Genomic DNA, 55998 nt, shown 5'->3' on the forward strand with positions numbered 1-55998 from the left:
GGGGTGAACAAAAAACCACGGATGATTTGGATGGTGATATCATTAGAACTAGCACTATAGAACCTCAATATAGTCAAATAAATTGTGCAATTAAAAATTTTATTGGTGAGATCAAGCAGACTCCTCCTCAATTTTCAGCAATAAAAATAAAAGGAGCAAGGGCGTATAAATTGGCAAGAAGTGGGCAAAAGGTGAATATAAAGCCCCGACAAGTCAAAATACATGAACTGAAATTGATATCTGTGGACACCATAAATAATAGTGCAAATTTTTCTATGATGTGCGGTAGTGGTGTATATGTGAGATCAATTGCTCGGGATCTTGGCATTGCATTAAATTGTTTTGGACACATTACGAAATTAAGAAGAACTATGGTAGGTGACTTTAGAGAAAATGAATCAGTGACAATTGAGCAACTTATTGAAAAAACTCGCTTTTTGGTGTCATTCCAGCGCGTGACGCTGGAATCCAGAAAAAAAGAACCAGTGTCAGCTACTCAGATGACAGAAGGTACAGGGAGTAATGCAAAAAGTTTCATCATTCCCATTGAATCGGCTTTAAGATCGATGTTCAAAGTTGAAATTTCCCCAGAAGATGCGGGGAAAATCAGAAAAGGTCAGGAAATTGTATTAAATAACTTGCGTAGTTTAAAGAATTATGATATTTGGTGTACGACAGTGGGTAGTGTACCTATTGCAATCTGCAGTTTTATTTATGGTTGTGTGAAACCTATTCGTGTTTTTAATATTTAAAATGAGGTTTAGATGTCGATAACATCCGAAAAGAAAAAGAGTTTGATAAATATATATGCAATTAAAGAAGATGATACAGGTTCATCTTTTGTACAATGTGCAATTTTGACCGAGAGGATCAGTAACTTAACTGAGCATTTTAAAGTGCACAAGCATGACCATCACTCTAAGCGTGGTTTACTTATATTGATAGGTAGAAGACGCAAGCACTTAAATTATATAAAGCGTAAATTTGGTAATGAAGCCTACCAGGAATTAATAGAGAAGTTAGGCATTAGAAAATAATCGAGGAATTTAGTATGTTTAAAATTATAAAAAAATCTATAGAGTGGGGTGGTCGTGCCTTATCTTTAGAAACAGGAAAAATAGCACGCCAAGCTCATGGTTCAGTAGTTGTAAATTACGGTGATACTTCTGTTTTAGTAACTGTTGTACGTAAAAAGAAGGAAGAAAGCGTTGATTTCCTACCTTTAAATGTGCAGTTTATCGCAAAAAGCTATGCCATGGGTAAGATCCCTGGTGGTTTTTTTAAAAGAGAAGGCAAGCCATCTGATAGAGAAACTTTAATCTCAAGAGTAATAGATAGGAGTGTAAGGCCACTCTTTCCAGAAGGATTTCATGATGAAATTAGTGTGGTGTGTAATCTATTAACTTATGATACAGTCAATCCTCCTGAAGTGCCAGCATTGATTGGTGCTGTTGCAGCTCTTGCGATTTCTGGTGTTCCTTTTCACTTTACTATAGCTGGAGTGATAGTTGGTTGTGATGAAAATAATAACTATATACTCAACCCTTCTGTTCAAGAGATGAAAGCAAGCAGCTTGGATCTGTTTTTGTCTGGTGATGAAAATTCGATTTTAATGGTTGAGTCAGAAGTGAAAGAGCTCTCTGAAGAAAATGTTTTTAATGCAATAAAATTTGGCCATGAACACCTTAAACCTGTCATTAAGCTCATAAAAGGGTTTGCTGATACAGTTGGCAATAAGCCTGAAAGCTTTGCTCCTGTTGATACATCAGATATAACACAAGAGCTCGAAAAATACGGTAAAGATTTTGAAAAAGCATATTCGCAAACAGTAAAACAAGAGCGAGTTCAAGCTCTAGAAGCGGTCAGAGAGAATATATTGAATACTCTTAAAGAGACTGGAAAAGATGAAAAGTTAATTACGTATGCAGTAAAAAACTTTGAAAGATCTTTAGTACGTGAAATAATTAGGAAGAAAGGTGTAAGGATAGACGGTCGTAAGCATGATGAGATACGTCAGATAGAAGTTGAAGTTGATATTCTGTCCAGAACTCACGGTTCTGCACTATTTACAAGAGGCAATACTCAGGCACTGGTTGTTACTGCTCTTGGCACTACTCAAGATGAGCAAATTGTGGATGATATTGAAGGGGATAGACGTGAGCATTTCATGTTGCATTATAACTTTCCCTCATTTGCTGTTGGAGAAACTTCTGCTGCACGTGCACCAGGAAGAAGAGAAATCGGTCATGGCAAACTTGCTTGGAAAGCAATTCATCCTGTTTTACCCGATAAATCTGAATTTCCTTATACAATAAGAGTAGTGTCCGAAATTTTGGAGTCTGATGGTTCTTCTTCTATGGCAACAGTTTGTGGGACTTCTCTTGCTTTAATGGATACGGGTGTACCAATAAAGGCCCCTGTTGCTGGAATTGCTATGGGCCTTATTAAAGATAAAGACGAGTATGTAATACTTTCCGATATATTGGGTGATGAAGATTATCTTGGTGATATGGACTTTAAAGTAGCAGGAACTAGTGAAGGAATTACGGCACTGCAAATGGACATGAAAATTTCTGGTATAAGCTTTGAAATTGTTGAAAAATCTTTAGAACAGGCAAAAGCTGGAAGATTACATATTTTAGAAAAAATGAATGCAGTGATTTCAGAACACAGTGATGACATCAAAGACCATGCACCAAGGATGTTATCATTTTACATAGATAAAGACAAAATTTCTGCAGCTATTGGTGCTAAAGGAAAAAATATACGCAGTGTGTGTGAAAGAAGTAATGCAAAAATTGAAATAGGAGATGATGGTAAAGTTTCTGTTTTTGCCACGAGTGGCACTGAAGCTGAAATTGCAAAGAGTATGATGATTGATTCAATAACAGAACTAGAACAAGGTTCTATAGTTGATGTCAAAGTTGTAAAAATAGAGAAGTCTATTGTAGAGCTTGAATTTCTTAATGGCAGAAAAGGAAAAATGCACATAAGTGAAGTAGCTAATGAACACATAGATTCTATAGAGAGCATACTTAAACAAGATGATACTTTCAAAGCACTAGTAATTGACTTCGAAAAAGGTGGATGTCCAAAGTTGTCAAGACGTCGAGTTGATCAAGAGACGGGAGAGTTTTTTGAAGGTGAGCTTTACAACGAGGAAAGGAAAGATGGTCCAAATGACAGGGATAATTATTACAATAATTCATTTAATAGAAAACCTGGAGGAAGTTACCATAAGAAGCCTTCTCGTCCTCGTTCTGGTTTCAGCAACAGAAATAGGCCGAAATTTGGTAATAATGATTCATCATCAGGCTTTTATTAAGAGTAAACTTCTTGCGTTACCTCTTGTCATCCAAGTAGCTTGACTACTTGGACCAGAGACTTTTTCAAATTGGTAGATAATAGAAATAATTTGTGTTAACTAGCTAAAGATCTTAGGTTTGCCAACATTCCGCTACGTGTTAGCGGCTGAGATACCGCGAATGAATCGCGGTATGACGTAGGGCTGCACTAGCTTATATAGGATTACCACGATGGATTTTTAAGATCATTTACGGCCTTCTTAATATCTTCAGCCTTGAATATCGCCGATCCCGCAACTAAAATATCAGCACCTGCTTTTATTATATAAGCTGCGTTAGAAAAGTTAATTCCACCATCTACTGAAATTTGTGTTTTAAGATTACGCTCCTGTATCATTTTTTTTATAGTAGATATCTTGTTCAACTGTGAATGAATAAATTCCTGCCCTCCAAAGCCAGGGTTGACTGTCATAATCAGCACAATATCTAGCTCATGTATTATGTATTCAAGCACACTTGGAGAAGTTGAAGGAACAATTGAGACTCCAGCTTGAATCGGTTTTTTTGCGTCGTTTACATTTTTGTATGACTTTATCTTTCTTATCAACCTCTCAAGGTGTATCTCTGCTTCTGCATGTACAGTGATAATATCAGCACCAGCATTTATAAAGCTTTCAATGTGGTTAACAGGAGATTTGACCATTAAATGCACATCAAAAGGAAGATTGCTATATTTACGTATTGCAGAGACAACGCTAGGACCAATTGTAATATTTGGAACGAAATTCCCATCCATAACGTCTATGTGTATGTAATCTACACCTAAATCGCTAATTTTTCTTACTTCTTCTCCTAATTTTGCAAAGTCTGCTGAAAGTATAGAAGGTGCAATTTTAATGCTCATAAGCTGTTTTTTACTAAAAAATAACTTATTTTTAAAACTCTGTCACCCTAATACTATTTGCATCACCTGAGTAGCTATAGGAACTGGATACCGATATCGGCGATGGTTTATGCCTATTTAACTAGATCTTAAATTAGATAAAAAAAGGTAGTCTTGATAAAACTTATTTACAACAAGTTTTTTTACATTTGGATTTTCTGTTTGTTCTTTTTTGTACCCTAATTTATAGCTTATTGAATCCTTATATGAACTGATCGTTTTGTATGCTTTGTTCATCTCTCTAGGAAAGATGCCATTAGCAATTACGACGCATAACCCTGTAGCTGTTGCAAAAGCTAGAGTGGTAAATGCTAGATTTTGTAAAAAATTCCTTCCACTAATTTTTTTTTCCTGTATATTAGCAGAGTGCGATTTGTTTGACGCTTCTTCTAGATGTTCATGCCATATATGATTGCAGTTCGTACACTTTACCTTTCTTCCAAATACACCAATTTGCTCAGAAGATACCAAGTAAGTTTTAGTACAACTACTACATTGTATTTTCATAGCACTTACATATAAAGTAGTAACAAGCTCAAATGATACAGAGCTATAAATTTAATATTAATATATATAACAAATGGAAGGTTTGCAACTAAAAAAAACACAAAGTGAGATAGAAAATATCTGGAAAAATAGAGAAAAATTTAATGACTGTAACCTAAAGGAAACAGCAAGAATAGCAATTAAAGAGGTAATTGAGCTCCTTGATAGTGGCAAAATTAGAGTAGCAGAAAAGCTATCAAGTGGAGAATGGGTAGTACATAAGTGGATAAAGCAGGCAATATTATTACATTTTCTCACTGAAAAAAACAAAATAATAGACAATACCAATTGCTGGTTTGACAAGATCGGTAACAAATTTAGTGAATGGAATGAGGAGAAATTTCGCCAGTTAAAAATTAGAGCAGTTCCTGGGTGTTTTGTCCGCCGATCTGCTTATATAGGTACAAATGTTGTTATAATGCCAAGTTTTATCAACGTTGGTGCATATGTTGATTCAGGAACAATGATAGATACCTGGTCAACGATTGGTAGCTGTGCGCAAATAGGAAAAAACTGCCATATTTCCGGTGGAGTGGGAATAGGTGGAGTCCTTGAGCCTATTCAAGCTTCACCTGTCATTATAGAAGATAATTGCTTTATTGGAGCACGTAGCGAGGTAGCCGAGGGTGTGGTAGTGAGAGAAGGATCAGTCCTTGGCATGGGTGTGTTTATTGGAGCATCAACAAAGATTATTGATAGAGAAACTAGCGAGGTATTTTATGGCGAAGTGCCACCTTATTCTGTAGTGGTACCAGGGTCTATTCCATCTAAAAATGACATTTCAACCAATTGTGCAGTCATAGTAAAAAAAGTGGATGAAAAGACGAGATCGAAAGTCTCTATAAATGAAATATTGAGGGATTAAACTATCTCACTGCTTGTCGTCACTTTTTTTATCATTATTACTAACCACAGTAATGGCATACGCGCATAGCTCTGAGAAAGAGACTCCATTTTCTTGAGATAGTTTATATAATTTTTGTAGACTTTCTTTTACTTTATTAGGGATATTCCCTCCACGTTCTTTTACAAGCCAGGAATCTTGATGATGAATTGGATGAGCATCACTTTTTGGATTTCCTATATATATTGCAAAAGGTGAACTTTGCCCTTTGAAGTCACATTGTACAGTAAATTTTTTTATAGATTCAGCCATCTAAAGACCTCTACTTTTCTTTTTGGTCGATTTTATAGCAGGTAGAAGAGGTGGTTTCTTTATAAAATCTTGTCTATTGACAACACTTTCTTTACCTTCTAAAGCTCGGCGAACATCAGCTCTGCTTAATTGCGACTCTTTTGCTACCTTCATTCCATGCTTTGCCATAATATTAGCATATGCTAGTACTTTTTTTACCAATTCTAGATCACCATTTAGCATTTGAACTAGCACTTGAAACACTTCCGCTAAAGTTAGTCCATCAGCATTTATAACCTTGTTTTCTATAAAATTGACAGCTTCTTCAAATTTGTATTCAATACTATCATCTTGAGGTATAAGGGCAACATAATCGGTGTTTTTGTCGTCCATAACTGAAGCACTATTACTCATAAACTTAAGTTTATACTATATATATAAATACTCTACTATTTTATATTATGGTACGCTATAGTTAAACATTCATTAATAACATGCTCACTTATATACACGAATTAATTGACAAAAGTCAAGGATCAATATCCATCAGTGATTTCATGAATGCCGTTTTGTACCATGAAAAATACGGCTATTATACGAGTAGATTACCACTTGGTAAGGATGGTGATTTTACTACTGCACCTGAGATCAGCCAATTATTTGGTGAAGTAATTGCAGTTTGGATAATGCATACATGGGAAAAATTAGGAAAGCCATCAAAATTTTCTCTAGTTGAACTTGGGCCAGGCAAAGGAACACTCATTCACGATATAATAAGAGTCACTAAAAAATACAGCAGCTTTTTTAATTCAATGTTGATCCACTTAGTTGAAATAAGCCCTACTTTACGGAAGATACAAAAGGAAAAATTAAAAGGCTTAGATGTTAATTGGCACAAAGATATTGACAACCTACCAGAACAACCAACCATTTTTTTAGCAAATGAGTTCTTTGACGCTCTTCCGATAGATCAGTTTGTATATCGTGATGAGGGGTGGTATGAAAATATGGTGACAAAACAAGGCGATAACGGTCTCAAAATTGTGCAAACTGCTCAACCAGACTGGACTCCAGCATCAAGCACACAGCTATACGAACGTTGTGATACAAGGGTAATTCCCACCAAGAATGATGTCATCCCAGTGCCCAGACACTGGGATCCAGAAAACTTAATTGTAAATGAGCACACTGAGCAGTTGTATAATAAACACTGGATTCCAGCGTCATTCACTGGAATGACACCACCTGCTACTCAAATTACCTGTAAATTGCAACGTTCGTACAATTATGCATCAAGCGCTGGAACGGCAAATGGAAAACTTTTTAATGGTGCAGTGGTGGAAATATGTTCAACTGGGGTTGAAATATTAAAAAAACTTGAGAAGAAGATACATAATAATAAAGGAGCTGCTTTGATTATAGATTACGGTTATGTATACCCCGCATATAAGAGCACTTTGCAATCGATAAAACAACATAAGTATGCTAATTTTCTTGAGAATGTTGGTAATAGTGATATTACTGCACTTGTGAACTTTCAAGCATTAAAAGATTCATTAAAACACGTAGATTGCGAGATTTTAACTCAAAGAGAATTTTTGTATCTTTTTGGCATAAAAGAAAGAACCCAGGCTTTAATGAAAAGCGCAAGTGATGAACAAAAGAATAGGATCTTTAGTGAATTCTTAAGGTTGACTGAAAATATGGGCACTCTTTTTAAAGCAATGCTATTGATAGCATAGCTAAAGTAATTTATGTTATTGGATAAGTTAAAAATATGATATAAATGAGATAAGAGGGAGTTACTCACTATAGGAATAGAGTTGTGCGCGCGACCGAGGGTTTTATACCATTCTAGAAGTAATATGCGGAAAAGGGGGGATTCGAACCCCCGACATATTTTCATATGTGCACGCTTTCCAAGCGTGTGCTTTAGACCACTCAGCCACCTTTCCATGCTTATTCATAATATTGAAAATTGTACTGCTAAACAATATAAAAACCTGGTATATATAGCTAACCAAAGTAAGATTTCCCCGAGAGCTGAAAGACAAAATCAATAGCCGAATTAATATTGGGCCAAAAGCTTGGCAGCACTTTTCTTATGGCATGCTTAATGGCAAACCAGAACTTCTCAATCGGATTTAAATCCGGTGAGTATGGCGGCAAGAACAAAATTTTACACCCAACATTTTCTATCACATTTTTCGTTCTTGCAGATTTATGAACGTGAATTCTGGATTAAAGGAGAATAGAAGAGGCAAGAAAACAGGGTAAACTCAGCAGTGATAAAAAAATAGATGAGGTTACCCATGGAAGATATAACAAAACTGTTTTGTTTGGTCGATGATTTTTGCAGAGATATAGAGAAAAATTTTGCAGATAAACTACTGCCAAATGGTAAAAACCCCACAAGAACAACGGAAATTGAGCACTCCGAAATCATGACAATAATCCTGCTATATCAACAATCTCCGTGTAAAACTTTCTATCTACATTACCTAACGTTGCTCTACAAATCAGAGTTTCCAAAGTTACCTTCATATACCAGGTTTGTTGCTCTAAAGCCTAGGGTTTTGTGGCATTTAGCAATGTTGTTGCATTGGCTTTGTGGACAGTCAGAAAACACTGGAATTTCATATATAGACACAACTCCCATTGCAGTTTGTCATGCAAAAAGAATATCCAAAAACAAAGTTTTTGCTGGAATTGCAAAATTAAGCAAGAGCACTTACGGCTGGTTTTTTGGTTTCAAATTACATATGGTAATCAATGAAAATGTTGAAATTCATGCACTTACGCTAACAAAAGGCAATGTTGATGATAGGATACCTGTGCCAAATCTGACGGAAAAATTAATCGGTCTTTTGTTTGGTGACAAAGGTTATATTGCAAAAGAGCTTTTTCAGAAGCTGTTTGACCGAGGTTTGAAACTTGTTACCAAGGTGAAAAAAGGTATGAAAAATACATTGATTTCGTTAAATGAGAAGATTTTACTGAGAAAAAGGTCTATCATTGAGACTGTTTTTGGTTACCTAAAAAATAGACTAGAAATTGAACACACTCGCCATAGATCCCCTGTTAATTTTTTGGTTCATATCTTTTCTACTCTCATTTCCTATTCCATCAAATCCACAAAGCCTTCTATTTCCTATACTTTCTTCCTTCCTTAATCCAGAATTCGCGTTATGAAAGCTTGCATTATCGAGAACAATAGTCTGTCCAGGTTTTAATATAGGAACAAGTATATTTTCTACATAAGCATCAAAAATCTCGCTGTTGCAGTAGCCCTCAATTACCCAGGAAGCTTTAACTTTTCCCTCATTTAGTGCTCCTATTATGCTTACCCTCTTTCTTTTAAACCCTGGTTTATCGGCAAATAACCTCTTGCCTTTTTGAGACCACCCATATTCATAAAATCTGTTGTCTTCTACTCCAGAGTCATCTATGAATATCAAGTTTTCTTTTTCTATTCCTTCTATTTTTTTTATGAACTCCTTGCGTTTCTCTTCATTCCTTTCCTGATAAAGAAAAGTTTTTTTTATATGTATAGTTTACTTTTTTAAGATAATTGTAGACTGTGCCTTTGCACATGTTGCCAAATTTTTCAATTATTTTTTCAACCGTAATATCTCGGTTTTCATCCAGAAATTTGACAAAGCCATCTAAGTATTTAATTTTATGACTATGTCCCTTTTGGTAGCCTGAAGACGGTTTTATACTTCCTGTTTCTTCTCTTCTTTTCCTCCACCAGTATATAGTTTTTCTATCAATTTTGAACATCTTGCTTACTTCTTCCATAGTCATTTTTTTCTCGTCAACCACTTTTAAAACTCGTTCCCTCAGAGCCTGTCTTCAAACTAAGTAGAAAGGAGTTAAGAAGTGTGTTATAAGATATATTTTAAATGTACCCAAGCGATATAAGTGACAAAGAATGGAAGATAATAGAGCTATATTTTGAACCTAAAAAGACCGGCAGACCAAGAAAACATAGTATTAGAACAATTATTAACGCAATCCGCTATATGATGAGAACAGGATGTCAATGGAGACAACTGCCTAAAGATTTTCCACCATGGAAAACAGTGTATAGTTGTAATTAGCGATTGAAAAAAAGTGGAATATGGCAAGAGATTCATGATTTTCTAGTTAAAAAAGTAAGAGAGATAATTGGTAAGAATGAAACTCCATCAGTGGGAATAATAGATAGCCAATCAGTAAAAACTACTCAAAAAGGGGATCCAGAGGATATGATGCTGGCAAGAAAGTAAAGGGTAGAAAGCGCCACATCGTTGTAGATACTGTAGGTCTTGTAATTGCTGCTGAAGTACAAAGTGCAAGCATTCAGGATCTTGATGGTGCACTAAATCTTTTTGTTCAAGCCAAATGCAAAGCTCCAACATTACATAAGTTTTTTGCTGATCAAGGATACACAGGTAAATTGCAAAACCTCTGCTTATTGGAAACTGGATGTTTATTGACGATTACCAAGAAAATAGTTGATACAGGATTTCAGGTTATTCCCAAACGTTGGATTGTTGAGAGAACCTTTGCTTGGCTCTCCAATTTTAGACGTATGAGTAAGGATTATGAGCATTCTCCTCTCACTTCAAAAAATAACATCTTCTTTAATATGATCACTATTATGCTTCACAAATTAGCTCATTCTTGAGTTTGAAGACAGGCTCTTATAAAGGAATAGCAAATTTTTTAAGTTTCTCTTTAATTCTTCAACCAACGGGCTCCCATGAGGAGAGGAGAGTAAAGATCTTTTTTCATAGATATCTTAACACTTTTTTCTTCTTTTGTAGTTGGCGGACGAGTAAGAAAGTGAACCTTTGGTGCACCACTAATTATTGCCATTGGTGTTTGCTCTGCCCCTTCTCCCATAACTAAAACAGCAGATGTTGCCAGTGCATCAAGAAGATTGACTTGTGTTACTTGCAGTGATTGATTATAAAGATCTGGCTTGCCTATATAGGAATAAAGTGGTTCAAATCCACACCAACCAAGAGCAACGCCCGTAACCCCACGACGCATAGGTGTTACATTACTATCTGTAATCAAAATACCAAGATGTTTTATGCAGTGTTTTGTCTTGAGATAGTTCCATATTGATAGAGCTGTTTTCTGAACATCTTTTGGATATAGAATATACACCTCATTACCATTTGATTCATCAATACCAGCAGATGGAATTAAGATATTATCTTTAATCGTTAAACAGATACTATGAGGATTGTGGTCCACATCAACAATTGCATCAGCTTCTCTTTTGATTAGCTCTTCTTTAGAACAAGCAGTTTTGCAAACTACTTGTTTTTGACAAACGGAAATGATTTTTGATGTGATAGCAAGAACAACTTCCTCTCTTAGCAACTCTGAAACATAGCAATCAAGAACTTGCTCTAATACTTCTCCACATTCAATGCGGTGGGTATAAATTGCTTCAATATGCATATTAACGTGTTAGCTTGCATATAGTATAGTCTTTTGTTTTGGTAAGAATAGTTTTATTCCATCTATCAAGAAGTGTTAAGTTGAAATATACATCACCTTCATAAGGTCTGTGAATTTCTGTTATGATAAACTCTGAAATTAGATCATACTCCAAAAAAAGGTGCGCTATTTGTGCTCCACCAATCATGAAGATTTGAGGGTAACTCCAATTACCTTGGATTGACAAGAACTCTTGCATAGAAGAAATAATAGTGCATTCTATGCCTTTATTAAAACAAGGACTTAATTTGTTACGAGAAAAAACAATAGGCTTTAATATGTTTTGTGGTATTGTTTCAAATGTTTTTCTTCCCATCACAATAACTTGTTTGTCAGTCACTTGACGAAAATGATCTAACTCACTTGGATAATGCCAGGGCAATCCATTATTTATTCCAATCACCCCCTTGGGATCAACAGCCATAATTCCGATAATCTTCATTCCTGTAAAGCAGCTTGAGCTACAAAAAATCGCATGTGATCACGCACATTATGCACTCGAAGGAAATCAACCTTGTTGTGCAATGCAGATGATAAAGCAATTGTTTCTAAATCTCGGTTAAAGACAGGTTCTGTAGAAAAAGAAGAAATAAATGACTTTCTAGAATGACCAACCAGAACTTTGCAGCCAAAACTTCGCAATGCTTCTATATTGCGTAAAAGCCAGATATTCTGATATAGAGATTTTCCAAAACCAATACCAGGATCAATAATTATCGAGCTTTGATCAAAACCTAGGGTAAGTAACCTGCTAATGCTCTTCTCTGCCCAATTATTTATGATATCAATTGGGTCAGTGTCGTCTGGAATAATGTTGTCTCTATGTGGTGGTATTGAAAGTGAATGCATAATAACGATGCTGCAACCATTACTAGCAATTGCTTTTAAGGTATTATTATCTAGAGCTTCCTTCTGATCGTTTACCCAGGCAATGTTGTAGTGTTCCAAAACATTTAAAATAACGTCTGGCCAGAAGCTATCAATGCTGACTTTAATATCGCCAGCTTTCATATAATTGCTAAGATTATCAAGTACTGGCTTTAGACGTGCATACTCTTCCTCTGGGATCTGCATTAAAGATCCAGGTCTTGTTGATTGAGCACCAAGTTCAACTATGCTTGCACCATCTGATAACAGCCGCAGTGCCTGCTTGGTTGCTTGATCTGAATCATAATAAAGACCACCATCTGAAAATGAATCAGGAGTAATATTGACAATACCTACAAGCTCTGGTGAAAGCGTAAAACTCTTTAAAAAACAATCTTGAATGTTAGGGATATCATAAGCAACAGTACCGAACGTCTTGTTGATTATTGGAGTATTATCCATAGGGTTCAGCATTGCCATCAAGTGAAGCAAAAATGGTCTGTTTATCAATTCTGGGTGAGGAATTCTAAGGTAGGGTGTATCGAGCGTTAGATCATCCCATAACAAAATATCCAAATCAATAACGCGAGGTGCCCACTTTTCATAGACCTGCGGACGGCCAATATCACACTCAATTTGTTTTAGACCTTTTAATAGCTCTTCGGGAGAAGAAGAACAACTTCCATAGACAATCATGTTGAGAAATGGCTTATCCCACTCAGGTGGAGCACCGTTTGGTAAAATGGCCTTAGTTTCTAGAATGATCGAAGACTTTAAATCTTTAAAATAGCGTTCCTTTAGTAACTGAGCAGCCCTTTGTAAATGGGAAAAGCGATTTCCTATATTTGAGCCAATAGAAATATAGATCATTAGTTATCTTCCTGTTCTTGTAATGTATTACAATAAGTAAAGAGAACACCTCCATGCACACCGGGAACGGGTGGTGCAACTTTGTGAGTAGTCACTCTTATGGAAGAAATAATATGTTTTTTTTGCACCAAAAGATTATTAATGGCTCTGTATATATCATGGGTTAAGTGCTCGATTAAATTGAATTGCTTGCTTTGAACGAGAGATTGAATACTCTGAACTACCTCCAAGTAGCATATAGTATCCTCAAGCCGGTCAGTTGTAAGTCCTAAAGGGGGGGATTTAAAGGTAAAATCAATATTAACACTAACTAATTGAGAATGAAACTTCTCTTCTGCACTACATCCTAAATGAACCCAAAGCCGCAGGTCAGATATAAGAAGATTACATTGCATTTTAATATCACTGAGTTTAATCTACTTACAATTAATGACACACACTAGCGTTCATCATCCCGTCAAGAAAACCCCACAAGAGTTTTGCTCCTTTTTTAGCGCCTTGCATGGCTTTCTCTTGCTCTTCTTCGCTTAAGTCTGCAATAAGATTTGCACATTCCTCAGAATGCCATTTATCAGCATGCATATGAACCGTAAAAAATTGAAGAGAACGCTCATCACTTATTGAATAGTGTTTTTTTAAACCTTCAATTTTAGACTTAGAAACCTCTGGAGTTTGACGTTCATAAGCATAAAGTGCACCCAAACCGGAAGCAAAGTCTGATCGTACAATATCAAAGTAACCATCAACTAACTCCTGTGTCTCTTTAATCTGTGCATCCTTATGGAGATCAGACCGTGTTACACCAAGCCCTTCAGCAAAACGTTTCCATAACTCTGGGTGATTTTCATCACCTTGTTCTTCTTCTATCAAATTACCAAGCAAAACCTGTCGCATTTTTAGATCTGGGCACAAAAAATGTATACCACTGATATAACGAGGAAACGCAGCAACGTGGTGATAATACTCTTTAGCATAGGTTTGTAAAGCTTGCAAGCTTAAGCTTCCTGTATTCCATGATTGGTAGAATGGATGATTTAGTAAGTGCAACTCATCTAACTTATTATTCAAAGATTTAGTAAATTCCATTATTTCCTCTATTATATCAACATATAATTCATATACTATAGTTTTCTCATTGTTACGATCATGCTAAGATCAACACAATGGTGGGATTGGTAGGACTCGAACCTACGACCAATTCGTTATGAGCGAACTGCTCTAACCGACTGAGCTACAATCCCTTTTATCAATATTTATAATACACACAAAAGCAAATTTGTCTATTAGCTTATTTCACTATCAACCCAACTTAGCAAATCATTTGTTGCACCAATTTTGCGTGCAATTTCCTTACCATCTTGAAATATGATTAAAGTGGGTATAGATTGCACTCCATACTTACTTGGCACTTCAGTCCCTTCATCTATGTCGAACTTGCAGATCTTAATCTTGCCTTTTCTGTCTTTAGCCAACTGTTCAATACGCGGCATTAGACTTTTACATGGCCCACACCATTCTGCCCAAAAGTCTATCAGAACAAACCCTTTATAGTCAGTTACTTCAGATTTGAAATTTTGATTATTTACTGATATAATGTCATCACTCATAAAATACCTAAACTTAGAACGATTGCTTGTAAAATATAGCGCATCAATCAACAGTTAATCAACTAAATTCTTCTGAAAAATTGCCCTAAAGTGCCTTGCACAAACAAAAAACTTCTCACAAATGGTTATATCTGATGATTAAAGATATCCACGTTTTCCCAACCCATTAAGTCTAACTCAATGCGAGTAGGAAGAAATTCAAAGCACTTTTGGGCCAATTCTTTTCTATTTTCACGTTCCAACATTAAATCTAGCTTTTCCTTTATCTTATGGAGATACAAAACATCAGATGCAGCATAACTTTTTTGTTTATCTGTCAAATTTTCATTTCCCCAATCAGAAGATTGCTGTTGCTTATTTAATTTGGTATCAAGTAGTTCTAAGCACAGTTCTTTTAAGCTATGATTATCTGTGTAAGTGCGAACTAACCGTGAAGCTATTTTTGTGCAATAGCACGGAAGTGCCCAAGTTTTCAAGTAATAATGTATTATGCTCAGATCAAATCGCGCGAAGTGAAATATTTTAGTTATATTTTTATCCTCTAATATTTTTCTCAAATTTGGCGCTGTGTAATCGTTCTTGAGTTGAACTAAGTGAACGTTGCCATCATTAAAAGAGAGCTGCACAAGGCATAATCTATCTCTGCTATGAAGTAGCCCCATTGCCTCGGTATCAACAGCTATAGAACTCATATCATCTGGTATTGAACTAGCTGGCAAGTCGTCTTTATATAAAAATATCCCCATAAAATTAATACATTTTTTGGCACAATTGAAAACCTATGATAATCAAAAATGAGCCTTAAGTATACGAAAAGATCATAGAAGGAACCACGCAAATTTATGGGCTCTCACATTTTTCGTGTACACGGGGTTTACAAATCGCTGTATATGCCTATAATTAAGTAAATTTAGGTTAATTAATTGCGGGAGTAGCTCAGTTGGTAGAGCGCAACCTTGCCAAGGTTGAGGTCGAGGGTTCGAACCCCTTCTCCCGCTCTTTACTTTCAAAATCATTTCGTCAAAAATCCCTTGACACATTTCGCCAGCCCCCTTATTGTAGTACTAAGGGTATTTATGACTCAAAACTTGTTTTTGACCTGCAGGCTCAATGACAAAATTCAGTAAAAAACTTAGGGTATTTATTGGCGGATTACATAAAATTATAGCGGCTGCATGTCTTTTAAATTTTTTCTACATTCAGCCAAACCGCGCTTAAACTAAGCGTCAGCACATTATTACAGCGCCACTTACAGTAATATAGATTCAAAACTCGCTACTCGGGGCTTCTTTTGCCTTTTTTTTCATTTGGTAAGTTTCTTAAATATTTTCTTAAATTTTATAGCTAAACGACAACCGTCATCCCGCTGCTTGTTAGCGCCGCGGCGGTATGACGGTAGGGGTCGCCAGCGTCACACGCTGGAATGACACCCTCCTTGTAGACAATGTTCGTACAGTTATGGAATTGCGCAACAGGCACAGTTTGACATAAAAAGCTTTGCTTTTTGAAATTTTGGGTTATACTTAACTTAAGATATTTCAGTAGGAGATTTATTGTGAATAAAAAGGAAGCTTTAAAAATATTAGGCTTTAGTCCAAGTGATAATCCAAGTGAATACGAAATTAGAAAAGCATATAGAAAATTAGCTCTTGAATATCATCCTGATAAACATTCAAGTGCAAGTGAGGATGTGCAAAAATACAACGAGGAGAAATTTAAAGAATTAGGTGCTGCATATGACCTTCTCACTGGAAAAGATACGGAAGAAGTTACAAAACTGACTGATGAAAATTTAGATGAAATTAATTCTCCTGAAGATCTAAAGTTTTATCTATATGAGGCTATCTCAGAGGGAAATACAGCATTTCTGAAAAAACTTTTTTCCAAGTTCAAGAGCAGTAAAGATGAGAAATTTGGTGACTATATTAATGATAATATATATGCCTGTCCAGCACTGATGCTTTCTGTGCTTAAAGGGGGGAACATTAAAATTATAAAGCTACTCTTGGAAAATGGTGCTAATTGTAACGTACAAGACGAATACGGTTACACTGCGTTACATCAGGCTTGTAGTGGCTGTTATGATGAAGTTGTAGAATTACTCCTGAAACATGGTGTTAACCCTAATATACAAAGCAAAAATGGTGATACTGCATTATTTGCCCATATTATGTTTGGGTTACCCCGTAATGCGGATAGTAAAATTACGGAACTACTTCTGAAACATGGTGCTGATCCGAATATAAAAAACAGTAACAACTATATTGCATTGTACTGGGCATGTGATCGCAAGAATAGCAAGGTTGTAGAGTTGCTATTAAAGTACGGTGCTGACCCTGATGCCAATAGTAATTCTGCGCTGAGCTGGGCATTTTATCGTAAGTACAATAAAATTATAGAGTTATTACTGCAATATCGTGCAGACCCAAATGCTATATTAGTTTGGGCTTGCCAAAGTGGTGATGTTGATGTTGTAGAACTACTTTTAAAATATGGTGCAGATCCTAAAAGAAAGGTTGATGGTAAAAGTCCAGTAGAATCTCTAGGACATAGGAACAGGGTTGAGATTATAAAGCTACTAGCACAATACAGTGGTGTTGAGAAGCACTACCTGCGTAATCGAGCAATAGAAGCTCTGGTCTGTTGCTGTTTTGCAGCAGGTTTTACTGCCTTAGGTGTTATGTATTCCCCTTGGTGCTTTATACCAGCAGTAATTTGTGCCATTTTTACATGTCTTGCTGTAAGAGGTATTGTGAAGGCAGCATTTTTCACAGAAACAAAAGAACCTTCTCCTGAATTTGCTGAAGTTATTACTGAAAAAGTAGTAAATAATGTTGAGCTAAATGCTGAGGACAATCTAAAAGAATTGACAATGCATTAGCTTAATCACAACTGTACGAGCATTGTTATTTAAGAGCAATCTCCACCAAGAAGGATATCATGCCAGTGTCTTGACTACTTGTATCCAGTTCTTATTGTACATTCACCTGGTATGCTCATTTAAAGTTAAGTTTTCTGGATTCCAGTGTCAGCTACTTTCATGACAAGAAGAGGGTGCTGGAATGATACCATTATAGAGTGAACCAGTGTCAGCTACTTGGATGATAGGAGAATGATGTCATCCAAGTAGCTTGACACTGGCATCCAGTTTTCTTTATAATTTCCTTTGTGAAAGAACAAAAGTGCTTATTTGTAACCATAGCTGGCTTACCAAATGCTGGGAAGTCTACATTAATTAACAGCATCATAGGCAAGAAAATTGCAATTGTTACACCCAAAGTGCAAACAACAAGGACGCAAATAAGGGGTATTGCAACATGCAACAACACACAAATTGTCTTTACTGACTCCCCAGGAATTTTCTCAGCAGAAACAAAACTTGAAAAAGCTTTAGTCAAATCTGCATGGTCAGCAATCAAGGGTGATGACATCACTTTGTTACTTGTTGATGTAAGCAATTATTTGAAAAATATAGAAAGAATTAAGACTATATTTACGCGGCTGCAGCGCACAAAAGGCAGATGCATTTTGGTTATCAATAAAACTGATTTGGTAAAAAGGCCAGAACTCAAGATGGCTCATGAGCATCTGAATTTGCTTTATAAATTTGAAAAGGTGTTTACGATATCAGCATTAAAGAATGATGGACTTTCTGATTTGATGAATTACCTGTCTGAAGTTGCACCGGTGAGCCCTTGGTTTTATGAAGAAGATCAAATAACCGATTCCTCGAAAAATTTTTTATCAGCAGAAATTACGAGAGAAAAATTATTCTTGAACTTGCGTGAAGAATTGCCATACTCTACAGCTGTTATAACTGAACAATTTGAGGAAAAAAAAGATAAGAGTTTAGTCATAAAACAGATCATATTCGTGTTGAAAGATAGTCATAAAAAGATAGTGCTAGGGAAAGATGGCAGTAATATTAAAAAAATTAATATCGAAGCACGTGCTGAACTAGAAAAATTATTTGAGTGCAAGGTTCACCTCTTTTTGTTCGTAAAAGTGCGACCTTGGATCGACCGTCCGGAGGAGTATATAGGCAATGCTTAATTCTTTGTTAGTATTTGATATTGAAACTATACCGGATATAAATTCCTGCAAGAATTTGCTGGATATTGATGACAATAGCAGTGTGGAAGAGAAAAGGGATGCATTAACAAAATACCACCTGGAAATAACAAACGGGCAAAACTCTTTTTTGCGTCAGCCCTTCCACCAAATTGTAGTTATCAGTTTTTTACTTTGCAATATAAGCCACCAGAGCGGTTATGAGGTGTTCACACTGCAAGAAATAAGATCTGGAGGCACACTAAATTCCAGTGAAAAGGAGCTAGTGAAAGGATTTTTTAACTACATATCAGAGAAAAAGCCAAGACTAGTTTCGTTCAACGGACGCACTTTTGATATACCAGTGCTAAAGTATCGTGCTATGGTCCATGGCATTCAAGCAGAATATTTTCATAAAGCTGGCGATAAGTGGAATAGCTATAATCAAAGATATAGTAGTGATTGGCATTGTGACTTACTTGAAACCCTCTCTGATTTTGGAGCCTCTGCAAGAGTAAAAATGAACGAAGTTTGTGCAGCATTTAATCTTCCTGGTAAGATTGGAGTTGATGGGTCACAAGTTATGGGCTTATACGATAGTGGCAAAATACAAGAGATTCGAGATTATTGCGAAACGGATGTAATTAATACTTATTTGATTTACTTAAGGTTCATGCATCATCAGGGAAGGATCACTACTGAAAGCTACAACAAAAGCGTGGAAGAGCTGCTTTTAGAGTGCGAAAAAAAAGAATACCTAAAGAAATTTAAAGAAGAATGGCAAATAACTTGTGGTGGAAGTTTTTATATTGAATTTAAATGTTAATGGAGCAATTGTTAGATTGCTCCATAATAATAGCTATTCACCCATTACAATAGATTGTGCTATCTTGCTTTGCTCAACTTCTACTTGCTCAATCTGAGAAGAATTTTTATTTTTTACTTCTTCGAAAAAATTTGACCCACCAAAAATATAATTTACTGCATTGGCAGCGTAATATTGAGCATTACCTAAAACTGCAGAGTTAATTCGACTTAATGCCCTAACGGGATAGTAAAAGAGAGATACGTTATTATTTGACTTGAAATCACTTTCATCCATTACTTTAATAGCTTCATGATAACCATCTATTTTATGAAAAGAATATCCTTCCGGTGCTGATATTCTTAATTGTGCACCTACATGAGCATAACCAAAAAGACCAGGTGATACTGCTGGCACTGGATCTTGTCTATGTTGAGTTACTCTAATGGTTTTTTCTTGAAGAACGTCATTATAAAATTTACTAGCAGTAAGGTCAAAAACTCTTGGATCACCAAAAGTTGCAACATGAATACCTTCAGCTCTTTCTGTTTTATTAAGACATAAAGCAGCTATCTTAGCAATAGCTCCTCCCATACTGTGACCTGTGAGATTGATTTTAAAATCTTTGATTTCTGATCCTTGTTTTTCAGCATGAGATTTCAAAATGCGATAAAGACCAGGCCATGAATCCGTAAACGAATTATAAAAACCACGATGAATTCTTCCACCGTCAGGTAAAAGTTCTGAAGTAGTAAAAGATGCATTTAGATCAGTAATTACATCGTTTAAACCATGGTTCAGACGAGTACCATGGTAAGCTATTGTTATTTCTTTATCTTTTATAAAAACATGACCAGCATCTTCTTCGAAGCTATTACCAAATAGAATGATTTCATAACCTTTGCTAATAAGTTCAGCTCTGGTTTTATACATTTTTTCAGGGGATGGAATAATTTCATAACCTTCCGTAGTAACTTCAAATCCAGTTTTGTATACTTCTTCAGCTAAGGTGTTGCATCTTTTTTCACTTAACTTATTGTCATCATCACCATAGCTTATTCTAGAGAAATTACTCATTTCTAATAATTTCTCTTTATTAGACCCTGCAATTTCTACAATACTTTCATCTATCTGGTGAGAAGAAGGTAAAGAATGTATTTCATTTGGGTCGCGAGGGTTTATAAATTCGTAATCTTCAATAATCTCAAATGCATCGTCTTTTTCTATTTTGTCCCCTATTAAAGAAGAGTTTGATCGTTCAGCATTGTCTAACTTTGAGCTTACATCACCTACACTAGTGTTTGTGGTAAACCAATTGCGTAAAAAACTAAAATCCATAACTACCTCAATCTACTATCAGCTAAACAATTTATTTAACTATAATGTAGATTGATATTATTGTCAATAGTATTTTTCATAATTTATTTTTTTAACATAGCTATAGTTTCTTTTCCTTTCAATTACTATTGTTAGAATAAAAAAATTTTACTTCCATAGAATAAATAGTAGAGTTATAATGCACTAGCAAGCAAACCTCTGTGCTAAATTTTGGTTAATATACACGTTGAGCGTATTAAGAAAGTTGCTTTTAAGGTATTGCATTTTACTTTTATTTTCGTTATAAGGTTGCTTTAAGTTGAATTTTCAACATTTTTATACTATTTGCATTTAAGATATGATTTCGAAATTTTTTTGGGGGCACTTCATGAAAAAATCTATTTATACTAGAACTGCTCTAGCTTCTCTATTAACTTTATATTCTTTCAGCGGCTTTGCAGCTGACTTTCCTGATGAGAGTATGAAGGAAATAAAAAAGCAAGAGAGCACAAAAACTTCTGAAAAAACAGAAGTTATGAAAACATCAAATAAAAAACTGAAAGAAAAGATGGACAGAATATGTAATGCTGATCCAAGAAAAAAAGCTGAAGAGCTTAAGAAAAAAGAGGAGCTAAGATTAGCAGCCGAGCAGAAGAAAAAAGAGGAGATCAGGCTAGCAAATGAGAAAAAAGCAAAGCTTATAGAGGATTCAAAAGCGAAAGCTCTAAATGCTAAGAATTCTAATACAGAAAAAGGTAAAGTTTCAAAAACTAAGGCTTCTAAAACTAAGAATGCTAAAATTAAAGCTAAAGATGTAAAGAAGGATATAAAAGTTGTTAACAAAAATACAGAGGAAAAAGTTAAGGCAAATCCTGTTGTTTCAGTTGGTGGAGTTGATATTATCGACACTAATCAAGGGCAAAGTAATTTAAGAATAACTTTTGGTGGTGTTGTTGATGCTCAAGGTTATGGTAAGCCTGGGATCATTGGTGATGAGCGTTATAACATTATGCCAGGAAAATCTACAGGTTATTTTAACAATGTTCAAGATGAAATAAAGGGAGCAAATCCGGTATTTCCTAAAGGAATAGGAAATATTGGTGATTACAGCGAAAGCATGGGCATGATTTCAGATGCAATATTGCACTTAAGAGCTGAAAACAAAAATGAAGATTTAGGACTTCTTTATGGTGCTGATGTGCAATTTCATGTCCCAGTTACTGAAGGTAAGGGAGCATCACAAAGTGTGAATGCTGCAAGGGGCAGAAGTGCACATGTGTTTTTGAGTTCAAAGTATGGTGACGTGAAGCTTGGTTACCAATTTGGTCCTGAGGCTCTGATGAGACTTGATGCAACAAGAATTGCAACTGTCGATGGGGCTGCAGATAGCGACTGGTTCAGAAAAGTGAATTTAGAAGGAAGTGCTGCAAATTTTCCATTTTACGTAACACCACGTCTTTACACTGAAAGCTTCTCGAGCGAGAGTGAAAAACTCTCCTTCCGTATGGCAGGGAAATACAACAAAGATGTTATGACTACACTGCCGTTTAGAGCTGCTTACTACTCACCAAATCATATGGGTGCAAGATTTGGTATTAGCTACTCACCTCGCTATGATAGTAGTTTATTTATTGTGAAGGAGGGTAATGATATAAAACATATCGGTCCAGGTTATGAGCACATAGTAAGTGCTGGCGTATCATATGAATATGACTTTGATAAACACAAGGTGAAAGTTAAAACTTCTGCAGTTGGTGAATATGGTCAAGCGAAAAAACCAAGTAAAGATAAGCATCTTTATAAGGAATTTGTAGAGTACAATGACCTTATGGGTGTTAATTTGGGTGTAAGCGCTGATTATAAGATTAATGAAGATCAAGGAGTAAAATTTGCTGCCTCTTTTGCATACTTAAGCAAATCTGGTCAACCAAAGAGTATTAAGGAATTCTACTCTCATTCAAAAGAATATAAAGATACTACTGATCTTGTTAGAGAAGATGGCTTAAAGCAATTTAATGAACAGGATACAATGTACTGGACTGTAGGAGCTGGTTATCAACATGAGAATATCTACACAAGTTTAACATACTTTGGTAGCAGAATGAATGATGGAGATATGCTTCACGATGGTGCACTTGGCGTTCAATATGATCTATCTCCTGCATGCAGTAAGAGCAAATTTGTTCCTTATGCAGCCCTTCATTATTTTATGACTGACGAAAAAGGTGCGCTGAAAGATCAAAAGGGTACTGATGTACCTTCTAATCAAGGAATTCTTCTACTCACTGGTGTGAAGTTTTCTTTCTAATCAACCAGTACACACCACAATTTAATGTGGTGTGTATCTTATTTGTTAGTGTTTATTTGTTGATCAAATAAACATATGGTGTCCTCTCTCCTGTCATCCCAGTGCGTGACACTGGGATCTAAGTTATATGCAAAATTATTACGTTTACATACTTGCAAGCAAGAATAATCGAACTTTATATACAGTTATAACATCAAATCTGATTAAACGAATCTGGGAACATAAGAGTAAAGTAATTCCTGGTTTTACATCAAAGTATAAGAGCCTGTCTTCAAACTCAAGAATGAGCTAATTTGTGAAGCATAATAGTGATCATATTAAAGAAGATGTTGTTTTTTGAAGTGAGAGGAGAATGCTCATAATCCTTACTCATACGTCTAAAATTGGAGAGCCAAGCAAAGGTTCTCTCAACAATCCAACGTTTGGGAATAACCTGAAATCCTGTATCAACTATTTTCTTGGTAATCGTCAATAAACATCCAGTTTCCAATAAGCAGAGGTTTTGCAATTTACCTGTGTATCCTTGATCAGCAAAAAACTTATGTAATGTTGGAGCTTTGCATTTGGCTTGAACAAAAAGATTTAGTGCACCATCAAGATCCTGAATGCTTGCACTTTGTACTTCAGCAGCAATTACAAGACCTACAGTATCTACAACCATACGCGTCAAGTTAAGAAAATAAAGGTATGAAGAAGATAGGATAAGAAGATATAAGTTCTCTCGGATATATTTTAGTGAGAGAACTAATGATGAATAAAATAACTTGCTTATCAAATTACCTAAACAAATTTTTCAATGAAAGAGCAAATGAAGTATCAATTGAAACAGGATTTATAAAAAGGAAGAGAAAATTGAGTGGTTCATCATTCATAAAAGCTATAATTTTGGGTAATATAGGAGTTGCAAACTGCAGCATAGATACAATGTGCCAATTATTAAACGAAGCATCTGTAATAATAACAAAACAGAGTCTAGATTTGAGGTTTACTGAAGAGGCAGTGGAATTTATGAAAAGGATGTATAATGAATCTATGGCTTTATTTAAAAATACCCTGCAAATTGATTGTAGAATCTTGCAGCAATTTAAAAGCGTTAAGTTATTGGATAGTAGCTATATTAGCCTGCCTAACAGTATGGAGAATATGTATAAAGGATATGGTACCAGCTACAGCGGCTATGAAAGTAATACCAAGTCCGGGATAAAGTTGCAATTAGTTTTCGACTACTTAAATCAGACATTTGATCAATTAAATATAACGGAGGGAATAAGGTCAGATCAAGGGTATAGGAAACATTTGAGTAATATATCAAGTAACGATTTGCTAATATCTGATCTTGGTTATTTTGTGCCAAGTTCTTTTAAACAGATTAAGGAAATAGGAGCTTATTTTATTAGTCGTTATAAATCTGATACCAATATATATGATATAGAAACAAATCAAAAAATGGAGTTACTGGAATGTTTAGAGGGTAAGCTATTTTTAGAAACTGAGGTATTATTGGGAAAAGAAGCAAAGATTAGAGTAAGAATTATATGTCAAAAGCTAACTGAAGAACAGTCTATAGCCAGGAGAAGGAAGGCTAATAGATTAGCAAAATCACATGGATATACATCTTCCAAAAGGAATCAAAAGTTATTGAATTGGTCAATATTTATAACTAATGTTCCAAAAAGTAAAATTAGTGCTGAACAAGTATTAACAATTTACCGAGTAAGATGGCAAATTGAATTATTATTTAAATTATATAAGAGCCATATAGGACTTGATAAACTAAAAGGAAAACCATATAGGGTATTATGTGAATTATATGCTAAATTGTGTGCAATTCTTATATTTCATGGAATAGTTGGTTGTACAGAACTAAAAAAGGGCACAGAACTTAGTTTAACAAAGGCATTTATTGAGCTTAAAAGGCGAGTTAGAGAGCTATTCTTAACATTAAATTGTGTAGTCAGTAAAGTACAAATTTTCCTCAAAAAACTCATCTCAACCTGGTCAAAATTCTCCTTAAAAGACAAATATAGAAAAACAAGAATATCAACTTTGAGTGCACTAAATTTGCTCATTTTTCCTTAACTTGACGCGTATGGTTGTCTAAGTGAGGAAAGTCACCAGTGGTTATATTATTGCTATATTTCTCACTTACCTAACAAACTTAGATTTTACACTAAACTGTGCTGCCACTAACTTTGCAACCGGTACTCTATAGGGTGAGCATGAAACATAATCCACCCCTGATTCGATGAGAAACTCTATAGATTTTGGATCTGCTCCATGCTCTCCACATATACCTAGTTTTATTTCTTTTCGGGTTTTTTTGCCTCTTTCAATGGCTATCTTGATTAACTCCCCTACCCCTTCGATGTCCAGCACTTCAAATGGATCATTGTCAAATATATTGCTTTCCTTATAAGAATCGAGGAAATTAACTGAATCATCTCTTGAAAGTCCCATGGTTGTTTGCGTTAAATCATTAGTGCCAAAACTAAAAAACTCTGCATGTTTTGCTAACTTATCAGCAATCAGTGCTGCTCTTGGTAGTTCTATCATCGTTCCAATTGAATAAGCCTTGTCTGATGTCATTCCAGCGCGTGACGCTGGAATCTGCGTCTGGATTCCAGCTGAGATGACAGAGGATTCTTTCTTTGCTAGCTCGCATATCAGAATAAATTCTTTCTCATTCATTATAAAAGGGATCATGATCTCAGGCTTGATTTCTACACTTTTTTCCTTTTTTAGCTCATTTGCAGCACTAAGTATTGCCCTAATCTGCATGCTATATATTTCAGGATGAGAAATGGCAAGTCTACAACCTCGATGGCCAAGCATTGGGTTCTTTTCTGACAACTGTGCTATTTTATTTTTTACTGATTCAACTGACTTATTGAGCGATTTAGCAATTTTTTCTATAGTAGACTGATTATCGGGTAAAAATTCATGCAAAGGCGGATCAAGCAACCGTATAGTGACTTCCCTGCCCTCCATAATAGAAAATATTTCTTTGAAATCAGACTTTTGCATTTCTTCCAGTTTAATGAGCGCATTTGCCCTTTCATTTTCATCGTCAGCTATTATCAACTTTTGAATGAATTCGATTCTATCACTAGCGAAAAACATATGTTCTGTGCGACATAAGCCTATACCTTCTGCACCGAATTCTTTTGCAATTTTTGCATCTTTTGGAGTATCAGCGTTCGCTCTCACTTTGACCGTTTTGATTTCATCTATCCAGTTGATTATCGTTTTGAATTCTTGCGATAATTCAGGTGAAATTGTAGGAAGAATGCCAAGCATAACCTCCCCTGTTCCTCCGTTGATGGTAATTGGTTCACCTTTATTTACTTTTGTATCCCCCACAGAAAAGAAAGTTCCATCTTTATCGATATAAAGTCCACTTACACTGCAAATGCATGGCTTACCCATTCCACGGGTTACAACAGCAGCATGCGAGGTCATCCCTCCCCGTGCTGTTACTATGCCACTTGCAGCATTCATTCCATTAATATCTTCAGGACTCGTTTCTGACCTTACTAAAATCACTTTTTTACCCTGCTCTGCAGCTTTTTCAGCATCACTTGCACTAAACACTACATATCCAGAAGCAACCCCTGGAGAAGCCGGCAGTCCCTTCCCTATTACTTTTTGGTCACTCTTAACGTCAAGAACTGGATGCAATAAATTGTCAAAAGTTTTTGGATCAATTCTCAATATTCCTTCTTCTTTTGTAATCGTTCCTTCGTTTACCATATCAACTATTATGCGAATAGCAGCTTCAGCCGTGCGCTTGCCAGACCTAGTCTGCAAAATCCATAACTTACCGTCCTGCACAGTAAATTCGATATCCTGCATGTCTTTATAATGCCTTTCAAGTTTTTCACATACCACACATAATTCTCGGTAGACACTTGGCAGCAACTTCTCCATGGCGTTTTCTTGCTCTCCGTCAATTAGCATAGGAGTATAAACACCAGAAACCACATCCTCACCCTGAGCATTAACCAAAAACTCACCAAAAAGCTTTTTTTCTCCAGTTGAAGGATTTCGTGTAAATATCACACCAGTTGCAGAATTATCATTTAAATTACCAAAAACCATTGCTTGCACGTTGACCGCTGTTCCAAGGTTTTCAGGAATATTATGTATTCTTCTATAGGAAACAGCCCTATCATTTTTCCAAGAGGTAAATACTGCATTAACTGAGTTTAACAATTGCTCTTCAACGTTCTGCGAAAAATGTTTCTCAGTTTTTTCATATACTATCCTTTTGAAATTGTTAACAATTCTCTTTAAAACATCAACATCAAGATCAGCTAAGCTTTTTGCTCCACTCTTTTGCTGCTTATTATCAACAACATCTTGAAATAGGTGATGGTCAAGCTGTAGTACAACATTGGAGTACATCATGATGAAACGGCAGTAGCTATCATAGGCAAAACGTTCTCCACTTTTTTTTGCAAGCCCAATAACTGTTTCATCATTTAAACCAACATTTAAAATAGTATCAAGCATGCCCGGCATTGAACTAACACTACCAGAGCGTATTGAAACTAATAAGGGGTTACTTAAATCCCCGAATTTACAACCGATGTCATTTTCGAGCATCGCCATGTAGTTTTTAATCTCGTTACGTAGGTCGTTAGACAATTCATTATCCTGACAGTAGGCCTGACAAACAGAGGTGGAAATTGTGAAACCAGGTGGAACCGGAATGCCAACATTGCACATTTCTGCTAAATTTGCCCCCTTTCCTCCCAGCAGATTTTTCATTTCTGCATTGCCTTCACACTTGTTCTGGCTGAAGTAATGTATTAACTTTTCCCCCATCATTTTCTCCGGATTTTCACTGATAAACACATTGTACATATAGTTCCAATAAACCTGTGAGGACTTGAAACCTTAGGATAATAAATTTTACAAAATTTGGCAACAACGTTCCTTCTGGCAACATCAGTAAAGTTAACAAAAAAGATGACAAATTATTATCAATAAGAATATATAATATAAAGATATATTTAAAAATTTTTTTATGGCTCTTTCTTGTATATAACAAATGCAATCGCTAGTCTTCAGTATTTGGTTATTCCCATTCGTACTTTTCCTGCCTCATCAATTATTATCATAACACTTGGTTTATTGTGGCTGTGCTTGTGGGAAAGAAATTGGCGTTTCTTCGGAATTTTCTTTATTGTACTAGGTATTTGCTTTAGCAACGCATATCAAACCCCCGACATCCTAATAAATGCTGATAATGTTGCTGCAAAGGAGAGTGATAACTTACTATATTCTCTCACCAGAAAAAATAGAAACTTTGTTGTCAAAACATGGGCGAAACAAAATGGGCAGAACCAAATTTTGAATCATACAAAATATAGCAATCCAGATAAAAGACTAAAGTGCAACGATTATGGCTGTATATATAATAAAGGAAATAATAAATCAGTACTGCTTGCTTATAAAAAAGAAGATATTTCAGAAAATTGTGATAAAGTTGATTTAATAATTCAATTAAGTGAATTCGACTATTCAGTTTGTAATACTAGAACTATTAAATACACCAATCTAAAAACATATGGCACACATTCAATTTGGTTAACAAATCGTTACGTAAAGATTAATACAGTGCGCTCTAACCGGCCTTGGCATAAGTTAAAAAGCTTGATTTTAAAGTGTTGTTAACATATAATTAATTAAATTTAAATGTAAGGAAATTTATGGGTCCAGCTCCTCAGATTGATTTTAATATCAAGACTCCGGTAAATGATATTACCGGTTACTCTACTAAAGCATGGTGCACAATAAAAAAGTATTCTATAAATAACACTCTACCTATAGCAGCCGTGAATACTTGGCTTCAATTTTCTCTAGCCTACGTAACTGCAATGGTAATAACCCTTAACGATTTAAGCTTTATTGCTACTTTTAACCCAACATTAATGCCAACTTACTTTCTGGTTTCTATTATTCTTGGAGTAGTTTTATTAACCTCTCTTGCTCTAAGATATATATACAAGCAAGAAATAAAAAATGAGAAATCAAAAGATGGTGATAGCCCAATAGATATAAAAATTCGAGGTGGAAAAAGTGATGAAATAAATGAGATTGCCCAAAATGCATTAACAATAGAAATTGTTCCTGATTTGGTCGATAAAAAGCAAGGTTTTTCAATAGTTTTACCAATCTCTGAAAAACAGGGAGAAATATTGGAAAACAAAAGACAAGAGAATAGAAATAAAGTTATTTTGCTTACTGTGCCATATGTGCTGAGCGGTCTAATTGTAGCTGGTGCATTGATACAAAATAAATTTAGTTTTGCCAATGTTCATGGTCGGGCAGAATGGGGTTTCATTGCATTCGTGAGTGCTTTCTTCATTGCTGGAATATGTATAGCATTGAGTAAATTAAAAAGTAATGAAGTAAATAACGCATGCAATATTGTTAAAAAATTCGATAATGTGGATATTTTACTCCCATGGAGAAAAGGTAGTGTTGTGTCGGTAATGGAGAATAAATTTGAAAGTAAAGAGGAGAATGATCCTATATCTCGATTGATAAAATTACTTGATAAGCACTTGACTGAATTCACAGATAAAATAAGTGATCTATTCGATAAGTTCTTAGTTGAAGCTAGAACATCTATTGATGAAAAACTTTTAGAACCTGCAAATGTTAATATTGAAGCAACGCTTAATGGTATAAGAGGTGATTTAAAAGTTTTATTCAATAATTTAGAAGAGATTATAGAGCAAGATGTAGATAAAGTGAAAAAGAACGCTAATACAGAGATAACTACGTGTTTGAAAGGTATTAGTAAAAGTATAGGTGAGTCATTGAAAGAGATACGTACTGAATTGAAAGAAAAACTTAACCAACTTCAGTCTTCAGGAATAGGAAATTATCTTGTTAAATTTGTGTCAACTACAAGCAACAGACAAGCTGGTGATACTGGAGATTCTCATGATCAAAATCACTCTTTGGAAAGTGATGATGAGGAGGAGTTCTTTGATTGTTCTGCGCTTACTGAGAAAATAAAAAAAGAAATAATTCAAGAAGTACGTAAAATAATAAATGACGTGGTACAGAATAAGCTTGAGCCGATACAAAAACAGCTTGCAACGTTGCAAGCAAACGGCAGTCCTGATAGCGCTTTAGGATCTGAAGATGTAGATAATATTGACCAATTTCCATTAACATTAGAAGATACAGTAAAAGCACGACGTAAAACAGTAAGAAATTTGGAATTAGAAGAAGAAAACAATAGGCTGATAAAAAAAGAGCAGAAGTTAACACAAAGAAAATCTGAACAAGAAAAAACAGACGAATGGAAAGAAAAAATCAATGGCAACCCAAGTGAATTTTTACATTACATACTAGAATCTATTAAGCTGGAAGAAAAGGATAATAAAGAAAAAAAGGTTGAGGCAACATTAAGGAATTTTGATAATAAAATAATAATTCACTGGAAAGATGGCTCTCAAACAACTTGCCATATTAAAAAACAAGGTGATCTTCCTAGTACAAAAGTTGATTTCGTAAATCAAAATATTCAAGCAGCATGGGAAATGATGCGGGGTAAATCACTATAGATCACTCAGTAATAACCTTAAGTGTTAATAATGATAAAGAGAAATTAAGGTTAGACACCTATATAGCTGGAAAATGCAATATATCACGCAGTAAAGCGCAAAGATTGATACAGAATGAGCAGGTGAAATTACTTGGCACACCGATAATTAATAATGACCACATAGTAAAACCAGATGAAGAGTATGTGGTGCATCTCGTTCAACCTGACATATCCACATCAATTGAGCCTAATTATGACATAAAACTTGATATCGTCTATGAAGATGAGGACATTATAGTTCTGAGTAAACAAAGTGGATTAACAGTGCACCCAGGTGCTGGGACAAACAATGATACGCTCTTAAATGCAGTTATCGCTCACCTTGATGTAAGACCAAGAATTGTTCATAGACTCGATAAAGATACCAGTGGGCTGATGGTAATTGCAAAAAATGAGGAAGCCCATAGTTTTTTGTCTGAGTTGTTATCAAATCGTAAAGTAAAGCGGGAATACTTAGCAGTAGTTTGGGGAGCATTGTCTACTCAACAAGGAACGATAAAAACTAACATTGCTCCAAAGCGTGGTAATAAAGAAATTATGTGTGTTACAAAAACAACCGGAAAATTAGCAATCACTCACTATTTAGTGCAGAAAATTATAGGACAAGCAAGCCTGGTTAAATGCACTTTAGAGACAGGCAGAACACACCAAATTCGAGTCCACATGAGCCACATAGGACATTCCATAGTTGGTGATCAAGTTTACGGAAAAAATAGTAGTAAAAGCACAAAATATGCTAAAAACTCTAGTTTTATTCGTAATTTCAATAGGCAAGCACTACATGCTTATACACTGGGCTTATACCACCCAAAAAGTAAGGAATACATGGAATTTGTCTCTGATTTACCGCAAGATATAAAAACTTTAATTGGTGAGTTTGAAAATATACCTAAGAAAGGTTTACCTGATTTTTGAAGTATAAACCGACAATTTGAAAAACCGTCATTCCGCTATTAGTTAGCGGATGAGATACCGCGGGTGTTGCTTGGGTGGGAGTGTTAAATAAACCATACGCGTCAAGTTAAGGAAAAATGAGCAAATTTAGTGCACTCAAAGTTGATATTCTTGTTTTTCTATATTTGTCTTTTAAGGAGAATTTTGACCAGGTTGAGATGAGTTTTTTGAGGAAAATTTGTACTTTACTGACTACACAATTTAATGTTAAGAATAGCTCTCTAACTCGCCTTTTAAGCTCAATAAATGCCTTTGTTAAACTAAGTTCTGTGCCCTTTTTTAGTTCTGTACAACCAACTATTCCATGAAATATAAGAATTGCACACAATTTAGCATATAATTCACATAATACCCTATATGGTTTTCCTTTTAGTTTATCAAGTCCTATATGGCTCTTATATAATTTAAATAATAATTCAATTTGCCATCTTACTCGGTAAATTGTTAATACTTGTTCAGCACTAATTTTACTTTTTGGAACATTAGTTATAAATATTGACCAATTCAATAACTTTTGATTCCTTTTGGAAGATGTATATCCATGTGATTTTGCTAATCTATTAGCCTTCCTTCTCCTGGCTATAGACTGTTCTTCAGTTAGCTTTTGACATATAATTCTTACTCTAATCTTTGCTTCTTTTCCCAATAATACCTCAGTTTCTAAAAATAGCTTACCCTCTAAACATTCCAGTAACTCCATTTTTTGATTTGTTTCTATATCATATATATTGGTATCAGATTTATAACGACTAATAAAATAAGCTCCTATTTCCTTAATCTGTTTAAAAGAACTTGGCACAAAATAACCAAGATCAGATATTAGCAAATCGTTACTTGATATATTACTCAAATGTTTCCTATACCCTTGATCTGACCTTATTCCCTCCGTTATATTTAATTGATCAAATGTCTGATTTAAGTAGTCGAAAACTAATTGCAACTTTATCCCGGACTTGGTATTACTTTCATAGCCGCTGTAGCTGGTACCATATCCTTTATACATATTCTCCATACTGTTAGGCAGGCTAATATAGCTACTATCCAATAACTTAACGCTTTTAAATTGCTGCAAGATTCTACAATCAATTTGCAGGGTATTTTTAAATAAAGCCATAGATTCATTATACATCCTTTTCATAAATTCCACTGCCTCTTCAGTAAACCTCAAATCTAGACTCTGTTTTGTTATTATTACAGATGCTTCGTTTAATAATTGGCACATTGTATCTATGCTGCAGTTTGCAACTCCTATATTACCCAAAATTATAGCTTTTATGAATGATGAACCACTCAATTTTCTCTTCCTTTTTATAAATCCTGTTTCAATTGATACTTCATTTGCTCTTTCATTGAAAAATTTGTTTAGGTAATTTGATAAGCAAGTTATTTTATTCATCATTAGTTCTCTCACTAAAATATATCCGAGAGAACTTATATCTTCTTATCCTATCTTCTTCATACCTTTATTTTCTTAACTTGACGCGTATGGTTTATTTAACCATACGCGTCAAGTTAAGGCCCAATATAGCACCATTTAAAGTGGGTAGATAGCCTTTCGAAATCCCTTAGCAAGTGTGCCCAACAAATCTGTCTTTTTTCGTCACTGAAGTAGTTGTAAACCGCATACCTATCGGCAACAACCAAATTCTTATAACTAGAAAATGTACTACTCTCTAGAAACTTAACTCCTCTTGTGTCTTCTAATTTAATAAGGCTTGCTTCATTATTAGCAAACACCCAGCACCAGCCAAGTTTACCTTTATAGCTAACCGAAATAAGGTTTCCTCAAAGGAGTGTAAAAAGGTATAATACTGCTTTAATTAAGGTAGAATGATGGCAAGCCATATAGTGAGGACCTGAGAGCCTGTCTTCAAACTAAGTAGAAAGGAGTTAAGAAGTGTGTTATAAGATATATTTTAAATGTACCCAAGCGATATAAGTGACAAAGAATGGAAGATAATAGAGCTATATTTTGAACCTAAAAAGACCGGTAGACCAAGAAAACATAGTATTAGAACAATTATTAACGCAATCCGCTATATGATGAGAACAGGATGTCAATGGAGACAACTGCCTAAAGATTTTCCACCATGGAAAACAGTGTATAGTTGTAATTCGCGATTGAAAAAAAGTGGAATATGGCAAGAGATTCATGATTTTCTAGTTAAAAAAGTAAGAGAGATAATTGGTAAGAATGAAACTCCATCAGTGGGAATAATAGATAGCCAATCAGTAAAAACTACTCAAAAAGGGGATCCAGAGGATATGATGCTGGCAAGAAAGTAAAGGGTAGAAAGCGCCACATCGTTGTAGATACTGTAGGTCTTGTAATTGCTGCTGAAGTACAAAGTGCAAGCATTCAGGATCTTGATGGTGCACTAAATCTTTTTGTTCAAGCCAAATGCAAAGCTCCAACATTACATAAGTTTTTTGCTGATCAAGGATACACAGGTAAATTGCAAAACCTCTGCTTATTGGAAACTGGATGTTTATTGACGATTACCAAGAAAATAGTTGATACAGGATTTCAGGTTATTCCCAAACGTTGGATTGTTGAGAGAACCTTTGCTTGGCTCTCCAATTTTAGACGTATGAGTAAGGATTATGAGCATTCTCCTCTCACTTCAAAAAACAACATCTTCTTTAATATGATCACTATTATGCTTCACAAATTAGCTCATTCTTGAGTTTGAAGACAGGCTCTGATCTTGGTTATTTTGTGCCAAGTTCTTTTAAACAGATTAAGGAAATAGGAGCTTATTTTATTAGTCGTTATAAATCTGATACCAATATATATGATATAGAAACAAATCAAAAAATGGAGTTACTGGAATGTTTAGAGGGTAAGCTATTTTTAGAAACTGAGGTATTATTGGGAAAAGAAGCAAAGATTAGAGTAAGAATTATATGTCAAAAGCTAACTGAAGAACAGTCTATAGCCAGGAGAAGGAAGGCTAATAGATTAGCAAAATCACATGGATATACATCTTCCAAAAGGAATCAAAAGTTATTGAATTGGTCAATATTTATAACTAATGTTCCAAAAAGTAAAATTAGTGCTGAACAAGTATTAACAATTTACCGAGTAAGATGGCAAATTGAATTATTATTTAAATTATATAAGAGCCATATAGGACTTGATAAACTAAAAGGAAAACCATATAGGGTATTATGTGAATTATATGCTAAATTGTGTGCAATTCTTATATTTCATGGAATAGTTGGTTGTACAGAACTAAAAAAGGGCACAGAACTTAGTTTAACAAAGGCATTTATTGAGCTTAAAAGGCGAGTTAGAGAGCTATTCTTAACATTAAATTGTGTAGTCAGTAAAGTACAAATTTTCCTCAAAAAACTCATCTCAACCTGGTCAAAATTCTCCTTAAAAGACAAATATAGAAAAACAAGAATATCAACTTTGAGTGCACTAAATTTGCTCATTTTTCCTTAATTTGACGCGTATGCTTATAAATACGCTCCCAACTAATCGAGAGCGCTTGCTCAAAATCGGTTTTAAAAACAGCAAGGGAGAGCTTTTTTGATTGATTGGCATAATGATTATGGTATAATGAACTAAAAGTTTAAGGAATAAAGTAATGGATTATATAAATGATGCTGCCGGTAGCTACACTGCCATTCATGATTTTTTTCAAAACAACGGTGTTGGAGATTACAAAGTTCAATGCAGTTATGGTGGGGTGCCGTATGCTACTGATGAGTACGTGCATTCTGGCGATAAATTTTGGAGTAATAATTTCATAGACTCACATTTTGGCAGGGAAATAAAAATGTATCCTCAAAGTGAACTTTTAGCTAAAGAATATGCCGGAAATACGTTGCCAGTTTCAATATCACTAGATAAGGATTTAATAAAAATGAAGGAATGTCAGAAAAAAACGAAATTTGTGGCACTAGAAAGGGAGTCAGGTGATTTAGTGTATGATAAGCAAAAGCATGTAAAGTGTTACACAACAAAGCTATCATGTGATGATGTACATATTTACAATAACGATAAAGTTTCAACATTTAGCATAAAATACGACGTGCCAAATGATCCGAAATACAGTTTAAATATAACATTTACAAAGGTTAATGATAATAAACCAGGATTTTGGCAAAAATTTAAAAACATGTTTTTAACGTGACCATTCACTAGACTTCTTTCAAGATTGTTAGAGGGAGTGTAAGATCAAGTATTTGAAAGCATGAAATATAAGGAAATAGAAAAGTTAGAAGGAGAAAAGTTTTGACGTTTAACAGGGGTAAAAAAAGCAACATTTGAGCGAATGGTAGAAAACATGATTTTCGGATGTTTAGAAAATCAAAGGTAGCAGTATTGCCACAAACTAAAACCTTAGCTGATGCCGGCTACAGGGAAATGCAGAAGATACACAAAAATGTTGTATTACCGCACAGGAAAACGAAAAAGAATCCGTTAAGCAAAGAGCAAAAAAAAGAGAACAGAACACTTATGATCCAAAGGGCAATAGTTGAAAACGTAATTGAAAAGGTTTAAAATCATGTATCCGTTCAGCAGAGTGGTTTAAGAAACAATAGATAGGAGATTTTGGAAAGGGTTTAGCCCATTTTGTTTCCATGTTAAGTATAATGAAATTATCCGCTCAAGGAATGTGTTTCCCCGTTTTGATTGTGTAAAATATGAATTTTTGCGATGAACAACGTAGTGTCGTATCTGTTGCTCAGCACGGTTATTTGTCAGCGGAATATTTTCTGGGTCATCTAAGAGCCTGTCTTCAAACTAAGTAGAAAGGAGTTAAGAAGTGTGTTATAAGATATATTTTAAATGTACCCAAGCGATATAAGTGACAAAGAATGGAAGATAATAGAGCTATATTTTGAACCTAAAAAGACCGGTAGACCAAGAAAACATAGTATTAGAACAATTATTAACGCAATCCGCTATATGATGAGAACAGGATGTCAATGGAGACAACTGCCTAAAGATTTTCCACCATGGAAAACAGTGTATAGTTGTAATTAGCGATTGAAAAAAAGTGGAATATGGCAAGAGATTCATGATTTTCTAGTTAAAAAAGTAAGAGAGATAATTGGTAAGAATGAAACTCCATCAGTGGGAATAATAGATAGCCAATCAGTAAAAACTACTCAAAAAGGGGATCCAGAGGATATGATGCTGGCAAGAAAGTAAAGGGTAGAAAGCGCCACATCGTTGTAGATACTGTAGGTCTTGTAATTGCTGCTGAAGTACAAAGTGCAAGCATTCAGGATCTTGATGGTGCACTAAATCTTTTTGTTCAAGCCAAATGCAAAGCTCCAACATTACATAAGTTTTTTGCTGATCAAGGATACACAGGTAAATTGCAAAACCTCTGCTTATTGGAAACTGGATGTTTATTGACGATTACCAAGAAAATAGTTGATACAGGATTTCAGGTTATTCCCAAACGTTGGATTGTTGAGAGAACCTTTGCTTGGCTCTCCAATTTTAGACGTATGAGTAAGGATTATGAGCATTCTCCTCTCACTTCAAAAAACAACATCTTCTTTAATATGATCACTATTATGCTTCACAAATTAGCTCATTCTTGAGTTTGAAGACAGGCTCTAAGATTTCAAAATGTTTTTCGCAACTCGAGAAGCTCCAATTGCTTCAGGTAAGTGGCTTCAAGTAATACCGTGTACGTTTTCGCAATTTTCTGGCACGTCTGGCAAATCTAAAAACATCTATCTCATTTTTTAGTAAAGCTTTTTTTAGTGCAAACAACTCAACGGCAACATCTCTCAAATAACAGCCGAGAATTTTGACCTCAATGTTCCAACTATGGGCTAATCTTTCAAAATCTCTTGATAAATGTGCCCAGCAGATTTGCCTGTTTTTATCAGAAAAATAATTGTATGCTGCATATCTGTCAGTTACTACCAAGCTATTACGATTGCAGCATACACTATTTTTTAAAACTTTCATTCCCCTTGACTCTGTCAACTTCACAAAACTTGCCGTATTGCTTGCAAACATCCAACACCAAGCGAGTTTACCTTTGTTATAATGGCTCGTTTCATCAATATGTAGAACTTTACTCCTACTTATCTCTTGTTCGATCTGCTCATACATTTTTTTGCATTTTGAAGCAACTCTATGTTCACTATTTGATATGCTACCGACGCTTATGTTCAAATTGAAGATATCATTTACGACACTCGCTATTTCGCGTTTTGAATTTTTGTAAAACCCGCTGAATGCTGCAATTATTGACTTAACCCTTGGTCCAAATGTATCTGACGTAACACCTTCTGGTAACTTACTGCTTCTTCTTTTTCCGCATCTCCGACAACGACCATGCTCCATCTGATATTCCACTACATAAGGCTTGATTTCCGGAAGATCAACTTTTTGATGAATGTACGGTCCCTTGCATATTGCAATCCCTCCTCCGCATTCACAAGTAGATGACAACTTTACTTTTATCACCTCATCTGCATCCATTTTGGCGCGAAAACTTCCTTTATGACCAACCTGACCACCAACGTTTCTGTCGCTCTTTGGCTTGTCCTTTTTTATTTTGTACAACTCTCTAGAGCTTGGTAGAGATGAATTTTTCGAGTTTAAACCAAGCCTTTCCTTTAATTCAGCGTTCTCTATCTTTAAAGCCTTGTTCTCTGCTTTTAAACTTTCATTCTCTCTTTCCAGCCTTTCCATTTTTGCTTCTAACTTTTCTGTTCTTTGCTGTAAATTTTTGCAAAGTTCTAAAAGGTTTACCACATTTTTGCTCTATGATTATCTTTTTAGATCACCTTGTCTACCTTATTCTGCCACTCCGCTGAACGGATACAGTGATTACTATCTAAAGGCTATAATGCCCGAGATATGGGTGCAAAGTTTTTTCTATGATGTTCTGTAATTCCATAAAGGCCAATAGCGTTAAGGTGCTCTTTTGTCCCATATCCTTTATTTTTATACCAATTATATTCAGGATGCTTATTGTGCAATTCTTGCATAAGCCGATCTCTCGTAACTTTTGCAACGATTGAAGCTGCTGCAATTGATGTACTCAAATTATCACCATTCACTATGGATTTCACTTGCCATTTCACTTCAGGTGGTTGATTACCATCAACTAGCACATAATCTAATTCTAGGTCCAGGTCTATCAACGCACGTTTCATTGAAAGTTTTGTTGCTTGCAAGATATTGTATGAATTTATTTCTTCTACGCTTGCCATTCCTATACCAAATTTTGCAACGGATGTTACTTTTTCATATAGGACTTGCCTACATTGAGGAGTCAACTTTTTCGAGTCGTTGATTCCATCAATAATTGTATTTCTATCAATAAACACTACGGCTGCGGATATTACTGGACCAGCTAGCGGACCTCTTCCAACTTCATCCACTCCTGCTATCACTCCTGATAATTTATTTTCTAATGTAAAGTCTGGGTATTTCATAGGTTTTTATAATAAGAAAGTTATAGTAAAAACTGAACAGATAATAGAAATTATCCAAAATTTCATAACGATTACATTTTCTGACCATCCCTTCTTCTCAAAGTGATGATGTATTGGTGCCATAAGAAAAACTCTTTTTCCTTCTCCATATTTAAACTTTGTATATTTAAAATATGATATCTGAATAATCACAGATAGAGTCTCTATTATAAAGATTATTCCAATAACGGCAAAAAGCATTTCTCTTTTAATTAGGACACTAGTTAACCCTAAAGCTGCGCCTACCGACAAGCTACCAACATCACCCATAAATATTTTTGCTGGATGTGTGTTAAACCACAAGAAACTTAAAATAGCTCCTATAAATGCAATGCAGAATAAAGTAATATTCATATCTGCTTGAGTTATATATGCAATTAGCCCCAAAAAAGCAAAGGAAGTGATGACTTGAGTTGCAACAAGGCCATCCAAACCATCTGTGAGATTCACAGCATTAGCAGAGCCGACAATTACAAATGCAGCGAATGGAACATATAGATAGCCAAAGTCGATTATTACTCCTTTAAATAGGGACATTTTTGTAAAACCTTCAGCAGAGTATAGCTTAAGTATAGACATACTAACCAGAGTTACAATAAACTGAATAAGTATTTTGGTTTTTGCACTTAAACCTCGATAGTGATTTGTCTTCAATTTTAAATAATCATCGATAAATCCAAGTAGAGCAAAAAATAGAGTTATCAATATCAGCAGCAAGATTTCTGGTGTTAACTGAGCCCAGAGTAAAATTGGTAATAAAGAAGAAACCAGTATTATTATTCCGCCCATAGGTGGTACATTCTTTTTTGTTATTAAATGACTTTCTGGTCCACATGATCTAATTGGTTGCCCATCTTTACTTATTTTTTTTAGAAGCTTTATAAAATAGGGAAAAAGAATAAATCCAAAAACAAATGAGGTAAAAAATACTTTTGTAGCTAAGATCATCTGCTTACTTAAATTGACTAAGTATCATACCACCTATAGCTAATAAAGCCAACTTCTGTCATCCTATAGCCTATTCCTTTTTCACTTCATTCTTTCCTAATTTGGTGCGTATAATTACAATAACTCTGGAATAGTATGAAGAGTTATATTGTCATCTTCTGCAAAACAAAATTCGCTATTTGCATCTGTCCATGTATACATTTCTTTTAGATTAATCTCAGAAGAATCATAAACACCATACTCTGCTTTTGTATGGTAATCACAATACTGAAACTTACCCTCTTTATTGAAAGAGCCAAATTCATCAATTAATGTAGCCATTTTCCTACCTTTTTTACCACTTATGAATTCGAACACGGCAACTGAATAGTGACCTGGAGAGCCTGGTTCAGGAGATTCTTCTGTAATAAAAAACGATGGTCGATGACTAAATAATTCCCAAAGATTTGGATTACATTCTTTTTTCGCACAATTTAAACTGATGAATTTATATTCATCTGAAACGTTCGAATACTGTGAATCGTATTTTTTGTATTCAAAACGCGAATTCTGGATTAAGGAAGGAAGAAAGTATAGGAAATAGAAGGCTTTGTGGATTTGATGGAATAGGAAATGAGAGTAGAAAAGATATGAACCAAAAAATTAACAGGGGATCTATGGCGAGTGTGTTCAATTTCTAGTCTATTTTTTAGGTAACCAAAAACAGTCTCAATGATAGACCTTTTTCTCAGTAAAATCTTCTCATTTAGCGAAATCAATGTATTTTTCATACCTTTTTTCACCTTGGTAACAAGTTTCAAACCTCGGTCAAACAGCTTCTGAAAAAGCTCTTTTGCAATATAACCTTTGTCACCAAACAAAAGACCGATTAATTTTTCCGTCAGATTTGGCACAGGTATCCTATCATCAACATTGCCTTTTGTTAGCGTAAGTGCATGAATTTCAACATTTTCATTGATTACCATATGTAATTTGAAACCAAAAAACCAGCCGTAAGTGCTCTTGCTTAATTTTGCAATTCCAGCAAAAACTTTGTTTTTGGATATTCTTTTTGCATGACAAACTGCAATGGGAGTTGTGTCTATATATGAAATTCCAGTGTTTTCTGACTGTCCACAAAGCCAATGCAACAACATTGCTAAATGCCACAAAACCCTAGGCTTTAGAGCAACAAACCTGGTATATGAAGGTAACTTTGGAAACTCTGATTTGTAGAGCAACGTTAGGTAATGTAGATAGAAAGTTTTACACGGAGATTGTTGATATAGCAGGATTATTGTCATGATTTCGGAGTGCTCAATTTCCGTTGTTCTTGTGGGGTTTTTACCATTTGGCAGTAGTTTATCTGCAAAATTTTTCTCTATATCTCTGCAAAAATCATCGACCAAACAAAACAGTTTTGTTATATCTTCCATGGGTAACCTCATCTATTTTTTTATCACTGCTGAGTTTACCCTGTTTTCTTGCCTCTTCTATTCTCCTTTAATCCAGAATTCACGTTAAAAGTAGCTAATTTTGTCTTAAAATGCAGCGTTTTTGATGATCCTAGATGCCAGTGTCACGCACTGGCATGACATCCTCTGCTACGCAAATTACCTACAAATCACAATGTTCATGTGTCAAGCACTGGTATGACAGAAGAGGAAATCTTACCTTTGTTAGCTACAATACTCAAATTAAAGGAAGAACTTTCTTTAATTCCTTGCCTATCACCGAAATACCATTTTTCTTATGCTAATTCTCAATAAGAAGGGTCTTGAGCTATGAATGTAGTTAAGGATACAGCTGCTCTATTTTCCAATTGCTTTCTTCAATAAGAGTATATCTAAACCTAGTGTGTCTCCTATATTCACCTTCTTGCCAAAATTCAATTACTTTTGGGATTACACAAAATCCCACCCAAAAATCAGGACGAGGAACTTGTGTATTGTAAAATTCCTTCTCCTTCAATTTGATGGCTTGCTCAAAATCTTGCCAATTTTTCAGAACGCTCGATTGTTTTGAGCACCATGCACTAATTTGACTATCGCGCGCTCGAGAAGAGAAGTATTTGTCAGTTCTTTCATCGTTTAGAAGTTTAACATCTCCTTCAATTCGCACTTGCCTAGCAAATTCTATCCAATGAAACACTAATGCAGCTTTGGGGTTCTCAGTCAATTCTTTCCCTTTTTTACTGTTTACGTTAGTGAAAAACACAAAACCTTCTTTACTATATTCCTTTAGTAATACTACTCTTGCAGATGGAATACAGTCTTTGCTACAAGTTGCTAGCGTCATTGCAGTTGATGAAGAATTAAGTACTGCTTTATACCACTTTGAAAACAAATCAAACGGATCTTTTTCAGGTGAGAATGTCATATCTAAAAATAAAATCTTAATTCTGGCACGCATTGCAAAAATAAGTGCTACGGCCATTTTGTCGTATAAGTGTTATGATATTGTTGCAGATCTTGCAAGGTTTTTGAACTTTACCATATACGTAAAAGTTATTTTGAAAGTATCCAGCAGATCCAGATGGCTGTGCATAATCTTTCAGTGTTGAACCGCCTGCAGCAATTGCATCACTCAGAGTATTTTTTATTTCAGCAGCAAGTTTTTCGCACTCTCTATAGATCAAGTCTTTTGCTGACCTGAGTGGTGATATGCGGGCTCTAAACAAACTTTCAGAAGCATATATGTTGCCTACGCCAACTATTAATTTATTGTCCATTAATGCTGATTTGATATTCACTTTTTTGTTTTTCAGCAATTCCTGTAAATAGTCTCCACTGAATTCATCCGTGAGGGGCTCTATTCCAAAACCATCAAAAAAATTTATTTCTTGTTCTTCGCTTAAAATAATAACTAATCCAAATCTTCTTGGATCATTAAAGATTATTGAAGTATTGTCGGAAAATAAAAATACCACGTGATCGTGCTTATTCTGCACTTGATCGTGGTCAGCATATATAAGCTTTCCGCTCATGCCAAGATGTATGATTACAGCCATACTACCATCTGTATTCCAGATCGTATACTTACCTCTACGCTTGATGTTGCGTATGACTTTGCCCTTTAGCATATCATCAATATTTTTTGTTATTGGGGCACGTAAATTCCAATTATTAACTATAACATTGCTAATTTGCTTGTTTTTAATTTTATCAAGCAAGAAGTTAGAGATTATTTCTACTTCTGGTAGTTCTGGCATCTTGTCTACTCTGTTGCTGCTTTTTTCTTTTCAAAATATTTTGCTTTAAAGCTTTCGCTAATCTTTTTTTCTCCTCTTCTTTTTCCTTATTCCTTTTTGTATTATTCATTATCATAATATATAAACTTGCCGTTGTAGCTCAGGTGGTAGAGCACGCCATTGGTAATGACGAGGTCCCAAGTTCGAGTCTTGGTAACGGCACACTGATTACACTTATAATATTGCATAACTTGCAAGCAAGGCTTAAAAGAAAGTTACAGAGGCAGGTTATCATGCTTTTTCCATATCCTTTCTACTTTCTTGTTTTTGAGTAGCTCTAATGCTTTGTGAAAGTGATGCCTTGTTTTACTTGGCACTATAATGTCATCAATGTATCCATGTGATGCAGCAAAAAATGGATTAGCAAATTTCTCTTTATATTCTTTGATTAACGTTTGCTGGTCTTTTTCATGCCTAAATATAATTTCAACTGCACTTTCAGGGCCCATTACAGCTATTTCAGCAGTTGGCCAAGCATAATTTATGTCACCTTTTAAATGTTTCGAGTTCATAACGATATATGCACCACCATACGCTTTTCTAGTGATAAGACTAATTTTCGGCACAGTCGCTTCAGCGTAAGCGTAAAGCAGTTTCGCTCCGTGTTGTATTATATTATTGTATTCTTGGTTTGTACCAGGTAAAAACCCCGGAACATCAATAAGTGTGATGATCGGAATGTTAAATGCGTCACAAAACCTTACAAATCTTGCAGCTTTTCTTGAAGAATCAATATCCAAACATCCTGCAAGGTGTATAGGTTGATTTGCAACAATACCAACAGTATTTTCTCCAATCCTACTAAAACCAATTATAATATTACGAGCAAAATCAGGTTTTAGTTCAAAGAATTTCTTCTCATCGCACACCTTTTCAATAAGTTCATACATATCATAAGGAGTATTAGGATTGCTAGGAATCAGAGTATTTAAAGATTCATCAATATCATTAACTGAATCACAGGTTGATTCAGGTTTCGGTGATTCTTGATTATTTGCTGGTAAGAAAGTAAAGAATTCACGCATTTTTAGCAGCATTTCAACATCATTATTGAATGCAAAATCCGCTATTCCTGTTTTGCTTGTATGAATTTTTGCTCCACCAAGGTCTTCGAAACTTACATCTTCGTAGGTAACCTTTTTTACTACATCTGGCCCGGTTATAAACATATATGAACTGTTTTTCACCATGAAAGTAAAGTCAGTTAATGCTGGGGAATAAACTGCACCACCTGCACATGGACCCATGATTAAAGAGATTTGTGGTATAACGCCCGATGCATTTACGTTTCTTCGGAAAATTTCTCCATAACCAGCAAGGGAATTTACTCCCTCCTGAATTCTGGCTCCACCAGAGTCATTTAGTCCGATAATTGGAACCCTGGCATTAATTGCCATATCCATAATTTTGCATATTTTTTTTGCATGTGACGCACCAAGTGACCCACCAAAGACAGTAAAATCTTGCGAGTAAACGAAAACTTTTCTGCCATAAATAGTACCATGACCAATCACTACTCCATCACCTAAAAAATTAGCATTTTGCATGCCAAAATCAGTTGCGTGATGCTTCACGAATTTATCGTATTCCTCAAACGAATTTTCATCAAGCAATATACTGAGCCTTTCTCTAGCAGTTAATTTCCCTTTTTCATGTTGTTTATTGATTCTGTTAGAACCGCCTCCTTTTTCAGCTTCTAGTGCTTTGATTTTTAGATTTTCTAGTATTTTAAAGCCTTGCATACGATAAAGTAGTTTTTAAATTAGTTGTAGACTTTATTAAGCTTACAAACTCTACTACTATACACATACACTATTGCATGTGGCAATAGTGTATGTGTATAACAATTATTAAAACTTTAACCTTGATGTTGGTGATTACAATGAGAACGCTTTAATATACTAACTTCTTCCAGAACACTAAATGGCTCACTTTGTTTTCCGTTTTTCTCTTCGACAAAACTTTTAGCAGCTTCAACAACCTTGCTTATACGAGGTTCTTTTTCTAGCTTTTCAAGATACTTTGAGAAGATTTCACAACTTTTATCATCCATATGCACCATTATTTTGCCAAAGCTTGAGGCATTTTCGGGCTTGTCAGCTTTTTCAGAAGATAAGGTTATCACAATCTTTTCACTGTTGCTTATTGGAAAAGTCATCTGGAATCTGCCCTTTATATCATGATATTTTCCATCTTGTATTCGTATTACATCATCTCCTTCCCCAATCTTTAATGCTCCATCTAAATTTTGAAATTCTGGATTACTCAGAAATTTTGCAGGAGTGATAACGCTTTCCTCTGGACATTGTATACAATAAAGTCCATTATCTCTTTCCAGTATAACGCCATCTTTTTTATCGTTTTCAATGCTATCACATACAATTTGTTTTAGATTTGATAGATAATTGTTACGTTTCTCTAGCAGATCTGTTGGTAAGAGTTTCAAAGCTTCCTCACTCATATAAATGCCTGTTGAAACTAGGTCGAATACTTTTGACAAAAGAAGGTCTAGTTGATCTCTTTCATAAGTGGATAACTCTTCTATTTTTATGGCATTTAAACTCCGCACCAAATGATCTATCAATGATGTATTCTCAGAGAACACATTACATGGCATACCAAATAGGATCTTTTTATCTTCTCTAAGTGCTATGAGTTCTAGCGATTTCTTTATTATTCCCTCTGCGACTGTTTCATTGCTATACAAGTGTGAGGTGTTAGTTTGACATCTTGTATTCAATAATGTACTTAAGGTATTTTTTCGTACACATTCATCAACTTGTTTATATATTGCTATGTCTGGTTGAGGCGCGCCCGTTACTTCTAAATCTTCAAGTTCATCTTCATTTTCTATTATAAACGTTTTATTTAATATGTGATCAGGTGTATCTTTATCATCTTCTATAAAAGCTTTATTTAATATATTGCGATCAGATTCATCCTCAGGCTCATTTGTAAAACACCTATAAAACTAGTATATCGTTCATCTATAGGCGTTTTATTTGGTACATTGTGATCAGATGTACCTTCATCCTCAGGCTCATCTATGGCACCATCTTCAAAATTAGTAGGAGTAGGAGAACTAGCAATATACCCCTCATCTATCAAATCTGGATTATGCTTTTGTATACCTTGACCTACCATATATCCCCCACTTGACATAATAAAACAAGAAATTCTAGTTGTATTATGCTCGCGTGATCTATAAAGTCAATAGTTAAATTGAAAAATTTTGATTATAATTTACTTTACATAGAAAATGCCCTTGAATTATGCTAAAAATCGCTATAGTAGGCCTACCAAATGCTGGTAAATCAACTCTTTTTAATAGATTGGTGGGAAGAAAAGCAGCGGTGGTCAGCAATATTCCAGGGGTTACACGAGATAGAAGAGAAGGAATAGGCAGAATTAGCGATTTAGAGTTTAAAGTTATAGATACAGGAGGGTGGAACGACCAAACTAATTTTTCACTACAAGTTATTGAACAAATAGAATTTTCTCTATCCAATTCAAACATCATTTTCTTTCTTGTTGATGCAAAAGTGCAAAATGAGCGAAACAAAGAATTTGCAAAGTGGCTAAAGAGAAAAATGAGTAAACCTGTAATCCTCATAGCAAATAAATGTGAGAGTCATAAATCCGAAAATGTTGATTATTTGCAGTTTTTTGATTTTTTTGGCCCGGTGTATATCTCTGCCGAGCATAATCTTGGCATGGTTGATCTTTATGATGTATTAGCTGGTGTTATTGAAAATTTTAACGAGAACACTGAGTTACCTAATAATGAACTGAGTAGGCTGAGGATCGCAATCATCGGCCGTCCGAATGTTGGAAAGTCAACTTTTTTAAATGGTTTACTTGCAGAAAACAGACTAATAACAAGTTCAGAGCCAGGCACCACACGTGATTCTGTAGATATTGTATACGATCATAATGGGGAGCTAATTACTCTCATTGATACTGCAGGAATTCGAAGAAAGGCGAATGTTGTAGATGGCTTAGAATCAAGATTTGTTGAGAAAAGCTTGGAATCAATCAAGCGCTCTCATGTGGTAGTTTTAATGCTAGACTCCCTAGTTGGTATTGAGCAGCAGGATTTATCAATTGGTGAAGCTGCAATTAAGGGAGGGAAAGGGATTATTGTTGTTTTAAATAAGTGGGATTTAATAGGTAAGGATGACAGAAGTAAGTTAATAAAATTTGTCAAACAACAGGAAGTGACTCGGTTATTCTTGGAAGTGCCAACTATAACAGTTTCTGCGTTAAAAGGCATGCGCTGCGGTGATGTGATAGATAAGTGTCTTGAAGTGAGTGAATCTTTGAACAAGAAAGTCAGCACTGCAAAACTGAATAAGTGGCTAATTAATGCTTTAGATAGGCACTCTCACCCGCTTGTAAAAGGCAAAGCAGTTAAAATGAAGTATATCGCTCAAATTGGTACTAAACCTCCAGCTTTTTCTTTGATATGTAACATACCTGAAAGTGTTGATGAAAGTTACAAACGCTATTTAATTAATGACCTTAGAAAAAATTTCTTCGTAGATGGTGTGCCAGTCAGATTACTTTTGAAAAAAAATAAAAATCCCTATGCAAAATGAATACTCTGCTTTATACTTTCAGGGGTCTTTATAATAATTTACTTAAAGTCGTGTGTAATAACTCCAGAATTCCTACAATCTTTCTGCTATCAAGTGCTTTTGCTCTAATTTTTGCATATGTGCTAGAATATTTTTTCAACATGCTGCCATGCAAGTTATGTACATACGAGCGGGTAGTTTACTATGTTGCAGGGTTACTTGCAGTAGTATGCATGCTTAAAGACAACAAAATTCTAATCTATGCAATGTTTTGCAGCTACCTCATAGGTGCAGTAATATCTTTTTATCATGTAGGTCTTGAACTCCACTTATTTCATGATGTTTTAGGTTGTACAGAGCAAGCAAGTGGTAACGTTAGCATAGAAGAGCTCAGAAATAATCTACTAAACCCTAATTACTCTCCATCTTGTGACAGACCTCATTATGTTCTAGGTGTTTCTTTAGCAACATGGAATTTAATTTATCTCATAGTAGCTCTGTTCGTATCAGGTAAGGTGTATTGTGGAGAAAGAAAGAAATCTAAATAATTTAAGGTACAGCAACAATCAGTTCTTGCAACAGGCAATTAGAGTAAATCATGCTGGGGAATATGGAGCTATTTGCATTTATTCTGGTCAAAAATTTATTCTTAAAAAATCTTCTATAATCAATGAAATAATTGAAATGGAAGAGCAGGAAAAAAAGCATTTTCACTATTTTAATGAGAAAATCAAAGAGCAAAAAGTTCGTCCTACTGTTTTGTTGCCAGTTTGGCGTGTTTTAGGAGTGTCACTTGGCGTTGCAACTGCCATTATGGGCAAAAAAGCTGCTATGGCTTGCACTGCTGCAGTTGAAGAAGTTATAGGGGAGCACTACAAAGAGCAAGTTTCACATTTAGAAGATGGGGAATTAAGAGAAACTATAAGTAAATTCCGCGATGAGGAGCTAGAACACAGAGATATTGCAATTCAGCACAATGCTGAAAGCGCATTTGGCTACAACATTTTATCTTCATTCATAAAAACAGGCTGCAAAACTGCTATTTACTTGTCCAAGTTAATTTAACTAAGCAGCTTTCTTAAAGTGTTTTTAATGTTATGATGACAACAGAAACCAGGAAGAAATTCAAGTGTAACAATTATTTTATAACTATATTTACATATCACCATTATTAATCAATAATTAGTGTTTGTGAGTTAGCTGTATTCAGAGTATAGGTTACAAAGTGGTGGCAAAAGTGCGTTTTGAATTAGAAATGAAAAATGTAATAGTGTGCCGTAGAGATGCAAAGGATGTTTGTATAGAACAAGCTAGTGCAAAAGCTACGCAATAGATGAGGGAGGGCCCCTCGGAGCCGGTTTACAAGAGCAGGCTTCAAACTACCATAAGCTGCTTTGGTCAAGAGTCAAGGTAGTGAGCGTTATGGAAAAGGCGCAATTATGCGTCATGTATGAAATAGGAAGGCGAATGAAAATGAACCACTGAAGAAGTGTCGAAATTTCCATGAACGACATTAAAACTAAGTGCTTTCTACACACTTAGGATAAATCTATCGGGAGCTTGTTTACTGGATAGGTAGTGTCCGGCATAGAGGTGGCGCGAATCTATTTTTGGCTATTGTGTAGAACTACGGGAACCTGTCGTTACGATGATAAGGGAGAAATCCAAGGAGCTAAACACCAAGGGTGAGAGTACCAATGCGGAAAACAGGGGCGCGTAGTAGTGAAGAAGTTTCTGTAATGGAAATGGAGCAAAGGAGCTGAGTTATTCAGTTTTAATTATTTGTCAACCGAAAGGGAGGAGTAAATGAATAAAACAAAGTCTTTTGATATACCGAAGCAGCTTATTTGGAGAGCTTATAAACAAGTATCGAAAAATAAGGATGCCGCTGGTGTAGATGAGATTTCGATAACAAAGTTTGAGGAAAATCTAAAAGATAATCTGTACAAACTTTGGAATCGAATGTCATCAGGAAGTTATTTTCCAGAGCCAGTAAAAGCTGTAGCAATACCGAAAGGTACGGGATGGGGACAAAGAATTTTATGTGTACCTTCAGTGTCCGATTGGATAGCGCAAACAGCTGCTACAATGTATCTTGAACCGTTGGTGGAGCCAGAATTCCATAAAGATTCGTATGGTTATAGACCAAATAAATCTGCATTGGGAGCGATAGAAACAGCGCGCAAGAGATGCTGGAGGTTCGATTGGTCGATAGATCTTGACATATCTGGGTTTTTCGACAATTTGGACCACGGCTTGGCATTACAAGCTATCAAGAAACATACAGACTGCAAATGGGTCACACTGTACGTTGAAAGGTGGATGAAAGCCCCTATTCAGCAAGCAGATGGCAGTAAGGTAGTTAGAGATAAGGGAGTTCCGCAAGGAGGTTCAGTTAGTCCAATCATCTCTAATATATTTATGCATCATGTCTTTGATATATGGACGAGAAAGAACTACCCAACAGTACCATTTGAAAGGTATGTTGACGATGTGATAGTACACTGTAAAACCAAGGAACAGGCAGATTTTATGCGAGTAGCAATCGAAGAAAGACTGGCAAAATGTAAGCTAAAAATACATCCTGAAAAGACGCAAATAGTGTACTGTAAGGACGATAACAGGAGAGGTGAGTTTCCAATACAAAGTTTTGACTTCCTAGGCTACACTTTTAGACCTAGGTTAGCGAAAAACAACAAAATAGAAACTTATTTTGTCTCATTTATACCTGCGATTAGCAATAAAGCCAAGAAGAAGATTACTACAACCATAAGGTCGTGGAAAATACACCGACTTACAGGAAAGAAGTTAGAGGAGATATCAAAGAAAGTAAATCCAATAGTCAGAGGCTGGTGTCAGTATTACGGCAGGTTTTACCGAACGGAGATGTACAAACTTCTTAACAATATAGAGCGGCATCTAGAAAAGTGGGTAAGAAAGAAATATCGGAAACTGGGAAAAAGACTAGCAAGGCAACTTCTAGGAAAAATGAGAGAAGGGAATCCGAATACTTTCTACCACTGGAGGTTAGTATAGGAGTCAAAGTACCGAATAATGGGAGCTGTATAAATCGAGAGGTTCATGCACAGTTCTGCGACTTACTATTACCCACAAGTATAGAATGAATGAGCAAGTCTCCATCCTTCTGCTAAATCAAAGAGACGTTTCCATCCCTTCCACAAAGCTATAGGGCCTGGTTCTAAGTCATTTTTGCGAGCTAAAAACCCTCCTAACTTGGCCACCCACCTCACAATTTCTCTTATAGGTGGTGGAGTCTCAGGATAGTTTTTTGTCTTAAGCATTTTGGTATATAAAACCTTCCATTCGTCATCAGTCAGTATGACAGTGCAAGAAAGATTCGGATTTGTTCTAGCTACCAATGTGATAAAAAATATTCTCCATGCAATTATACTCATAATTGTAAGAAAGCGGATCAATCTATCTGCTGTTTGGAGCCTACATTCTTCAACTTTAAACGTGAATTCTGGATTAAGGAAGGAAGAAAGTATAGGAAATAGAAGGCTTTGTGGATTTGATGGAATAGGAAATGAGAGTAGAAAAGATATGAACCAAAAAATTAACAGGGGATCTATGGCGAGTGTGTTCAATTTCTAGTCTATTTTTTAGGTAACCAAAAACAGTCTCAATGATAGACCTTTTTCTCAGTAAAATCTTCTCATTTAGCGAAATCAATGTATTTTTCATACCTTTTTTCACCTTGGTAACAAGTTTCAAACCTCGGTCAAACAGCTTCTGAAAAAGCTCTTTTGCAATATAACCTTTGTCACCAAACAAAAGACCGATTAATTTTTCCGTCAGATTTGGCACAGGTATCCTATCATCAACATTGCCTTTTGTTAGCGTAAGTGCATGAATTTCAACATTTTCATTGATTACCATATGTAATTTGAAACCAAAAAACCAGCCGTAAGTGCTCTTGCTTAATTTTGCAATTCCAGCAAAAACTTTGTTTTTGGATATTCTTTTTGCATGACAAACTGCAATGGGAGTTGTGTCTATATATGAAATTCCAGTGTTTTCTGACTGTCCACAAAGCCAATGCAACAACATTGCTAAATGCCACAAAACCCTAGGCTTTAGAGCAACAAACCTGGTATATGAAGGTAACTTTGGAAACTCTGATTTGTAGAGCAACGTTAGGTAATGTAGATAGAAAGTTTTACACGGAGATTGTTGATATAGCAGGATTATTGTCATGATTTCGGAGTGCTCAATTTCCGTTGTTCTTGTGGGGTTTTTACCATTTGGCAGTAGTTTATCTGCAAAATTTTTCTCTATATCTCTGCAAAAATCATCGACCAAACAAAACAGTTTTGTTATATCTTCCATGGGTAACCTCATCTATTTTTTTATCACTGCTGAGTTTACCCTGTTTTCTTGCCTTTTCTATTCTCCTTTAATCCAGAATTCACGTTAATAGCACGACAAAATGAGGAGGATATTGCAAAACATATAAATCTGTCCAAGCAAGGAAACAGTCCTAAAACACCAGATGAATTAAAAGAATCACTGAAAAAACAAAAAGAAGATTATGAGTGTTACATCCAACACTTTCTTCCAGCGTTGAAAGCAGAAATAACAAACTCAAAAAAACTAGACTCAAAAAAAGGTAGCAATAGTACAAACAATTTTGGAGATTACTAACAACGTGAATTCTGGATTAAAGGAGAATAGAAAAGGCAAGAAAACAGGGTAAACTCAGCAGTGATAAAAAAATAGATGAGGTTACCCATGGAAGATATAACAAAACTGTTTTGTTTGGTCGATGATTTTTGCAGAGATATAGAGAAAAATTTTGCAGATAAACTACTGCCAAATGGTAAAAACCCCACAAGAACAACGGAAATTGAGCACTCCGAAATCATGACAATAATCCTGCTATATCAACAATCTCCGTGTAAAACTTTCTATCTACATTACCTAACGTTGCTCTACAAATCAGAGTTTCCAAAGTTACCTTCATATACCAGGTTTGTTGCTCTAAAGCCTAGGGTTTTGTGGCATTTAGCAATGTTGTTGCATTGGCTTTGTGGACAGTCAGAAAACACTGGAATTTCATATATAGACACAACTCCCATTGCAGTTTGTCATGCAAAAAGAATATCCAAAAACAAAGTTTTTGCTGGAATTGCAAAATTAAGCAAGAGCACTTACGGCTGGTTTTTTGGTTTCAAATTACATATGGTAATCAATGAAAATGTTGAAATTCATGCACTTACGCTAACAAAAGGCAATGTTGATGATAGGATACCTGTGCCAAATCTGACGGAAAAATTAATCGGTCTTTTGTTTGGTGACAAAGGTTATATTGCAAAAGAGCTTTTTCAGAAGCTGTTTGACCGAGGTTTGAAACTTGTTACCAAGGTGAAAAAAGGTATGAAAAATACATTGATTTCGCTAAATGAGAAGATTTTACTGAGAAAAAGGTCTATCATTGAGACTGTTTTTGGTTACCTAAAAAATAGACTAGAAATTGAACACACTCGCCATAGATCCCCTGTTAATTTTTTGGTTCATATCTTTTCTACTCTCATTTCCTATTCCATCAAATCCACAAAGCCTTCTATTTCCTATACTTTCTTCCTTCCTTAATCCAGAATTCACGTTTAAAATATTGCTAATTTCTATTGGTTTTTCTTCATTTTCAAATCTAATTTTGAAGTCATTATCTGTTGTTGAATACGCTAAGAAATTTTGACTAGGCAGAGACGACTTAAGTTCTTTATGCATTGCGTCTATTGATTGCTCAAATTTTTGGAACTCCTTTTCCCACTTTAAATTTATCTGTCCTGTAATGTCCTCATCTTTGTGTAAAGGACCAATAAAGTACCAGATTAAATTTTCTTCCTCCAGTCTTTTAATAAAATCCTGAAGATCGTTGCAAGATTCAATGACACTTAGAGCCTGTCTTCAAACTCAAGAATGAGCTAATTTGTGAAGCATAATAGTGATCATATTAAAGAAGATGTTGTTTTTTGAAGTGAGAGGAGAATGCTCATAATCCTTACTCATACGTCTAAAATTGGAGAGCCAAGCAAAGGTTCTCTCAACAATCCAACGTTTGGGAATAACCTGAAATCCTGTATCAACTATTTTCTTGGTAATCGTCAATAAACATCCAGTTTCCAATAAGCAGAGGTTTTGCAATTTACCTGTGTATCCTTGATCAGCAAAAAACTTATGTAATGTTGGAGCTTTGCATTTGGCTTGAACAAAAAGATTTAGTGCACCATCAAGATCCTGAATGCTTGCACTTTGTACTTCAGCAGCAATTACAAGACCTACAGTATCTACAACGATGTGGCGCTTTCTACCCTTTACTTTCTTGCCAGCATCATATCCTCTGGATCCCCTTTTTGAGTAGTTTTTACTGATTGGCTATCTATTATTCCCACTGATGGAGTTTCATTCTTACCAATTATCTCTCTTACTTTTTTAACTAGAAAATCATGAATCTCTTGCCATATTCCACTTTTTTTCAATCGCTAATTACAACTATACACTGTTTTCCATGGTGGAAAATCTTTAGGCAGTTGTCTCCATTGACATCCTGTTCTCATCATATAGCGGATTGCGTTAATAATTGTTCTAATACTATGTTTTCTTGGTCTACCGGTCTTTTTAGGTTCAAAATATAGCTCTATTATCTTCCATTCTTTGTTACTTATATCGCTTGGGTACATTTAAAATATATCTTATAACACACTTCTTAACTCCTTTCTACTTAGTTTGAAGACAGGCTCTTAGAATATCATTTTTCTTCTGTTCATCTACATCTAAACTTTGACCCTCAGCTATAAATACACTTTCGTTCTCCCATGGCATAATTTTACACTTTTAGAAATGTACTATAATATTAGCAGATTTTTCTAAAAAGTCAACTAATTGCTGAATAAATAAACTTGAGCATTTGGCCAAAATGTTATATAGTAGTTACTCCTTAAGCAGTGCAGTATGGACAATACCATTATAAGAAAATACGATATTAGAGGTATAGTAGGCAAAGATTTGCAGATTAATGATGGGTACGAGATAGGTAGAAAGTTTGGCCAAACCGTAGCTAGTGTTTGTGTCGGCTACGACAGCAGAATAGATTCACCGGGTATAGAAAGAGAATTAATTAGGGGCTTAACTTTATCTGGAGTAAATGTTATACGCGTTGGGCTATGCTCTTCACCTATGCTCTACGCTGCAACACAAATCACACAGGAGGATCTTGGTATCATAATAACTGCCTCTCATAACCCCAGCGAATATAATGGCTTTAAATTTTTTAGTAATAAAAAAGTCTTCTCAGATCAAGAGATAAAGGAAATTATAAGCAATCCAATTAAAGACAGTACAAGAATTGGAAGCTTAATTAACATAAATATATATAGTGAGTACATTCGCATATTAAAAAGTGCAGTGAAGAATAATACTACACAGAAATTAAAAATAGCCTGGGATTGTGGAAATAGTCCAGCAAGTGGAATTATAAGGTATATTGAAAAGATCTTGCCTGGTCATACGCATATCGTAACCAATAACTCTATAGATGGGGCATTTCCACTGCATGATCCAGATCCCATAGAGGAAAAAAATCTCGCTCAATTAATTGACATTGTGAAGGAATATGGATGTGATCTTGGCATTGCGCTAGATGGCGATAGCGATAGGGTGCGCTTAATTGATAATAAAGGCAACGTTGTTTCCAATGACCATTTATTTATAATTTTTGCACGTGAAGTGCTGGAGGAATATCCAGAAAGCAAAGTTATTGCTAACGTAAAAATGAGTATGAAGGTGCATGATTTTGTTAGTAAGTTAGGAGGGCAAGTTATTACCTGTGCTACTGGACATTCACTAGTTAAGAAGAAGATGGTAGAGGAAGAGGCAAAGTTTGCTGGTGAGTTAAGCGGGCACTTCTTCTTTTCTGAGCTA

At 35.2% G+C, this 55998-nt stretch carries 61 protein-coding genes, 4 tRNA genes and 9 pseudogenes (2 of these 74 cut by a window edge); 35 read left to right on the top strand and 39 right to left on the bottom strand.

The genetic code is table 11. From position 1 onward, the window contains the following. The 3 genes in view from truB to pnp are tightly spaced (at most 14 nt apart) and all read left to right on the top strand, a layout consistent with a single transcriptional unit that may run on beyond the window. A protein-coding gene (gene truB / locus ACFELZ_RS08415; protein WP_375316709.1) for a tRNA pseudouridine(55) synthase TruB crosses the window boundary here: on the top strand, positions 1–752 show its 3' portion. It extends 214 nt beyond the left edge of the window; 752 of the gene's 966 nt are visible here — the last part of the coding sequence; the start codon falls outside the window, past its left edge; it ends in the stop codon at positions 750–752. A gap of 12 nt (positions 753–764) precedes the next feature. Next, positions 765–1037 (top strand): 30S ribosomal protein S15, encoded by a 273-nt coding sequence (gene rpsO / locus ACFELZ_RS08420; RefSeq protein ID WP_006279944.1) that lies wholly within the window; start codon positions 765–767, stop codon positions 1035–1037. 14 nt (positions 1038–1051) lie between these two features. Next, positions 1052–3325 (top strand): polyribonucleotide nucleotidyltransferase, encoded by a 2274-nt coding sequence (gene pnp / locus ACFELZ_RS08425; RefSeq protein ID WP_375316146.1) that lies wholly within the window; start codon positions 1052–1054, stop codon positions 3323–3325. A gap of 203 nt (positions 3326–3528) precedes the next feature. Here pnp and rpe read toward each other — a convergent pair whose 3' ends face one another. Together rpe and ACFELZ_RS08435 are read right to left on the bottom strand one after the other, a co-directional pair. Further along, positions 3529–4209, bottom strand: coding sequence for a ribulose-phosphate 3-epimerase (rpe, locus tag ACFELZ_RS08430; RefSeq protein WP_375316147.1), 681 nt, complete (start codon positions 4207–4209; stop codon positions 3529–3531). A gap of 117 nt (positions 4210–4326) precedes the next feature. Next, positions 4327–4755, bottom strand: a complete 429-nt coding sequence (locus tag ACFELZ_RS08435) for an MJ0042-type zinc finger domain-containing protein (RefSeq protein ID WP_375316148.1) — start codon at positions 4753–4755, stop codon at positions 4327–4329. Between the two features lie 73 nt (positions 4756–4828). Here ACFELZ_RS08435 and dapD point away from each other — a divergent pair, with 73 nt between their 5' ends. Continuing rightward, a complete protein-coding gene (dapD, locus tag ACFELZ_RS08440; protein ID WP_375316149.1) occupies positions 4829–5659 on the top strand; it encodes a 2,3,4,5-tetrahydropyridine-2,6-dicarboxylate N-succinyltransferase in 831 nt (276 codons plus the stop codon). 6 nt (positions 5660–5665) lie between these two features. Here dapD and ACFELZ_RS08445 read toward each other — a convergent pair whose 3' ends face one another. Together ACFELZ_RS08445 and ACFELZ_RS08450 are read right to left on the bottom strand one after the other, a co-directional pair. Further along, complete coding sequence (locus ACFELZ_RS08445) at positions 5666–5950, bottom strand: DUF2610 domain-containing protein (protein ID WP_007549418.1); 285 nt, start codon at positions 5948–5950, stop codon at positions 5666–5668. Then, positions 5951–6343 carry a hypothetical protein gene (locus ACFELZ_RS08450; protein ID WP_375316150.1) on the bottom strand — a complete coding sequence of 131 codons (393 nt, stop codon included), beginning with the start codon at positions 6341–6343 and terminating at the stop codon, positions 5951–5953. It lies immediately after the preceding gene. An 80-nt stretch (positions 6344–6423) separates the two neighbouring features. Between ACFELZ_RS08450 and ACFELZ_RS08455 the strand changes: the two genes are divergently transcribed. Beyond that, positions 6424–7671: an SAM-dependent methyltransferase gene (locus tag ACFELZ_RS08455; RefSeq protein ID WP_375316151.1), complete on the top strand. Its 1248-nt coding sequence runs from the start codon at positions 6424–6426 to the stop codon at positions 7669–7671. Positions 7672–7797: 126 nt separating this feature from the next. Here the strand turns inward: ACFELZ_RS08455 and ACFELZ_RS08460 are convergent. Both ACFELZ_RS08460 and ACFELZ_RS08465 read right to left on the bottom strand, forming a co-directional pair. Beyond that, positions 7798–7884 (bottom strand) — tRNA-Ser (locus ACFELZ_RS08460). Between the two features lie 61 nt (positions 7885–7945). Next, positions 7946–8107: pseudogene (locus tag ACFELZ_RS08465) on the bottom strand (transposase); the annotation flags it as partial. Positions 8108–8241: 134 nt separating this feature from the next. On the opposite strand from ACFELZ_RS08465, the gene ACFELZ_RS08470 reads away from it, so the two are divergent. After that, entirely contained in the window at positions 8242–9102 is an 861-nt protein-coding gene (locus ACFELZ_RS08470; protein ID WP_375315786.1) for an IS982 family transposase, read from the top strand. Between the two features lie 63 nt (positions 9103–9165). Here ACFELZ_RS08470 and ACFELZ_RS08475 read toward each other — a convergent pair. Next, positions 9166–9387: pseudogene (locus tag ACFELZ_RS08475) on the bottom strand (transposase); the annotation flags it as partial. Positions 9388–9439: 52 nt separating this feature from the next. Then, on the bottom strand, positions 9440–9754 hold the full coding sequence (locus ACFELZ_RS08480; protein WP_375316012.1) for an IS630 transposase-related protein: 315 nt from the start codon (positions 9752–9754) through the stop codon (positions 9440–9442). A gap of 80 nt (positions 9755–9834) precedes the next feature. On the opposite strand from ACFELZ_RS08480, the gene ACFELZ_RS08485 reads away from it, so the two are divergent. The 3 genes from ACFELZ_RS08485 to ACFELZ_RS08495 are packed head-to-tail and all read left to right on the top strand — an operon-like array spanning position 9835 to position 10601. Beyond that, positions 9835–10032 carry a transposase gene (locus tag ACFELZ_RS08485; protein ID WP_375315805.1) on the top strand — a complete coding sequence of 66 codons (198 nt, stop codon included), beginning with the start codon at positions 9835–9837 and terminating at the stop codon, positions 10030–10032. Positions 10033–10035: 3 nt separating this feature from the next. Beyond that, positions 10036–10200, top strand: a complete 165-nt coding sequence (locus tag ACFELZ_RS08490; protein ID WP_375315781.1) for a hypothetical protein — start codon at positions 10036–10038, stop codon at positions 10198–10200. Between the two features lie 17 nt (positions 10201–10217). Further along, positions 10218–10601, top strand: a complete 384-nt coding sequence (locus tag ACFELZ_RS08495; protein ID WP_375316621.1) for a transposase — start codon at positions 10218–10220, stop codon at positions 10599–10601. 50 nt (positions 10602–10651) lie between these two features. Here the strand turns inward: ACFELZ_RS08495 and ACFELZ_RS08500 are convergent, their stop codons facing one another. From ACFELZ_RS08500 to ACFELZ_RS08535, 8 genes are all read right to left on the bottom strand, one after another. Next, entirely contained in the window at positions 10652–11389 is a 738-nt protein-coding gene (locus ACFELZ_RS08500) for a putative folate metabolism gamma-glutamate ligase (protein ID WP_375316152.1), read from the bottom strand. Between the two features lies 1 nt (position 11390). Then, a complete protein-coding gene (locus tag ACFELZ_RS08505; RefSeq protein ID WP_375316153.1) occupies positions 11391–11870 on the bottom strand; it encodes a dihydrofolate reductase in 480 nt (159 codons plus the stop codon). Further along, positions 11867–13165, bottom strand: coding sequence for a dihydropteroate synthase (gene folP / locus ACFELZ_RS08510; protein WP_375316154.1), 1299 nt, complete (start codon positions 13163–13165; stop codon positions 11867–11869). The genes ACFELZ_RS08505 and folP overlap by 4 nt, the downstream gene beginning before the upstream one ends. Next, positions 13165–13560, bottom strand: coding sequence for a dihydroneopterin aldolase (locus ACFELZ_RS08515; RefSeq protein WP_253309583.1), 396 nt, complete (start codon positions 13558–13560; stop codon positions 13165–13167). Before ACFELZ_RS08515 ends, folP begins: the two co-directional genes overlap by 1 nt. Before the next feature lie 31 nt (positions 13561–13591). Next, positions 13592–14251: a CADD family putative folate metabolism protein gene (locus ACFELZ_RS08520; protein WP_375316155.1), complete on the bottom strand. Its 660-nt coding sequence runs from the start codon at positions 14249–14251 to the stop codon at positions 13592–13594. Between the two features lie 78 nt (positions 14252–14329). After that, positions 14330–14406 (bottom strand) — tRNA-Ile (locus ACFELZ_RS08525). Positions 14407–14448: 42 nt separating this feature from the next. Then, entirely contained in the window at positions 14449–14772 is a 324-nt protein-coding gene (gene trxA, locus ACFELZ_RS08530; RefSeq protein ID WP_375316156.1) for a thioredoxin, read from the bottom strand. A 125-nt stretch (positions 14773–14897) separates the two neighbouring features. After that, positions 14898–15518: a ribonuclease D gene (locus ACFELZ_RS08535; RefSeq protein ID WP_375316157.1), complete on the bottom strand. Its 621-nt coding sequence runs from the start codon at positions 15516–15518 to the stop codon at positions 14898–14900. 179 nt (positions 15519–15697) lie between these two features. On the opposite strand from ACFELZ_RS08535, the gene ACFELZ_RS08540 reads away from it, so the two are divergent. The 4 genes from ACFELZ_RS08540 to ACFELZ_RS08555 all read left to right on the top strand — a co-directional run bounded on the left by ACFELZ_RS08540 (position 15698) and on the right by ACFELZ_RS08555 (position 19648). Further along, positions 15698–15770: transfer RNA gene (locus ACFELZ_RS08540), tRNA-Gly, on the top strand. Positions 15771–16327: 557 nt separating this feature from the next. Next, complete coding sequence (locus ACFELZ_RS08545) at positions 16328–17653, top strand: ankyrin repeat domain-containing protein (protein WP_375316158.1); 1326 nt, start codon at positions 16328–16330, stop codon at positions 17651–17653. Between the two features lie 287 nt (positions 17654–17940). After that, positions 17941–18825, top strand: a complete 885-nt coding sequence (gene era / locus ACFELZ_RS08550) for a GTPase Era (protein ID WP_375316159.1) — start codon at positions 17941–17943, stop codon at positions 18823–18825. Next, on the top strand, positions 18818–19648 hold the full coding sequence (locus tag ACFELZ_RS08555) for a 3'-5' exonuclease (protein WP_375316160.1): 831 nt from the start codon (positions 18818–18820) through the stop codon (positions 19646–19648). The genes era and ACFELZ_RS08555 overlap by 8 nt, the downstream gene beginning before the upstream one ends. A 33-nt stretch (positions 19649–19681) precedes the next feature. Here ACFELZ_RS08555 and ACFELZ_RS08560 read toward each other — a convergent pair whose 3' ends face one another. Next, positions 19682–20965 (bottom strand): lipase family protein, encoded by a 1284-nt coding sequence (locus ACFELZ_RS08560; protein ID WP_375316161.1) that lies wholly within the window; start codon positions 20963–20965, stop codon positions 19682–19684. Positions 20966–21332: 367 nt separating this feature from the next. Between ACFELZ_RS08560 and ACFELZ_RS08565 the strand changes: the two genes are divergently transcribed. Together ACFELZ_RS08565 and ACFELZ_RS08570 are read left to right on the top strand one after the other, a co-directional pair. Beyond that, positions 21333–23252, top strand: a complete 1920-nt coding sequence (locus ACFELZ_RS08565) for a porin (protein WP_375316162.1) — start codon at positions 21333–21335, stop codon at positions 23250–23252. Positions 23253–23379: 127 nt separating this feature from the next. Further along, positions 23380–23544 (top strand): GIY-YIG nuclease family protein, encoded by a 165-nt coding sequence (locus ACFELZ_RS08570; RefSeq protein ID WP_375316163.1) that lies wholly within the window; start codon positions 23380–23382, stop codon positions 23542–23544. Here the strand turns inward: ACFELZ_RS08570 and ACFELZ_RS08575 are convergent. Further along, positions 23530–24027 carry a transposase gene (locus ACFELZ_RS08575; RefSeq protein WP_375316164.1) on the bottom strand — a complete coding sequence of 166 codons (498 nt, stop codon included), beginning with the start codon at positions 24025–24027 and terminating at the stop codon, positions 23530–23532. The genes ACFELZ_RS08570 and ACFELZ_RS08575 overlap by 15 nt on opposite strands. Between ACFELZ_RS08575 and ACFELZ_RS08580 the strand changes: the two genes are divergently transcribed. Beyond that, on the top strand, positions 24003–25331 hold the full coding sequence (locus ACFELZ_RS08580) for an IS4 family transposase (RefSeq protein WP_375315862.1): 1329 nt from the start codon (positions 24003–24005) through the stop codon (positions 25329–25331). The two genes, ACFELZ_RS08575 and ACFELZ_RS08580, sit on opposite strands and share 25 nt — an antisense overlap. Positions 25332–25397: 66 nt before the next feature. Here ACFELZ_RS08580 and ppdK read toward each other — a convergent pair whose 3' ends face one another. Further along, positions 25398–28079: a pyruvate, phosphate dikinase gene (gene ppdK / locus ACFELZ_RS08585; protein ID WP_375316710.1), complete on the bottom strand. Its 2682-nt coding sequence runs from the start codon at positions 28077–28079 to the stop codon at positions 25398–25400. 207 nt (positions 28080–28286) lie between these two features. Between ppdK and ACFELZ_RS08590 the strand changes: the two are divergent. From ACFELZ_RS08590 to ACFELZ_RS08600, 3 genes and pseudogenes are all read left to right on the top strand, one after another. Further along, positions 28287–28931: pseudogene (locus tag ACFELZ_RS08590) on the top strand (competence protein ComEC); the annotation flags it as partial. 35 nt (positions 28932–28966) lie between these two features. Further along, positions 28967–30838, top strand: coding sequence for a hypothetical protein (locus tag ACFELZ_RS08595; protein ID WP_375316165.1), 1872 nt, complete (start codon positions 28967–28969; stop codon positions 30836–30838). Further along, the gene (locus ACFELZ_RS08600; RefSeq protein ID WP_375316711.1) at positions 30829–31794 is read left to right on the top strand and encodes an RluA family pseudouridine synthase; all 966 of its coding nucleotides are present in this window, start codon (positions 30829–30831) and stop codon (positions 31792–31794) included. The genes ACFELZ_RS08595 and ACFELZ_RS08600 overlap by 10 nt, the downstream gene beginning before the upstream one ends. A 106-nt stretch (positions 31795–31900) precedes the next feature. Here ACFELZ_RS08600 and ACFELZ_RS08605 read toward each other — a convergent pair whose 3' ends face one another. Beyond that, on the bottom strand, positions 31901–33229 hold the full coding sequence (locus tag ACFELZ_RS08605) for an IS4 family transposase (protein ID WP_375315862.1): 1329 nt from the start codon (positions 33227–33229) through the stop codon (positions 31901–31903). Between the two features lie 149 nt (positions 33230–33378). Next, positions 33379–33594 (bottom strand): annotated as a pseudogene (locus ACFELZ_RS08610) (IS66 family transposase); the annotation flags it as partial. A gap of 159 nt (positions 33595–33753) precedes the next feature. On the opposite strand from ACFELZ_RS08610, the gene ACFELZ_RS08615 reads away from it, so the two are divergent. The 5 genes and pseudogenes from ACFELZ_RS08615 to ACFELZ_RS08635 all read left to right on the top strand — a co-directional run bounded on the left by ACFELZ_RS08615 (position 33754) and on the right by ACFELZ_RS08635 (position 36349). Continuing rightward, the gene (locus ACFELZ_RS08615; RefSeq protein ID WP_375315821.1) at positions 33754–34119 is read left to right on the top strand and encodes a transposase; all 366 of its coding nucleotides are present in this window, start codon (positions 33754–33756) and stop codon (positions 34117–34119) included. Positions 34120–34136: 17 nt separating this feature from the next. Next, positions 34137–34520 carry a transposase gene (locus ACFELZ_RS08620; RefSeq protein WP_375316621.1) on the top strand — a complete coding sequence of 128 codons (384 nt, stop codon included), beginning with the start codon at positions 34137–34139 and terminating at the stop codon, positions 34518–34520. A 14-nt stretch (positions 34521–34534) separates the two neighbouring features. Next, positions 34535–35284 (top strand): annotated as a pseudogene (locus tag ACFELZ_RS08625) (IS4 family transposase); the annotation flags it as partial. Between the two features lie 145 nt (positions 35285–35429). Then, on the top strand, positions 35430–35978 hold the full coding sequence (locus ACFELZ_RS08630) for a hypothetical protein (protein WP_375316166.1): 549 nt from the start codon (positions 35430–35432) through the stop codon (positions 35976–35978). A 191-nt stretch (positions 35979–36169) separates the two neighbouring features. Continuing rightward, entirely contained in the window at positions 36170–36349 is a 180-nt protein-coding gene (locus tag ACFELZ_RS08635) for a transposase family protein (RefSeq protein WP_375316167.1), read from the top strand. A gap of 27 nt (positions 36350–36376) precedes the next feature. Here the strand turns inward: ACFELZ_RS08635 and ACFELZ_RS08640 are convergent. Beyond that, positions 36377–36583, bottom strand: a pseudogene (locus ACFELZ_RS08640) (IS66 family transposase); the annotation flags it as partial. 54 nt (positions 36584–36637) lie between these two features. Between ACFELZ_RS08640 and ACFELZ_RS08645 the strand changes: the two are divergent. The 3 genes from ACFELZ_RS08645 to ACFELZ_RS08655 are packed head-to-tail and all read left to right on the top strand — an operon-like array spanning position 36638 to position 37404. Next, complete coding sequence (locus tag ACFELZ_RS08645; RefSeq protein ID WP_375315805.1) at positions 36638–36835, top strand: transposase; 198 nt, start codon at positions 36638–36640, stop codon at positions 36833–36835. A gap of 3 nt (positions 36836–36838) precedes the next feature. Further along, positions 36839–37003, top strand: a complete 165-nt coding sequence (locus tag ACFELZ_RS08650) for a hypothetical protein (protein WP_375315781.1) — start codon at positions 36839–36841, stop codon at positions 37001–37003. A 17-nt stretch (positions 37004–37020) separates the two neighbouring features. Further along, positions 37021–37404, top strand: coding sequence for a transposase (locus ACFELZ_RS08655; protein WP_375316621.1), 384 nt, complete (start codon positions 37021–37023; stop codon positions 37402–37404). Positions 37405–37422: 18 nt separating this feature from the next. Here ACFELZ_RS08655 and tnpC read toward each other — a convergent pair. From tnpC to ACFELZ_RS08695, 8 genes and pseudogenes are all read right to left on the bottom strand, one after another. Continuing rightward, a pseudogene (gene tnpC / locus ACFELZ_RS08660) lies at positions 37423–38575 on the bottom strand (IS66 family transposase); the annotation flags it as partial. An 89-nt stretch (positions 38576–38664) separates the two neighbouring features. Further along, positions 38665–39261: a ribonuclease HII gene (locus ACFELZ_RS08665; RefSeq protein WP_375316168.1), complete on the bottom strand. Its 597-nt coding sequence runs from the start codon at positions 39259–39261 to the stop codon at positions 38665–38667. A 6-nt stretch (positions 39262–39267) separates the two neighbouring features. Next, a complete protein-coding gene (mraY, locus tag ACFELZ_RS08670; protein WP_375316169.1) occupies positions 39268–40248 on the bottom strand; it encodes a phospho-N-acetylmuramoyl-pentapeptide-transferase in 981 nt (326 codons plus the stop codon). A gap of 114 nt (positions 40249–40362) precedes the next feature. Next, a complete protein-coding gene (locus ACFELZ_RS08675; RefSeq protein ID WP_375316170.1) occupies positions 40363–40569 on the bottom strand; it encodes a hypothetical protein in 207 nt (68 codons plus the stop codon). Between the two features lie 233 nt (positions 40570–40802). Then, the gene (locus tag ACFELZ_RS08680; RefSeq protein WP_375315786.1) at positions 40803–41663 is read right to left on the bottom strand and encodes an IS982 family transposase; all 861 of its coding nucleotides are present in this window, start codon (positions 41661–41663) and stop codon (positions 40803–40805) included. A gap of 358 nt (positions 41664–42021) precedes the next feature. Further along, entirely contained in the window at positions 42022–42606 is a 585-nt protein-coding gene (pdxH, locus tag ACFELZ_RS08685; RefSeq protein ID WP_375316171.1) for a pyridoxamine 5'-phosphate oxidase, read from the bottom strand. Positions 42607–42622: 16 nt separating this feature from the next. Further along, positions 42623–43438, bottom strand: a complete 816-nt coding sequence (gene mutM, locus ACFELZ_RS08690) for a bifunctional DNA-formamidopyrimidine glycosylase/DNA-(apurinic or apyrimidinic site) lyase (RefSeq protein ID WP_375316172.1) — start codon at positions 43436–43438, stop codon at positions 42623–42625. After that, entirely contained in the window at positions 43404–43547 is a 144-nt protein-coding gene (locus ACFELZ_RS08695) for a hypothetical protein (RefSeq protein WP_265033862.1), read from the bottom strand. The genes mutM and ACFELZ_RS08695 overlap by 35 nt, the downstream gene beginning before the upstream one ends. A 19-nt stretch (positions 43548–43566) precedes the next feature. Between ACFELZ_RS08695 and ACFELZ_RS08700 the strand changes: the two genes are divergently transcribed. Further along, positions 43567–43639: transfer RNA gene (locus tag ACFELZ_RS08700), tRNA-Thr, on the top strand. A gap of 53 nt (positions 43640–43692) precedes the next feature. Here ACFELZ_RS08700 and ACFELZ_RS08705 read toward each other — a convergent pair. The 3 genes from ACFELZ_RS08705 to ACFELZ_RS08715 form a co-directional block, all read right to left on the bottom strand. Beyond that, entirely contained in the window at positions 43693–45219 is a 1527-nt protein-coding gene (locus ACFELZ_RS08705; RefSeq protein ID WP_375316173.1) for an acyl-CoA carboxylase subunit beta, read from the bottom strand. Positions 45220–45335: 116 nt separating this feature from the next. After that, positions 45336–46184, bottom strand: coding sequence for a hypothetical protein (locus ACFELZ_RS08710; protein WP_375316174.1), 849 nt, complete (start codon positions 46182–46184; stop codon positions 45336–45338). A gap of 209 nt (positions 46185–46393) precedes the next feature. After that, positions 46394–46639, bottom strand: coding sequence for a hypothetical protein (locus tag ACFELZ_RS08715; RefSeq protein WP_375316175.1), 246 nt, complete (start codon positions 46637–46639; stop codon positions 46394–46396). 110 nt (positions 46640–46749) lie between these two features. On the opposite strand from ACFELZ_RS08715, the gene der reads away from it, so the two are divergent. The 4 genes from der to ltrA all read left to right on the top strand — a co-directional run bounded on the left by der (position 46750) and on the right by ltrA (position 51090). Then, positions 46750–48075, top strand: coding sequence for a ribosome biogenesis GTPase Der (gene der, locus ACFELZ_RS08720; protein WP_375316176.1), 1326 nt, complete (start codon positions 46750–46752; stop codon positions 48073–48075). After that, entirely contained in the window at positions 48072–48602 is a 531-nt protein-coding gene (locus ACFELZ_RS08725) for a disulfide bond formation protein B (RefSeq protein ID WP_353270202.1), read from the top strand. Before der ends, ACFELZ_RS08725 begins: the two co-directional genes overlap by 4 nt. Then, positions 48577–49119, top strand: coding sequence for a demethoxyubiquinone hydroxylase family protein (locus tag ACFELZ_RS08730; RefSeq protein WP_253302799.1), 543 nt, complete (start codon positions 48577–48579; stop codon positions 49117–49119). Before ACFELZ_RS08725 ends, ACFELZ_RS08730 begins: the two co-directional genes overlap by 26 nt. Before the next feature lie 741 nt (positions 49120–49860). Continuing rightward, positions 49861–51090 (top strand): group II intron reverse transcriptase/maturase, encoded by a 1230-nt coding sequence (gene ltrA / locus ACFELZ_RS08735; protein WP_375316177.1) that lies wholly within the window; start codon positions 49861–49863, stop codon positions 51088–51090. Positions 51091–51158: 68 nt separating this feature from the next. Here the strand turns inward: ltrA and ACFELZ_RS08740 are convergent. Beyond that, positions 51159–51530 (bottom strand): annotated as a pseudogene (locus ACFELZ_RS08740) (IS4 family transposase); the annotation flags it as partial. A gap of 13 nt (positions 51531–51543) precedes the next feature. After that, on the bottom strand, positions 51544–52404 hold the full coding sequence (locus ACFELZ_RS08745; protein WP_375315786.1) for an IS982 family transposase: 861 nt from the start codon (positions 52402–52404) through the stop codon (positions 51544–51546). A gap of 48 nt (positions 52405–52452) precedes the next feature. On the opposite strand from ACFELZ_RS08745, the gene ACFELZ_RS08750 reads away from it, so the two are divergent. Both ACFELZ_RS08750 and ACFELZ_RS08755 read left to right on the top strand, forming a co-directional pair. Further along, positions 52453–52719, top strand: coding sequence for a hypothetical protein (locus tag ACFELZ_RS08750; RefSeq protein WP_375316178.1), 267 nt, complete (start codon positions 52453–52455; stop codon positions 52717–52719). Positions 52720–52806: 87 nt separating this feature from the next. Further along, on the top strand, positions 52807–53667 hold the full coding sequence (locus tag ACFELZ_RS08755; protein WP_375315786.1) for an IS982 family transposase: 861 nt from the start codon (positions 52807–52809) through the stop codon (positions 53665–53667). Between the two features lie 6 nt (positions 53668–53673). On the opposite strand, the pseudogene ACFELZ_RS08760 reads toward ACFELZ_RS08755, so the two are convergent. The 4 genes and pseudogenes from ACFELZ_RS08760 to ACFELZ_RS08775 form a co-directional block, all read right to left on the bottom strand. Continuing rightward, positions 53674–53976 (bottom strand): annotated as a pseudogene (locus ACFELZ_RS08760) (hypothetical protein); the annotation flags it as partial. Between the two features lie 15 nt (positions 53977–53991). Next, on the bottom strand, positions 53992–54450 hold the full coding sequence (locus ACFELZ_RS08765; protein WP_375316627.1) for a transposase: 459 nt from the start codon (positions 54448–54450) through the stop codon (positions 53992–53994). Continuing rightward, on the bottom strand, positions 54393–54557 hold the full coding sequence (locus ACFELZ_RS08770) for a hypothetical protein (RefSeq protein WP_375315781.1): 165 nt from the start codon (positions 54555–54557) through the stop codon (positions 54393–54395). The genes ACFELZ_RS08765 and ACFELZ_RS08770 overlap by 58 nt, the downstream gene beginning before the upstream one ends. A gap of 3 nt (positions 54558–54560) precedes the next feature. Further along, positions 54561–54758 (bottom strand): transposase, encoded by a 198-nt coding sequence (locus tag ACFELZ_RS08775; protein WP_375315780.1) that lies wholly within the window; start codon positions 54756–54758, stop codon positions 54561–54563. A 271-nt stretch (positions 54759–55029) separates the two neighbouring features. Here ACFELZ_RS08775 and ACFELZ_RS08780 point away from each other — a divergent pair, with 271 nt between their 5' ends. Beyond that, positions 55030–55998, top strand: partial view of a phosphomannomutase/phosphoglucomutase gene (locus ACFELZ_RS08780; RefSeq protein ID WP_375316179.1) — the 5' portion only. Its footprint extends 381 nt past the window's final position; 969 of the gene's 1350 nt are visible here — the first part of the coding sequence; the start codon lies at positions 55030–55032; its stop codon lies beyond the right edge, outside the window.

Origin of the sequence: Wolbachia endosymbiont (group A) of Colletes cunicularius, from assembly GCF_964264715.1 — a bacterium.
Lineage (GTDB): Bacteria > Pseudomonadota > Alphaproteobacteria > Rickettsiales > Anaplasmataceae > Wolbachia.

Bases quoted from the DNA above. Each gene is read 5' to 3' on its own strand.
- ACFELZ_RS08745 (WP_375315786.1), bottom strand. From the start codon at position 52,404: ATGGAAGATATAACAAAACTGTTTTGTTTGGTCGATGATTTTTGCAGA.
- ACFELZ_RS08455 (WP_375316151.1), top strand. From the start codon at position 6,424: ATGCTCACTTATATACACGAATTAATTGACAAAAGTCAAGGATCAATA.
- ACFELZ_RS08615 (WP_375315821.1), top strand. From the start codon at position 33,754: ATGTACCCAAGCGATATAAGTGACAAAGAATGGAAGATAATAGAGCTA.
- ACFELZ_RS08715 (WP_375316175.1), bottom strand. From the start codon at position 46,639: ATGTCAAGTGGGGGATATATGGTAGGTCAAGGTATACAAAAGCATAAT.
- ACFELZ_RS08665 (WP_375316168.1), bottom strand. From the start codon at position 39,261: ATGAAATACCCAGACTTTACATTAGAAAATAAATTATCAGGAGTGATA.
- ACFELZ_RS08605 (WP_375315862.1), bottom strand. From the start codon at position 33,229: ATGAATAAAATAACTTGCTTATCAAATTACCTAAACAAATTTTTCAAT.
- ACFELZ_RS08565 (WP_375316162.1), top strand. From the start codon at position 21,333: ATGAAAAAATCTATTTATACTAGAACTGCTCTAGCTTCTCTATTAACT.
- ACFELZ_RS08535 (WP_375316157.1), bottom strand. From the start codon at position 15,518: ATGGGGATATTTTTATATAAAGACGACTTGCCAGCTAGTTCAATACCA.
- ACFELZ_RS08570 (WP_375316163.1), top strand. From the start codon at position 23,380: ATGCAAAATTATTACGTTTACATACTTGCAAGCAAGAATAATCGAACT.
- ACFELZ_RS08695 (WP_265033862.1), bottom strand. From the start codon at position 43,547: ATGAATAATACAAAAAGGAATAAGGAAAAAGAAGAGGAGAAAAAAAGA.
- ACFELZ_RS08680 (WP_375315786.1), bottom strand. From the start codon at position 41,663: ATGGAAGATATAACAAAACTGTTTTGTTTGGTCGATGATTTTTGCAGA.
- ACFELZ_RS08520 (WP_375316155.1), bottom strand. From the start codon at position 14,251: ATGGAATTTACTAAATCTTTGAATAATAAGTTAGATGAGTTGCACTTA.
- der (WP_375316176.1), top strand. From the start codon at position 46,750: ATGCTAAAAATCGCTATAGTAGGCCTACCAAATGCTGGTAAATCAACT.
- mutM (WP_375316172.1), bottom strand. From the start codon at position 43,438: ATGCCAGAACTACCAGAAGTAGAAATAATCTCTAACTTCTTGCTTGAT.
- ACFELZ_RS08500 (WP_375316152.1), bottom strand. From the start codon at position 11,389: ATGCATATTGAAGCAATTTATACCCACCGCATTGAATGTGGAGAAGTA.
- ACFELZ_RS08595 (WP_375316165.1), top strand. From the start codon at position 28,967: ATGGGTCCAGCTCCTCAGATTGATTTTAATATCAAGACTCCGGTAAAT.
- rpe (WP_375316147.1), bottom strand. From the start codon at position 4,209: ATGAGCATTAAAATTGCACCTTCTATACTTTCAGCAGACTTTGCAAAA.
- ACFELZ_RS08705 (WP_375316173.1), bottom strand. From the start codon at position 45,219: ATGCAAGGCTTTAAAATACTAGAAAATCTAAAAATCAAAGCACTAGAA.
- ACFELZ_RS08470 (WP_375315786.1), top strand. From the start codon at position 8,242: ATGGAAGATATAACAAAACTGTTTTGTTTGGTCGATGATTTTTGCAGA.
- dapD (WP_375316149.1), top strand. From the start codon at position 4,829: ATGGAAGGTTTGCAACTAAAAAAAACACAAAGTGAGATAGAAAATATC.
- ACFELZ_RS08645 (WP_375315805.1), top strand. From the start codon at position 36,638: ATGTACCCAAGCGATATAAGTGACAAAGAATGGAAGATAATAGAGCTA.
- ACFELZ_RS08560 (WP_375316161.1), bottom strand. From the start codon at position 20,965: ATGGATTTTAGTTTTTTACGCAATTGGTTTACCACAAACACTAGTGTA.
- folP (WP_375316154.1), bottom strand. From the start codon at position 13,165: ATGATCTATATTTCTATTGGCTCAAATATAGGAAATCGCTTTTCCCAT.
- pdxH (WP_375316171.1), bottom strand. From the start codon at position 42,606: ATGACATTCTCACCTGAAAAAGATCCGTTTGATTTGTTTTCAAAGTGG.
- ACFELZ_RS08505 (WP_375316153.1), bottom strand. From the start codon at position 11,870: ATGAAGATTATCGGAATTATGGCTGTTGATCCCAAGGGGGTGATTGGA.
- ACFELZ_RS08435 (WP_375316148.1), bottom strand. From the start codon at position 4,755: ATGAAAATACAATGTAGTAGTTGTACTAAAACTTACTTGGTATCTTCT.
- ACFELZ_RS08630 (WP_375316166.1), top strand. From the start codon at position 35,430: ATGGATTATATAAATGATGCTGCCGGTAGCTACACTGCCATTCATGAT.
- ACFELZ_RS08445 (WP_007549418.1), bottom strand. From the start codon at position 5,950: ATGGCTGAATCTATAAAAAAATTTACTGTACAATGTGACTTCAAAGGG.
- ACFELZ_RS08580 (WP_375315862.1), top strand. From the start codon at position 24,003: ATGAATAAAATAACTTGCTTATCAAATTACCTAAACAAATTTTTCAAT.
- ACFELZ_RS08725 (WP_353270202.1), top strand. From the start codon at position 48,072: ATGAATACTCTGCTTTATACTTTCAGGGGTCTTTATAATAATTTACTT.
- trxA (WP_375316156.1), bottom strand. From the start codon at position 14,772: ATGAGTGATGACATTATATCAGTAAATAATCAAAATTTCAAATCTGAA.
- ltrA (WP_375316177.1), top strand. From the start codon at position 49,861: ATGAATAAAACAAAGTCTTTTGATATACCGAAGCAGCTTATTTGGAGA.
- ACFELZ_RS08755 (WP_375315786.1), top strand. From the start codon at position 52,807: ATGGAAGATATAACAAAACTGTTTTGTTTGGTCGATGATTTTTGCAGA.
- ppdK (WP_375316710.1), bottom strand. From the start codon at position 28,079: ATGGGGGAAAAGTTAATACATTACTTCAGCCAGAACAAGTGTGAAGGC.
- ACFELZ_RS08775 (WP_375315780.1), bottom strand. From the start codon at position 54,758: ATGTACCCAAGCGATATAAGTAACAAAGAATGGAAGATAATAGAGCTA.
- ACFELZ_RS08675 (WP_375316170.1), bottom strand. From the start codon at position 40,569: ATGGCTACATTAATTGATGAATTTGGCTCTTTCAATAAAGAGGGTAAG.
- ACFELZ_RS08555 (WP_375316160.1), top strand. From the start codon at position 18,818: ATGCTTAATTCTTTGTTAGTATTTGATATTGAAACTATACCGGATATA.
- rpsO (WP_006279944.1), top strand. From the start codon at position 765: ATGTCGATAACATCCGAAAAGAAAAAGAGTTTGATAAATATATATGCA.
- ACFELZ_RS08515 (WP_253309583.1), bottom strand. From the start codon at position 13,560: ATGCAATGTAATCTTCTTATATCTGACCTGCGGCTTTGGGTTCATTTA.
- ACFELZ_RS08450 (WP_375316150.1), bottom strand. From the start codon at position 6,343: ATGAGTAATAGTGCTTCAGTTATGGACGACAAAAACACCGATTATGTT.
- ACFELZ_RS08485 (WP_375315805.1), top strand. From the start codon at position 9,835: ATGTACCCAAGCGATATAAGTGACAAAGAATGGAAGATAATAGAGCTA.
- mraY (WP_375316169.1), bottom strand. From the start codon at position 40,248: ATGATCTTAGCTACAAAAGTATTTTTTACCTCATTTGTTTTTGGATTT.
- pnp (WP_375316146.1), top strand. From the start codon at position 1,052: ATGTTTAAAATTATAAAAAAATCTATAGAGTGGGGTGGTCGTGCCTTA.